The 56,151-nt window shown below is 71.2% G+C and carries 55 protein-coding genes (1 of these 55 only partly in view); 7 read left to right on the forward strand and 48 right to left on the reverse strand.

The window, feature by feature from the left end; genetic code table 11:
- Positions 1-31 precede the first annotated feature (31 nt).
- Positions 32-1,474, reverse strand: coding sequence for a GuaB1 family IMP dehydrogenase-related protein (locus ACWGH1_RS26870; RefSeq protein WP_453351760.1), 1,443 nt, complete (start codon positions 1,472-1,474; stop codon positions 32-34).
- Positions 1,475-1,734: 260 nt separating this feature from the next.
- On the opposite strand from ACWGH1_RS26870, the gene ACWGH1_RS26875 reads away from it, so the two are divergent.
- Positions 1,735-2,100, forward strand: coding sequence for a hypothetical protein (locus ACWGH1_RS26875; protein WP_453351761.1), 366 nt, complete (start codon positions 1,735-1,737; stop codon positions 2,098-2,100).
- Between the two features lie 24 nt (positions 2,101-2,124).
- Here the strand turns inward: ACWGH1_RS26875 and ACWGH1_RS26880 are convergent, their stop codons facing one another.
- The 27 genes from ACWGH1_RS26880 to ACWGH1_RS27010 all read right to left on the reverse strand — a co-directional run bounded on the left by ACWGH1_RS26880 (position 2,125) and on the right by ACWGH1_RS27010 (position 28,853).
- Positions 2,125-3,282, reverse strand: a complete 1,158-nt coding sequence (locus ACWGH1_RS26880; protein ID WP_453351762.1) for an XdhC family protein — start codon at positions 3,280-3,282, stop codon at positions 2,125-2,127.
- The gene (locus ACWGH1_RS26885; RefSeq protein ID WP_453351763.1) at positions 3,282-4,562 is read right to left on the reverse strand and encodes an IS701 family transposase; all 1,281 of its coding nucleotides are present in this window, start codon (positions 4,560-4,562) and stop codon (positions 3,282-3,284) included. Before ACWGH1_RS26885 ends, ACWGH1_RS26880 begins: the two co-directional genes overlap by 1 nt.
- A gap of 72 nt (positions 4,563-4,634) precedes the next feature.
- The gene (locus ACWGH1_RS26890) at positions 4,635-5,282 is read right to left on the reverse strand and encodes a TMEM175 family protein (RefSeq protein ID WP_453351764.1); all 648 of its coding nucleotides are present in this window, start codon (positions 5,280-5,282) and stop codon (positions 4,635-4,637) included.
- Between the two features lie 85 nt (positions 5,283-5,367).
- A complete protein-coding gene (locus ACWGH1_RS26895; RefSeq protein WP_453351765.1) occupies positions 5,368-5,709 on the reverse strand; it encodes a nuclear transport factor 2 family protein in 342 nt (113 codons plus the stop codon).
- Between the two features lie 52 nt (positions 5,710-5,761).
- Positions 5,762-7,240, reverse strand: coding sequence for an ATP-binding protein (locus tag ACWGH1_RS26900; RefSeq protein WP_453351766.1), 1,479 nt, complete (start codon positions 7,238-7,240; stop codon positions 5,762-5,764).
- Positions 7,237-8,496: an MFS transporter gene (locus ACWGH1_RS26905; RefSeq protein WP_453351767.1), complete on the reverse strand. Its 1,260-nt coding sequence runs from the start codon at positions 8,494-8,496 to the stop codon at positions 7,237-7,239. The genes ACWGH1_RS26900 and ACWGH1_RS26905 overlap by 4 nt, the downstream gene beginning before the upstream one ends.
- Positions 8,497-8,526: 30 nt before the next feature.
- Positions 8,527-9,351 carry an FAD binding domain-containing protein gene (locus ACWGH1_RS26910; RefSeq protein WP_453351768.1) on the reverse strand — a complete coding sequence of 275 codons (825 nt, stop codon included), beginning with the start codon at positions 9,349-9,351 and terminating at the stop codon, positions 8,527-8,529.
- Positions 9,348-11,753: a xanthine dehydrogenase family protein molybdopterin-binding subunit gene (locus ACWGH1_RS26915; RefSeq protein WP_453351769.1), complete on the reverse strand. Its 2,406-nt coding sequence runs from the start codon at positions 11,751-11,753 to the stop codon at positions 9,348-9,350. The genes ACWGH1_RS26910 and ACWGH1_RS26915 overlap by 4 nt, the downstream gene beginning before the upstream one ends.
- 4 nt (positions 11,754-11,757) lie before the next feature.
- On the reverse strand, positions 11,758-12,279 hold the full coding sequence (locus tag ACWGH1_RS26920; protein WP_453351770.1) for a (2Fe-2S)-binding protein: 522 nt from the start codon (positions 12,277-12,279) through the stop codon (positions 11,758-11,760).
- Entirely contained in the window at positions 12,264-12,878 is a 615-nt protein-coding gene (locus ACWGH1_RS26925) for an NADPH-dependent F420 reductase (RefSeq protein WP_453351771.1), read from the reverse strand. Before ACWGH1_RS26925 ends, ACWGH1_RS26920 begins: the two co-directional genes overlap by 16 nt.
- A 9-nt stretch (positions 12,879-12,887) precedes the next feature.
- Positions 12,888-14,372, reverse strand: coding sequence for an aldehyde dehydrogenase family protein (locus ACWGH1_RS26930; protein ID WP_453351772.1), 1,485 nt, complete (start codon positions 14,370-14,372; stop codon positions 12,888-12,890).
- Positions 14,373-14,405: 33 nt separating this feature from the next.
- A complete protein-coding gene (locus tag ACWGH1_RS26935; RefSeq protein WP_453351773.1) occupies positions 14,406-15,146 on the reverse strand; it encodes a type 1 glutamine amidotransferase domain-containing protein in 741 nt (246 codons plus the stop codon).
- Between the two features lie 70 nt (positions 15,147-15,216).
- Positions 15,217-15,963, reverse strand: coding sequence for an AAA family ATPase (locus tag ACWGH1_RS26940; protein WP_453351774.1), 747 nt, complete (start codon positions 15,961-15,963; stop codon positions 15,217-15,219).
- The gene (locus tag ACWGH1_RS26945) at positions 15,963-17,213 is read right to left on the reverse strand and encodes a PP2C family protein-serine/threonine phosphatase (protein WP_453351775.1); all 1,251 of its coding nucleotides are present in this window, start codon (positions 17,211-17,213) and stop codon (positions 15,963-15,965) included. Before ACWGH1_RS26945 ends, ACWGH1_RS26940 begins: the two co-directional genes overlap by 1 nt.
- On the reverse strand, positions 17,195-17,650 hold the full coding sequence (locus ACWGH1_RS26950; protein WP_453351792.1) for an ATP-binding protein: 456 nt from the start codon (positions 17,648-17,650) through the stop codon (positions 17,195-17,197). The genes ACWGH1_RS26945 and ACWGH1_RS26950 overlap by 19 nt, the downstream gene beginning before the upstream one ends.
- A gap of 14 nt (positions 17,651-17,664) precedes the next feature.
- Entirely contained in the window at positions 17,665-17,976 is a 312-nt protein-coding gene (locus ACWGH1_RS26955) for an STAS domain-containing protein (RefSeq protein ID WP_453351776.1), read from the reverse strand.
- 16 nt (positions 17,977-17,992) lie between these two features.
- On the reverse strand, positions 17,993-20,140 hold the full coding sequence (gene glgX / locus ACWGH1_RS26960; RefSeq protein ID WP_453351777.1) for a glycogen debranching protein GlgX: 2,148 nt from the start codon (positions 20,138-20,140) through the stop codon (positions 17,993-17,995).
- Entirely contained in the window at positions 20,137-20,481 is a 345-nt protein-coding gene (locus ACWGH1_RS26965; protein WP_361140005.1) for an STAS domain-containing protein, read from the reverse strand. Before ACWGH1_RS26965 ends, glgX begins: the two co-directional genes overlap by 4 nt.
- A 40-nt stretch (positions 20,482-20,521) precedes the next feature.
- Positions 20,522-22,342, reverse strand: coding sequence for an AGE family epimerase/isomerase (locus ACWGH1_RS26970; RefSeq protein ID WP_453351778.1), 1,821 nt, complete (start codon positions 22,340-22,342; stop codon positions 20,522-20,524).
- A gap of 3 nt (positions 22,343-22,345) precedes the next feature.
- Positions 22,346-22,777, reverse strand: a complete 432-nt coding sequence (locus ACWGH1_RS26975; RefSeq protein ID WP_453351779.1) for a VOC family protein — start codon at positions 22,775-22,777, stop codon at positions 22,346-22,348.
- Positions 22,777-23,388: a DJ-1/PfpI family protein gene (locus ACWGH1_RS26980; protein ID WP_453351780.1), complete on the reverse strand. Its 612-nt coding sequence runs from the start codon at positions 23,386-23,388 to the stop codon at positions 22,777-22,779. The genes ACWGH1_RS26975 and ACWGH1_RS26980 overlap by 1 nt, the downstream gene beginning before the upstream one ends.
- Complete coding sequence (locus ACWGH1_RS26985; protein ID WP_453351781.1) at positions 23,381-24,985, reverse strand: GMC family oxidoreductase; 1,605 nt, start codon at positions 24,983-24,985, stop codon at positions 23,381-23,383. Before ACWGH1_RS26985 ends, ACWGH1_RS26980 begins: the two co-directional genes overlap by 8 nt.
- An 11-nt stretch (positions 24,986-24,996) precedes the next feature.
- Positions 24,997-25,377 (reverse strand): nuclear transport factor 2 family protein, encoded by a 381-nt coding sequence (locus tag ACWGH1_RS26990; protein ID WP_453351782.1) that lies wholly within the window; start codon positions 25,375-25,377, stop codon positions 24,997-24,999.
- 13 nt (positions 25,378-25,390) lie between these two features.
- The gene (locus tag ACWGH1_RS26995) at positions 25,391-25,846 is read right to left on the reverse strand and encodes a nuclear transport factor 2 family protein (protein ID WP_453351783.1); all 456 of its coding nucleotides are present in this window, start codon (positions 25,844-25,846) and stop codon (positions 25,391-25,393) included.
- A 28-nt stretch (positions 25,847-25,874) separates the two neighbouring features.
- Complete coding sequence (locus ACWGH1_RS27000) at positions 25,875-26,306, reverse strand: nuclear transport factor 2 family protein (RefSeq protein ID WP_453351784.1); 432 nt, start codon at positions 26,304-26,306, stop codon at positions 25,875-25,877.
- Between the two features lie 53 nt (positions 26,307-26,359).
- Positions 26,360-27,997, reverse strand: a complete 1,638-nt coding sequence (locus ACWGH1_RS27005; RefSeq protein WP_453351785.1) for a thiamine pyrophosphate-binding protein — start codon at positions 27,995-27,997, stop codon at positions 26,360-26,362.
- A 31-nt stretch (positions 27,998-28,028) separates the two neighbouring features.
- Positions 28,029-28,853 (reverse strand): type 1 glutamine amidotransferase domain-containing protein, encoded by an 825-nt coding sequence (locus tag ACWGH1_RS27010; protein WP_453351786.1) that lies wholly within the window; start codon positions 28,851-28,853, stop codon positions 28,029-28,031.
- A 277-nt stretch (positions 28,854-29,130) separates the two neighbouring features.
- Between ACWGH1_RS27010 and ACWGH1_RS27015 the strand changes: the two genes are divergently transcribed.
- The 5 genes from ACWGH1_RS27015 (at position 29,131) to ACWGH1_RS27035 (ending at position 32,676) form a co-directional block, all read left to right on the forward strand.
- Positions 29,131-29,403: a UBP-type zinc finger domain-containing protein gene (locus ACWGH1_RS27015; protein WP_389660398.1), complete on the forward strand. Its 273-nt coding sequence runs from the start codon at positions 29,131-29,133 to the stop codon at positions 29,401-29,403.
- 92 nt (positions 29,404-29,495) lie between these two features.
- Positions 29,496-31,202 carry an FAD-dependent oxidoreductase gene (locus ACWGH1_RS27020; RefSeq protein WP_453351793.1) on the forward strand — a complete coding sequence of 569 codons (1,707 nt, stop codon included), beginning with the start codon at positions 29,496-29,498 and terminating at the stop codon, positions 31,200-31,202.
- An 85-nt stretch (positions 31,203-31,287) separates the two neighbouring features.
- Positions 31,288-31,791: a hypothetical protein gene (locus ACWGH1_RS27025; protein ID WP_453351787.1), complete on the forward strand. Its 504-nt coding sequence runs from the start codon at positions 31,288-31,290 to the stop codon at positions 31,789-31,791.
- A gap of 79 nt (positions 31,792-31,870) precedes the next feature.
- Positions 31,871-32,200 carry an antibiotic biosynthesis monooxygenase family protein gene (locus ACWGH1_RS27030; RefSeq protein WP_329193613.1) on the forward strand — a complete coding sequence of 110 codons (330 nt, stop codon included), beginning with the start codon at positions 31,871-31,873 and terminating at the stop codon, positions 32,198-32,200.
- Complete coding sequence (locus tag ACWGH1_RS27035) at positions 32,197-32,676, forward strand: group II truncated hemoglobin (RefSeq protein ID WP_453351788.1); 480 nt, start codon at positions 32,197-32,199, stop codon at positions 32,674-32,676. The genes ACWGH1_RS27030 and ACWGH1_RS27035 overlap by 4 nt, the downstream gene beginning before the upstream one ends.
- Before the next feature lie 108 nt (positions 32,677-32,784).
- On the opposite strand, the gene ACWGH1_RS27040 is transcribed toward ACWGH1_RS27035, so the two are convergent.
- From ACWGH1_RS27040 to fmt, 11 genes are all read right to left on the reverse strand, one after another.
- Complete coding sequence (locus ACWGH1_RS27040; protein WP_453351789.1) at positions 32,785-33,201, reverse strand: barstar family protein; 417 nt, start codon at positions 33,199-33,201, stop codon at positions 32,785-32,787.
- Positions 33,198-33,665 (reverse strand): ribonuclease domain-containing protein, encoded by a 468-nt coding sequence (locus ACWGH1_RS27045; RefSeq protein WP_453351790.1) that lies wholly within the window; start codon positions 33,663-33,665, stop codon positions 33,198-33,200. The genes ACWGH1_RS27040 and ACWGH1_RS27045 overlap by 4 nt, the downstream gene beginning before the upstream one ends.
- Positions 33,666-33,752: 87 nt before the next feature.
- Positions 33,753-33,974 (reverse strand): CarD family transcriptional regulator, encoded by a 222-nt coding sequence (locus ACWGH1_RS27050; protein WP_031145007.1) that lies wholly within the window; start codon positions 33,972-33,974, stop codon positions 33,753-33,755.
- Positions 33,975-34,080: 106 nt separating this feature from the next.
- A complete protein-coding gene (locus ACWGH1_RS27055) occupies positions 34,081-35,094 on the reverse strand; it encodes a sugar-binding transcriptional regulator (protein WP_361315852.1) in 1,014 nt (337 codons plus the stop codon).
- 112 nt (positions 35,095-35,206) lie between these two features.
- Entirely contained in the window at positions 35,207-35,905 is a 699-nt protein-coding gene (gene rpe, locus ACWGH1_RS27060; RefSeq protein ID WP_453354808.1) for a ribulose-phosphate 3-epimerase, read from the reverse strand.
- A gap of 73 nt (positions 35,906-35,978) precedes the next feature.
- On the reverse strand, positions 35,979-37,406 hold the full coding sequence (locus tag ACWGH1_RS27065) for a DUF6177 family protein (protein ID WP_453354809.1): 1,428 nt from the start codon (positions 37,404-37,406) through the stop codon (positions 35,979-35,981).
- 362 nt (positions 37,407-37,768) lie between these two features.
- Positions 37,769-38,431 carry a pentapeptide repeat-containing protein gene (locus ACWGH1_RS27070; protein ID WP_453354810.1) on the reverse strand — a complete coding sequence of 221 codons (663 nt, stop codon included), beginning with the start codon at positions 38,429-38,431 and terminating at the stop codon, positions 37,769-37,771.
- Positions 38,397-40,745 carry a hypothetical protein gene (locus ACWGH1_RS27075; protein WP_453354811.1) on the reverse strand — a complete coding sequence of 783 codons (2,349 nt, stop codon included), beginning with the start codon at positions 40,743-40,745 and terminating at the stop codon, positions 38,397-38,399. The genes ACWGH1_RS27070 and ACWGH1_RS27075 overlap by 35 nt, the downstream gene beginning before the upstream one ends.
- Positions 40,742-41,125, reverse strand: coding sequence for a DUF6507 family protein (locus ACWGH1_RS27080; protein ID WP_453354812.1), 384 nt, complete (start codon positions 41,123-41,125; stop codon positions 40,742-40,744). Before ACWGH1_RS27080 ends, ACWGH1_RS27075 begins: the two co-directional genes overlap by 4 nt.
- A gap of 255 nt (positions 41,126-41,380) precedes the next feature.
- Positions 41,381-42,907, reverse strand: coding sequence for an RsmB/NOP family class I SAM-dependent RNA methyltransferase (locus ACWGH1_RS27085; protein WP_453409079.1), 1,527 nt, complete (start codon positions 42,905-42,907; stop codon positions 41,381-41,383).
- Positions 42,908-42,979: 72 nt separating this feature from the next.
- A complete protein-coding gene (gene fmt, locus ACWGH1_RS27090; protein WP_453356960.1) occupies positions 42,980-43,924 on the reverse strand; it encodes a methionyl-tRNA formyltransferase in 945 nt (314 codons plus the stop codon).
- Between the two features lie 249 nt (positions 43,925-44,173).
- On the opposite strand from fmt, the gene ACWGH1_RS27095 reads away from it, so the two are divergent.
- Positions 44,174-44,707: a hypothetical protein gene (locus ACWGH1_RS27095; RefSeq protein WP_453356961.1), complete on the forward strand. Its 534-nt coding sequence runs from the start codon at positions 44,174-44,176 to the stop codon at positions 44,705-44,707.
- 286 nt (positions 44,708-44,993) lie between these two features.
- Here ACWGH1_RS27095 and ACWGH1_RS27100 read toward each other — a convergent pair whose 3' ends face one another.
- The 9 genes from ACWGH1_RS27100 to carB form a co-directional block, all read right to left on the reverse strand.
- Complete coding sequence (locus ACWGH1_RS27100; RefSeq protein WP_453409080.1) at positions 44,994-47,126, reverse strand: primosomal protein N'; 2,133 nt, start codon at positions 47,124-47,126, stop codon at positions 44,994-44,996.
- A gap of 88 nt (positions 47,127-47,214) precedes the next feature.
- Positions 47,215-48,423 carry a methionine adenosyltransferase gene (gene metK / locus ACWGH1_RS27105; protein WP_453409081.1) on the reverse strand — a complete coding sequence of 403 codons (1,209 nt, stop codon included), beginning with the start codon at positions 48,421-48,423 and terminating at the stop codon, positions 47,215-47,217.
- A gap of 196 nt (positions 48,424-48,619) precedes the next feature.
- Entirely contained in the window at positions 48,620-49,834 is a 1,215-nt protein-coding gene (gene coaBC, locus ACWGH1_RS27110; protein WP_453355331.1) for a bifunctional phosphopantothenoylcysteine decarboxylase/phosphopantothenate--cysteine ligase CoaBC, read from the reverse strand.
- A 98-nt stretch (positions 49,835-49,932) separates the two neighbouring features.
- The gene (gene rpoZ, locus ACWGH1_RS27115; RefSeq protein WP_030879741.1) at positions 49,933-50,205 is read right to left on the reverse strand and encodes a DNA-directed RNA polymerase subunit omega; all 273 of its coding nucleotides are present in this window, start codon (positions 50,203-50,205) and stop codon (positions 49,933-49,935) included.
- A 61-nt stretch (positions 50,206-50,266) separates the two neighbouring features.
- On the reverse strand, positions 50,267-50,830 hold the full coding sequence (gene gmk / locus ACWGH1_RS27120; RefSeq protein WP_453355327.1) for a guanylate kinase: 564 nt from the start codon (positions 50,828-50,830) through the stop codon (positions 50,267-50,269).
- A 61-nt stretch (positions 50,831-50,891) separates the two neighbouring features.
- Positions 50,892-51,215, reverse strand: a complete 324-nt coding sequence (locus ACWGH1_RS27125; protein ID WP_030234009.1) for an integration host factor — start codon at positions 51,213-51,215, stop codon at positions 50,892-50,894.
- Positions 51,216-51,514: 299 nt separating this feature from the next.
- Entirely contained in the window at positions 51,515-52,369 is an 855-nt protein-coding gene (pyrF, locus tag ACWGH1_RS27130) for an orotidine-5'-phosphate decarboxylase (protein WP_453409082.1), read from the reverse strand.
- Positions 52,366-53,475 (reverse strand): quinone-dependent dihydroorotate dehydrogenase, encoded by a 1,110-nt coding sequence (locus tag ACWGH1_RS27135; protein ID WP_453353738.1) that lies wholly within the window; start codon positions 53,473-53,475, stop codon positions 52,366-52,368. Before ACWGH1_RS27135 ends, pyrF begins: the two co-directional genes overlap by 4 nt.
- Positions 53,476-53,559: 84 nt before the next feature.
- A protein-coding gene (gene carB / locus ACWGH1_RS27140; RefSeq protein ID WP_453353739.1) for a carbamoyl-phosphate synthase large subunit crosses the window boundary here: on the reverse strand, positions 53,560-56,151 show its 3' portion. It continues 717 nt past the right edge of the window; only the last 2,592 of its 3,309 coding nucleotides appear in the window; its start codon lies beyond the right edge, outside the window — the gene reads right to left on this strand; it ends in the stop codon at positions 53,560-53,562.

The following is a 56,151-nucleotide window of genomic DNA, read 5'->3' on the forward strand; positions in this document are numbered from 1 at the left end:
CGGACGGGCCGGGGCCACGGGATGACGGCAGCTAGCTCCAGCTGGCGTGCAGGGGCTTGCCCTCGGCGTAGCCGGCCGCCGACTGGACGCCGACCACGGCCTTCTCCTCGAACTCCGCCAGTGAGCCCGCGCCCGCGTACGTGCAGGAGGACCGCACGCCCGCGATGATCGAGTCGATCAGGTCCTCGACGCCGGGCCGCGCCGGGTCCAGGAACATGCGCGAGGTGGAGATGCCCTCCTCGAACAGGCCCTTGCGGGCCCGGTCGTACGCCGACTCCTCCGAGGTGCGGTTCTGCACGGCACGCGCCGACGCCATGCCGAACGACTCCTTGTAGAAGCGGCCGTCGGCCGACTGCTGGAGGTCGCCCGGCGACTCGTACGTACCGGCGAACCAGGAGCCGACCATCACGTTCGCGGCGCCGGCGGCCAGCGCCATCGCCACGTCGCGCGGGTGGCGGACGCCGCCGTCGGCCCACACGTGCTTGCCGTACTTCTTCGCCTCCGCCGCGCACTCCAGCACCGCGGAGAACTGCGGCCGGCCGACGCCGGTCATCATGCGGGTGGTGCACATGGCGCCGGGGCCCACACCGACCTTGATGATGTCCGCGCCGGCCTCGATCAGGTCCTTGACGCCCTCGGCGGCGACGATGTTGCCGGCCACGATCGGGACCTGGGGGTCCAGCGCGCGGACGGCCTTGATCGCGTTGATCATCGACTCCTGGTGGCCGTGGGCCGTGTCGATGACGAGCGTGTCCACGCCCGCGTCGAGCAGCTGCTTGGCCTTGCCGACGAAGTCGCCGTTGATGCCGACGGCGGCGGCGATGCGCAGCTTGCCGTCGGCGTCGGTCGCCGGGGTGTAGAGGGTCGCGCGGAGGGCGCCCTTGCGGGTCAGGATGCCGACGAGCCTGCCGTCCTGGTCGACGGCCGGGGCCAGCTTGCGGTGTCCGGCGTCGAGCTTGTTGAAGGCTTCGCGGGGGTCGATGTCGGCGTCGATGAGCAGCAGCTCCTTCGACATGACCTCGGAGAGCTGGGTGAAGCGGTCCACGCCGGTCAGGTCGTGGTCGGTGACGACGCCGACGGGCCGGTTGTCCGCGTCCACGACGATTCCGGCGCCGTGCGCCCGCTTGGGCAGCAGGGACAGCGCGTCGGCGACGGTCTGGGTGGGCGCCAGGGTGATGGGCGTGTCGAGCACGAGGTGGCGCGTCTTGACCCAGGAGATGACGTCGGTGACGACCTCGATCGGGATGTCCTGCGGGATGACGACGATGCCGCCGCGGCGGGCGACGGTCTCGGCCATCCGGCGTCCCGCGATGGCGGTCATGTTGGCCACGACGAGCGGAATGGTGGTGCCGGTGCCGTCGGGCGAGGAGAGGTCGACGCCCTGGCGGGAACCGACCGCGGACCGGCTCGGCACCATGAACACATCGTCGTACGTCAGGTCGTACGGCGGCTTCTGGTCATTGAGGAAACGCACGTGCTGAACATCCCAGTCGATCGGAGTTGGCCCTCGACGGGGCAGCCGAGGAAACGCACGTACTTCATTCTCCCATGGCCCGGTGTTTATGCAGCCCGGTCCGATCGTCCAGGACATAAGGGACCACCTGGTCGCTTCCTCCAGTCCGGCGGACGCGCCGCCGGCTCGGCGCGACCGGAAGTCCGCTGCGGCGGAGAGTGGAAGGCAGGGAGACAGACCTCGGGGCACCCGCACCTGCGGACCACCACCTGGGAGGAACCATGCCTGCGATGAAGCGGGACGAGACGCCCGTCGCCCTGGAGGGCGGCGGTCTGGAGATCCGGATCGAGGAGATCGGCGGGGACCTGAGCGTGGGCTTCTTCCACCTGCCCGAGGGCACGGACATGGCCCCGGCGCTGACGGGGCTGCCCGACGACATGTGCCCGTGCCCGCACTGGGGATACCTCCTCAAAGGCCGGCTGCTGATGCGCTCGAACGACGGGGAAACGGTCTACGAGGAAGGGCAGGCCTTCTACTGGGGCCCGGGTCACGTGCCCGTGGCGCTCACCGACACCGATTACGTCGACTTCTCCCCCAGCGACGGGATCCGGCGGGTCCTCGACCACGTCAAGGGCCGGTCGGGCTAGCCCGACCGGCGCACGCCGGGGCCTTCAGCCCCGTCCCGCCGGTTCGCCCACCGGGAGCACGCGGCGGTGAACGGGGCCGTGGCGGTCGGCCAGGGGGGTCACGCTGCCGCCGTGGCGGACCGCGGTGAACTCGGCGGCGATCGCCAGGGCCGTCTCCTCGGGAGTCCCGCCGCCGAGGTCGAGGCCGATGGGTGAGCGCAGCCGGGCCAGCGCGGCGTCGGGCACGCCCTCCTCCCGCAGCCGGGCGGCCCGCTCGGTGTGGGTGCGCCGCGACCCCATGGCCCCGACGTACGCGAGGGGCAGCCGCAGCGCGAGGGACAGCAGCGGTACGTCGAACTTCGCGTCGTGGGTCAGGACGCAGACGGCGGTCCGGGAGTCGAGCCGGCCCGCCTCCCACTCGGCGGCGAGGTGGCGGTGCGGCCACTCCACGACGACCTCGTCGGCGTCGGGGAAGCGGGCCGGTGTGGTGAAGACGGCCCGGGCGTCGCAGACGGTGACCCGGTGCCCGAGGAAGGCGCCGATCCGGGCCAGGGCGGCGGCGAAGTCGATGGCCCCGTAGACGATCAGCCGGGGCGGCTCGGCGGCCGACTCGACCAGCAGGGTCAGCGGCTGACCGCACAGCCCGCCCGCCGTCCCCAGCTCGGCAGTGCCGGTCCGCCCGGCGAGCAGCAGGTCCCGCACCCGTTCGGCGGCGGCCCGGTCCAGGGCGGGGCCGCCGCCCAGGTGGCCCTCGTAGGAGCCGTCGGCCCGCACGGCCAGGGCCCGGCCGAGCTGCCGGGGCGGGCCGGCGACCACCCGGGCCAGTGCGGTCCGCGCGCCGGCCCCGGCCTGGTCGAGCACCGAGCGCAGGACGGGCCGCACCGGGTCGTGCCCGCGTACCGGGGTGATCAGTACGTCCAGGATCCCGCCGCAGGTCAGTCCCACCGCGAAGGCGTCGTCGTCGCTGTACCCGAAGCGGTGGACGCCCCCTTCCCCGGTGGCGATCGCCTCCAGGCACAGCTCGTGGACGGCGGATTCGACGCAGCCCCCGGAGAGGGAACCGAGCGCGGTGCCCCCGGCGTCCACGGCCAGCGAGGCTCCCGGTCCGCGCGGCGCGCTCCCGCTGACGGCGACGACGGTGGCCAGCGCGAACTCGCGCCGCTCGGCGCACCAGGTGCGGAGTTCCCCCGCGATGTCCAGCATCAGCGGATGTATTCGCGGCGGGGTGTCTGCCCGGGGATGAGCGGCCGCGGCGGCAGGACGGCGGGCGGGCGGGGCCGGGTCGGGCCCTGGTAGGGCAGTGGTACCGGGTCGGGCCGCCGGCCTGCGGCGCTGCCCAGCAGCCGGGCGGCGTGGGCGACGCTGGCGAGGGTGGCGTGGTGGTGCCAGCCGCGGAAGGAGCGGCCCTCGAAGTCGCGGATCCCGACGGGTTCGCAGGTCTCGGCGAAGTCCAGGGAGACCCGGTCGGTGAGCTTCGCCAGCAGGAAGAGCTGGGCGAGCGGCCGGTCCCCGATGTTGGTGATCCAGAACTCGGAGGGCAGCAGGGCGGCTTCCGTCCAGGCGCCGAGGAGCAGCAGCGGGGCGGTCGTCGTGGCGGCGGGCCGGTCCTCGCCGGCGGCGGCGAGGATGGAAGCCGACGTCAGCAGGGTCACCGCGCCCTCGGCGCGGCCGTGCCGGGTCCATTCGACGACGCGGCGCTGGGAGCGCAGCGAGTCGATGAGCTCCCGGGCGGGGGCGGTGTGCGGTCCGGGCTTGTGGCGCCCGGACCCGCCGAAGGAGACGGGCAGCGAGCCGTCGACCTTGAAGACGAAGGGGATGTCCTGGAGCGAGAAGGACTCGATGCACTGCGGGAGGTCGCTGTTGGAGACCTCCATCACCACCGGCCGCCGCTGGAGCTGCCAGGTCGCGGCCATGCGCTGGACCGCGTGCACGGCGTCTTGGGCGGGGGTGAGCGAGCGTGCCGTGTCGGGGATTCCCGCCCGGCGGCGGCGCAGCAGTTCGCTGGTCCAGGGCCCGGGGAGGGTGAGGGTCCATTCGACCGGGAAGCTGGCCTCGCTGGAGGCGAGCCAGATGCCGCCTGCCTGCTGGCAGTTGGCGGTGCGGCCGAGCTGGGGGACGAACTGCCGCCCCACGCCCACGGAGCGGTCGCCGGCCTTCTCGATGACCATCGGCTGCACCACCCAGGCCAGCGGCCGCTGGGCGGTGCGTTCGATGTGCTGGGCGAGGGACCGGCGTACGGGGGTCCAGTCCCACGGGGACTTGCTGATGAACTGCTGGAGACTCTGCTCGACGGAACTGGCGCCGGTTCCGGCGATGTTGCGGATTGTTTTCTTCCCATTGGTCCGCACGAGCCCGTTGAGATAAACGCGGGCCCAGTTTCGCTGGTCCCGCCGGGGTAATGACTCGAAGAACAGAGAGATCAGGACGTCGATCAACTCGGAGATTTCCTTTGCGGAATCCTCCGGCAGGACTACGCGAGCCATCTGGGCCTCCCCCGCGACCAGCTAGATCCAATACCCTACTTGACCGCGGAGAACGGCCGTAGGCCAGGGCGGCTACTTCCTGAGGTCGCCGGCAGTTGCGAGCCGCTCTTCCTCTACCACGAGTGGGATCGGGATCTGGTTCGCCGCATAGTAGAGCGCGATCAGGAAGTGTGCGCCGAGAGTGAGCGGTGCGGAGAAAAAGGACAGGAGTACGGTCATGGGGTAGGCGATCGCCCCCAGGCCGAACCGCATTCGCGTCGCCCGGGCGCCTTCTTTGTCCACCTGTTCGTGGAAGAGGTGGCCGACCCGCGTGACGTACCACCAGAAGGCGAGGAAGGCCAGGGCGTAGGCGACGGTGAGCGAACTGTAGAGGATGGCGGCCGCGTTGGCAGATCCGCCTTCTTCCATCAGGTGTTCGGCGAGGACGGTGGTCGTGTACGGGATCACCGATACCACCATCAGCACCAGGAGATTCAGGAACAACAGCGGACGGTCGACCCGCTTGAGGTGACTGAAGATGGTGTGGTGGTTCACCCACATCACGCCGATGATGAGGAAACTCACCACATAGGCGGCGTAATGCGGCCACTGCTCCCAGACGCCGTGCCAGAACTCCGACCCCGTTTCTTTCGGAACTTTGAGTTCCAGAACCAGAATCGTGATGACGATGGCGAACACGCCGTCGCTGAATGCCTCGACGCGACCGGTTTCGCGCTCCATTGGCTCCCCCTTTGTCACTTCGCTCCGCGCACGCGGGGAGGGCGCTGCCCCGCCCTCCCCGCACACGCTACCCAGTTCTCGGGGCTCAGCTGCCGAACCCGGCGGTCTGGCGCCAGATCCGGCCATCGCGGACCACAAGTGTCCCGAACGCGTGCTCCGGCTGACCGTTCAAGTTCATGATCGCCCGGTAGAAGATCGTGTCCTCGGTCTCGACGTACTCCTGCAGTTCGACCAGGGTGGGCTTGACCGAGAGGTAGCCGGTGAACGTCTCGCGCACCGCCTCGATCCCCACCGAGGCCCCCTCGAAGCGCAGCAGCACCGCGTCGTCCGTGTAGTTCTTCATGACCGCCTCGATGTCGAGGGCGGCCAGCGCCTCCATCTGGCGGACGAAGACCGGGTGCAGCTTGGAGATGTCGTACGTGGCCATGTTCGACTCCACTCTCTCAATGGGAACGGACTCAACTGGTGCCGCGACCGGCTCAACTGGCCGGAGCGGCTGCGGCGGTTGTCTGCGGCGGGGTGGCGAGCGGCAGCCGTACGACCATCCGGGTCTCGCCGGGGCGGGAGCGGGCGGTGATCGACCCGTGGTGGCGCTGCGTCACGATCCGGTAGCTGAGGTGCAGTCCCAGACCCGTGCCCTTGCCCACGTCCTTGGTGGTGTAGAAGGGTTCGAAGATCCGGGGCAGGACGTTCTCGGGGATGCCGCGGCCGGTGTCGATGACCTCCACGACCATGCAGACGCCTTCCGCCCGGGCGCGCAGGGTGAGGGTGCCGGCCCCTTCCATGGCCTCGGCGGCGTTGTCGACGAGGTTGGTCCACACCTGGTTCAGCTCGCCCGGATAGCCCGTGAGTTCGGGCAGCCCGGGTTCGTACTCGCGGACCAGGGTGATGCCGGAGAGCTTCGACCGGAGCACGACCAGCGTGTTCTCCAGCCCGTCCGTCACCGGGAAGCGCTGCTCGGGAGCGCGGTCGAGATTGGCGTAATCCCGGGTGGCGGCGACCAGCTGGGAGATGCGCGGGCCCGCGGCCCGCAGCTCGGCCGCCAGCGAGCGGATCTCCAGCAGCGCCGCCAGGTGGTCCAGGGCGGCGGGCAGGGCCGGCTCGCCGATCCCCTCCAGCCGCTCCAGCAGCCAGCCCAGCTCCAGGCCGAGGTCCGAGACGCCCGATCCGAGCAGCCCCGGCCGCTCGGTGCCGGCCTCTTCGGCCCAGTCGGCGATCTCCTCCTCGGCATCCGCCTGCGCCAGCGGGTCGGAGGTCTGCGGCGGCGCCAGCTTGTCCAGCTCGTCGGTGAGCCGGTCGAGCAGCGAGCGTTCGGCCCCCGAGGCGGACGCACCCCAGGCGTGCGCGGTGCGGGTCAGCCGGTCCAGGGCGGGCGCGAGCTCCTGCGCCGCCCGGGCCACCGCGGCCGCCGGATTGTTCAGCTCGTGCGCGAGCCCCGCGGCGAGGGTGCCCAGTGCCTCCACGGTCGCCCGCTTGCGGGCCTGCACCTCGGAGGACTTGATCCGCCAGGCCAGTACGGGCAGCAGGACGGCCGCCACACCGTGGCAGCGGGTCAGCATCTCGAAGAACACCGGCTTCGGGTAGCCGACCACGGTGGTCGCGGGGCCCGACGCGCAGGCGGTGGCCACGTAGGAGCCGTCGGTCAGCAGCGGCAGCTCCCCGGTGAAGCGGTGCGCGGCGGAGGGCTTGCCGTCGTGCTCCTCGGCGGCGGCGCTCTCCTCCTCGGTGGAGTGCCGGGTGAGCACCTCCTCCCGGCCGTCGATGACCTTGGTGACGACGAGTCCGCCCGCGAGCAGCACGTGGAAGCAGGTGGCCTCGTCGCCGTCGCGGAAGAGCAGCTCGCCGTCGGCCAGCACCCGGGCTTCGGAGACCGAGACCAGCCAGTCCAGTTGCTCCTCGGTGAGACCGCCGAAGATCTCCAGCTCGCGCAGCGCCGACCGTAACTCCGGGCCGTTCATGCCGTGGTCCCCTCTGCCCGGGTACGGGCGGACAGCCGCAAGGTCACGATCAGGGCCAGCGCGCACACTCCGGCGACGGCGGCCATGAAGCCGACCGAGGTGCGGTGCAGCCCGTGGATGTTGGTCAGCATTCCGGCGAGCACCGACGGAACGCTCATGGCCAGGTACGCGAACACGTACACGGCGGCGGTGAGTTCCCCGCGGTGTGCGGGTTCGGCCAGGGCGCTCAGGGCCCGGAAGGAGCCGAGGAAGGCGGCCCCCCAGCCGGCGCCCAGCACGGCCGTGGCGACGAGGAAGACCGGGGCCGAGCCGAGTCCGAGTGCCAGCAGCACCAGCGCCAGGCCGGCCAGCAGCCCCAGCAGCCCGACGACCGCGGTGCGCAGCGCCTCGGTGCGGCCGAGCAGCAGCTGGGCGCCGGTCGCGGCGCCCGCGAGCAGCGCCACGGTGGCCCCGCCGACCAGGTAGTTGGTGCTGCGGAGCAGGGACAGGGCCAGGTGCGGGCCGAGCGAGAGGTAGAACCCGCCGACCGACCAGACGGCGACGATGGTGAGCACCAGGACGGCGAAGCGGCCGCCCGCGCCCTGCGGTATCCGGATCCGGTGCGGCGCGACCCGGAAGCGGCCGCCCCGCAGCCCGGGGGCGCTCTCGCCCATCCGGACCACCCCGACCAGGGTGAGCGCGAAGGCCCCGACCAGCAGGACGTAGCTCAGGACGGTCGGGGCGGGCCCGTACTGGACCAGGAGTCCGGCGCCCAGGCCGCCGAGCCCGATGCCCACGGTGGGGCCCGCGCTGTTGACCTGGGCCCCGAGCGCGGGTTTGGAGCGCGGGGTCAGTTCCAGCAGCGCCGCGCCCATCGCCCCGGTGGCCAGGCCGACCGCCAGTCCCTGCACGGCGCGGGCGGCCAGCAGCAGCCCGAGCCCCTGTGCCCCGGCGAACAGGCCCATCGACACGATCGCGAGGACCAGTGCGGCGCCGAGCACGGGCCGCCGTCCGAGGGTGTCGGACAGCGACCCGAACAGCAGCAGTCCGGCCAGCACGGTGACGGCGTACAGGGCGAAGACCACCGTGATGGTGCCCGAGGACAGGCCCCACTTCTGCTGGTAGAGCACGTAGAGGGCGGAGGGCACGGAGGAGGAGAGCATGAGCAGCACGAGGACGGCGCCCACCACCCAGAAGCCGGAGCCTCTGGGCGCACTGGCCGGCTGGCCCGTCGGGTGCACGATGTCCCCCGTGGTCGTCTTGGTCGGTTCGGCCACTCTCGTCAACTCCCCCGTGGTGGGCATTGGTCAGGCGAGCGCCTGGGCCCTCGCCAGTGCGCGGGCGGTCAGTACGCCCGCGAGGTGGCCGAGGTACTCGGCCGAGGTGCCGCGGCCCGGGATGAACAGCTCCCGCGGTTCGGCGCGGAAGGCCGCGAGCACGCTGTCCGTCGTGTACGGGCCGCCGCGCAGCCGGTCCTCGACCCCGCGCAGGCGCAGGGCGCGGGCGGTGGCCCCGGTCACCGCGATGCGCGGGCCGTCGGCGGTGATGCGTACGGCGGTCGCGCACAGCGGGTAGCGGGTGGCCCGGTCGGCGCTCTTCTCGAACGCGGCTGCGGGGCCGCCGGCCGGAACCAGCAGGGCCGTTATCACGGCGCCCGCCGGTACCCCGGAGGCGGCGAGTTCCTCGGCCGCGACCGTGGACCGCCCGCGCGGCCCGGCCAGTTCGGCCTCCGCGCCGGCGGCGATGGCCGCGACCGGCAGGTCGGTGGCCCGGCCGGTCGCCGCCAGGTTCCCCCCGGTGGTGCCGAGGTTGCGGACCTGGGGGTCGCCGTTGGCCCGGGCCGCGGCGGCGATCTCCGGGGCCCGCGCCAGCACCAGCGGGTGCGCCGCGAGTTCGGCGAGCGTGGTCAGCGCCCCGATCCGCAGCGTCCCGTCCGGGGCCGTCGCGACTCCCCGCAGTTCCTCCAGGTGCCGTACGTCGACCAGCAGCCCGGCCCGGGCGGCGCCGGTGCGCAGGTCGGGCAGCAGGCTCTGGCCGCCCGCCAGGGCGCGGGCGCCCGGGGTGCCGGCGAGGAGGGTGAGCGCCTCTTCGAGGCCGACGGGCCGTGCGTAGTCGAACTCGGTGAGGATCACTGGGCTTCCCCTCTCATGCGGCGCCAGACCTTCTCGGGGGTGAGCGGCATGTCGATGTGCCGGACGCCCAGGTCGGAGAGGGCGTCCACGACGGCGTTGACGACGGCGGCGGCGGGCGGCACGGTGGCGATCTCCCCGGCCCCCTTGGCCCCGAGCGGGTTGTGCGGGCTGGGCGTGGTCGTCTTGTCGAGGGAGAAGAAGGGCACGTCGGCGGCGCGCGGGAGGGCGTAGTGGTTCAGGTCGGAGCTGATGAGCAGCCCGTCCTCGTCGTATTCGGCGGCCTCCATGAGGGCCTGGCCGAGGCCGTGCACGATGCTGCCCTCGATCTGGCCGAGGACGATCTTCGGGTTGCCGATGTTGCCGGCGTCGTCCACGGCGGTGTAGGACACCACCTCGGTCTCGCCGGTCAGTTCGTCGATCTCGACCACCGCGACGTGCGTCCCGAACGGGTAGTTGAAGTCCGGCGGGTCGAAGTGGGTGGTCTCGTCCAGGGCGGGCTCGATCTCGTGCGGCAGTCCCCAGCCGTACCACATGGCCATCGCCAGTTCGGCGAAGGTCTTCGCGTTCTCCTCGTTGCCCTCTTCGTGGACGCCGCCATTGGCGTAGACGACCTTGTCCTCGGGGACCCCCAGGAAGACGGCGCCCGCCTTGACCAGCTTCGCCTTGAGTTTGCGGGCGGTGAGGGCGACGGCCGGCGCGGCCATGCTGTAGGACCGCGAGCCGTAGGTGCCCTGCCCGTAGGGGGCCTTCTGCGTGTCGCCCTCCAGGACCTGCACCTGCGCCGGGTCGATGCCGAGTTCGTCGGCGGCGACCTGCGCGAAGACGGTGCCGTGGCTCTGGCCGGTGGAGGCGGAGCCGACGGTCACCGTGACCTCGCCGGTGGGGTGGACGCGGATGTTCGCGCTCTCCCAGGTCCCGCCGAGCATGCCCTCCTTCGACATCCGGGTGGAGGGGCCGACACCGCAGATGGCGACGTAGGTGGCCAGGCCCACGCCGAGGCGCTTGCCGCGGGCGCGGGCCTCGGCCTTGCGGGCGGGCATGTCGGCGTATCCCGACAGCTCCACGGCCCGGTCGAAGTTCAGCTGGTAGTCCCCGGAGTCGTAGGTCCAGCCGAGCCCGTTGTCGTACGGGAACTTCTCCTTCGGCACCAGGTTCTTGCGCCGCACGGCCGCCGGGTCCATGCCGATCTCGGAGGCGTACCGGTCGACGAGGCGCTCCATCAGGAACGCGGCCTCGGCGCGCCCGCTGCCGCGCTGGGCGCCGAGCGAGACGGTGTTGGTGAAGGCGGCGTAGACCTCGCAGAAGGCGGCGGGGATGTCGTACATGCCGCTGATGGAGCGTCCCATCAGGGCGGTGGCGACACCGGGGCCGATGGTGGAGGGGTAGGCGCCCAGGTTGGCGTAGCTGGTGGCGCGCACCGCGGTGATCCGGCCGTCGCGGCTGCCGGCGAGGGTGACGTGCTGGCGGTGGTCGCGGCCCTGGACGGTGGAGTTCATCAGTCCGGTACGGGTGTCCACCCACTTCACGGGCCGGCCGAGCGCCTTGGACAGCAGCAGCACCAGCGCCATGTCGGGGTAGAGGTAGCCCTTGGTGCCGAAGCTGCCGCCCACGGTCGGCGCGATCACGCGCAGCTTGTTGAAGGGGATGCCGAGGACCAGGGCGGAGAGCAGGAAGCGGTGGTTGTGCGGGCCCTGGGTGGAGGCGTAGAGGGTGTACTCGCCGGTGGCCGCGTTGTAGTCGCCGACCGCGCCGCGCGGTTCGATGGGGCTGTTGATGGTGCGCTGGTTGACGAGGTCGAGTTCGACGGTGACCTCGGCCTCGGCGATGGCCGCGTCGGTGCGGTCCTTGTCGCCGCAGGTCCAGTACGCGTTCAGGTTGCCCGGAACGGCCTCGTGCAGCTGCGGCGCGCCCTCGGCGAGGGCCTCGTCGGCGCGGGTGACCACGGGCAGCGGTTCGTACTCGACGGTGATGGCGGCGAGCGCGGCGGCGGCCTGGCGCGGGGTTTCGGCGACCACCACGGCGATCGGGTCGCCGACGTGCCGGACGGCGTCGCCGGTCAGGACCGGGCGGGCGCCGGGAAGTCCGTAGGGGTGGGGCGGGAAGTGGCTCTCGACCCCGCCGGGTATCCAGATGCAGGGCAGCGGCATGACGTCGGTGAAGTCGGCGGCGGTGGCCACCTTCAGTACGCCGGGCAGCTGCTCGGCGGCCTTGGTCTCGATGGACAGGATCCGCGCGTGGGCCACCGGGCTGCCGAGGATGGCCATGTGGGCGGTGCCCGGCAGGTCGATGTCGGCGACGTAGATCGCCTCGCCGCGCAGCAGCTGCGGATCCTCCCGGCTGTCCAGCGGCTGCCCCAGCACTCCGTTGCCCTGGAGAGCGCTCTCCCCCGTGACTGCGGTCATGGCCTCACACCTCCTGTCCGGACGCGGCGGCCGCCGCGGCGGCGGGTTCTTCGGCGCGGGCGGCGGAGCAGGCGCGCTGCACTCCGCGTACGACGCTGTGGTAGCCGGTGCAGCGGCACAGGTTGCCGGTGAGCCATTCGCGGATCTCGGGCTCGGTGGGGGCCTCGCGGTCGGCGGTGTTGTCGACGAGTTCGCCGAGGGCCATGACCATGCCCGGGGTGCAGAAGCCGCACTGGGTGCCGTGCTCCTGGCGCAGCGCTTCCTGGAGGCCGGTGAGCTCGCCGCCGGTGGTGGTGACCCCTTCGATGGTGGTCACCTGGGAGCCCGCGGCCGATGCGGTCAGGACCAGGCAGCTCTTGACGGACCTGCCGTCGAGCCGGACGACGCACGAGCCGCACTGGCCGGTGTCGCAGCCGACCTTGGTCCCGGTCAGCCCGAGACCGTCACGGAGCCGTTCCACGAGCAGTTCGTTCGGCGGGGCCGAGAACTGCTCGGGTCTTCCGTTCACGTTCAGTGAGAGATCCATGCGAGCGCCTGCGCTTCCGTGAGCGGCCGGTTGAAGAGGGGTCCGCCGGGCTGTTGGAGAATTCCTCCGGAGTGCAGCGGGCCGGTGTCGACGGGGGCGAATCCCAGATCCGAGATGATTCCCCCGACGATTTCCTTTGCTTTCCCGTCGTCGCCGGCCGTGAAATGGGCCAGTCGTTCGCCCTCTGCGGTGCCGGCTACGGCGAGAGTCTCGAAATGCATGGTGTTCAGGGATTTCACGACCCGGGCGCCGGGGTACCACTCGGCGACCAGGTCGCTGGAGCCGCGGCCGCCGAGATCGGCGGGGGTCCCGGCGCCGCCGAAGGCGTTGGTGGCGTCCACCAGGACCTTGTCCTGCACGACGTGCGGCGGCAGCAGCCCCCGCACGTGGTCGAACGGCACCATCAGCACCAGCAGGTCGGCCCGGCCGGCGGCCTCGGCGGGGTGCGCCGCCGAAGCCGTGGGGCCGAGTTCGGCCAGCAGCGGGGCCAGGGTCTGCGGGCCCCGGGCATTGGCGAGCACGACCTCGTGCCCGGCGGCGACCAGGATCCGGGCGAGGACCGTGCCGATCCGCCCGGTGCCGATGATGCCTGTCCGCATTTACGCTCCTCAGTCCATGCCGATCCAGACCGACTTGGTCTGGGTGTAGCTCTCGAGGGATTCGGGCCCGCACTCACGGCCGTAACCGGAGGCCTTGTAGCCGCCGTAGGGCACGGAGGGGTCGTACTGGTTGTAGCAGTTGACCCAGACGGTGCCCGCCTTGATCTGCGAGGCGACCCGGTGGGCACGCCGCAGGTCCTTGGTGTGCACCCCGGCGGCGAGGCCGTACGCGCTGTCGTTCGCGATGCGTACGGCGTCCTCCTCGGTGTCGAACGGGATGATGGACAGGACCGGGCCGAAGATCTCCTCCTGGGCGATGCGCATCCCGTTGTCGACGCCGGTGAAGACGGTCGGCAGGAAGTACAGGCCCTGGCTGGAGGCGCCCTCGGGGGTCCAGCCGGTGCCGCCGGTCCGCAGGACGGCGCCTTCCTTCTCGCCGATCTCGATGTAGGAGCTCACCTTGTCGAACTGGCCGCGGTGGGCCAGCGGCCCGAACAGGGTGGCCGGGTCGCGGGGGTCTCCGGGCTTGAGGGCGGAGGCCCGCCGCACGAGCCGTTCGACCAGCTCGTCGTGGATGGGGCGCTGGAGCAGCAGCCGGGAGCCGGCGGTGCAAATCTCGCCCTTGTTGTAGTAGATGCCGAAGAAGGCCAGTTCCTCGGCGGCGTCGAGGTCCGCGTCGGCGAAGACGATGTTGGCGGACTTGCCGCCGAGCTCCATCGTGACCTTCTTCAGGGTGCCGGCCGACTTGCGGATGATGGCCTGGCCGACGGCGGTGGAACCGGTGAAGGCGATCTTGTCGATGCCGGGGTGGTCGGTGAGGGTCTCGCCCAGTTCCACGCCCGGACCGGTGATGACGTTCAGCACCCCGTCCGGGATCTCCGCCTCCTGGAACAGCTCGGCGATCTTGAGGGCGGTGAGCGGGGTGGCCGGGGAGGGCTTGTGGACGACCGTGTTGCCCGCGGCGAGGGCCGGGGCGATCTTGGTCATCGACAGCAGCAGCGGGAAGTTGAACGGGGTGATGGCGCACACCACGCCCAGCGGTTCGCGCAGGGTGTAGGCGAGCTGGCCGCCGGCCGGCGCGCGGGAGGAGCCGTCGACACGGGTGACCGCGCCCGCGTAGTAGTGCATGAGCTGGGCGGCCATGGGGGCGTCGACCGTGCTGGAGAAGGCGAACGGCTTGCCCATGTCCACCGTCTCCAGCAGGGCGATCTCCTCCAGGTCCCGCTCGATGAGCTCCCCGACCCGGTTCAGCCGCAGCGCGCGTTCCTGGGCGGACAGTCTGCTCCACGGGCCTTCCTCGTACGCCGTCCGGGCGGCGGCGACGGCCGCGTCCGCGTCGGCCGCGGTGGCCTGGGCCACCGGTACGATCTCGCGCCCGTCCACGGGGCTGACGTCCGGTTCGGTCCGGCCGTCCTGGGACGGCACCCATCTGCCGCCGATGAAGAGTTTCCCGGGGTTGGCGAGGGGCTGGCCGCTCAGCTCACGCTTGGTCATGGCTGCCTTCCGTTTCGGGGGTGCGGGGGCCTGTCAGCCCTTCGCGAGCTGCGCTAAGAAGGTCTCGGCGAGGGCCTTGGAGGAGTAGGGGTTCTGCCCAGTGGTGAGCTTGCGGTCGACGACGACGTGGGAGTCCCAGATCGCCTCGGCCTTCTCGTAGCGGGCGCCGAGTCTGGTGAGTTCGGCCTCCAGGATCAGCGGGAGCCGGCCGGCCATGTTGGTGACGAGCTCCTCGCTGTGCGAGAAGGCCGTCATCCGGTAGCCCTCGAACGGCCAGCGGCCCTCGCCGTCGCGGAGCGCGAGCAGCGAGGTGTGGCCGTGGCAGACGGTGGCCAGCGGCTTGTCCTGGGCGATGACCCAGCGCAGGATCTGCGCGAGTTCGTCGGACTTGGGCAGGTCGCCGATGGCGCCGTGGCCACCGCTGACGTAGATCCCGTCGTAGCCGGCGATGTCCTTCTCGCCGAGGGTTTCGAGCGCGATCGGGTTCTTGAGCTGGGGGGTGTTCTCGATGACCCGGACGTACTCGGCCGCGTTGGCGGCGTCCTCGTCGGGAGAGCCGGCGGGCCGGACCCACTGGAGGAACTGCGGGTCGATGCTGGTCTGGTCGACCGTCGGGGTCCGGCCGCCGATCGTCGCCACGTCCACGGTGTGGCCGGCGGCGCGGAAGAGGGTGTAGGGCACGACGAATTCCTCGGCCCAGAATCCCGAGGGGTGCTGTTCCCCGTCGAGCAGATGGAGCGTGGCCTTTGCCGTCATGACGACGAGGATCTTCATGACTGATCTCCTTGTTCTGGAATCGCTGCCGATTCAACACGCCGCCCGCGAGGGGCGTAAGGGGGGAGCGTCAGGCGCGCGATACTTCGTCACGTGCGTCCAGCGCCGAGATGATGGTGCGGAATTCACCGACCAGGGGATGGTCGGGATGGGCTTCTGCGAATATGCGCTCGCCGTACAGAGCGGCCATTTCCGGTACGTACGGAAGGATTCCGGCCAGCGGGGCGCCGTAGACCTCCTCGGCCCGCCGCCGGGCGTCCACCCGGTCGACGCCCTCGGGGGCCATGCTCAGCACGAGCGCCCGCCGGCAGGCCAGCCGTCCGGCGAGGGAGATGGTCTCCTCGACCCCGGACAGGTCGACGCGGTCGGCCCGCGCCATGATGAGCACCACGTCGGCGCTCGCCATGGCGGTCACCGACTCGTTGTTGAGCCCGGCGTGGGTGTCGAGCAGCAGCACGTCGAGCGCGTAGTACTCGGCCAGCCGGTCGAAGCCCTCCGGGAGCAGCCCCACGTCGTAACCGGTGGCCATCAGCTCGCGCAGGGCCGCGGTCCCGGTCCGGGCCGGTACGACGTACAGCCCGGGCACCGCGGTCTGCTGGGCCGCGGCCTCGATCTCGCAGCGGCCGAGGAGGTAGTCGACGAGCGAGCCGGAGCCGGGGCCGATCCGGAACAGCAGGTCCAGGGTGGGCGACTGGATGTCGGTGTCGACCACCCCCACCCGGCTCCCCCCGGCCGCGATCAGCAGCGCGAGGTTCGCCAGTACCGAGGACTTGCCGGTACCGCCGCGGTGTGAGTGCACCACGATGGTCCGGGTCATCAGGCCGCCACCGTTCGGTTCACGTGCGGCCCCCGCGCCGCACGTGGCCGGTGCAGGGCCAGCATCGTGACGTCGTCGTGCTGTTCGGCGGCTCCGGTGTGCTCGCGCACCGCCAGGTCGATCCGGTCGACCACGTCCTTGCCGCTCACCGGGGGGCCGGCGAGCAGTTCCAGCATCCGCTCGTCGCCGAGGAAGGTGCCTTCCGGGCAGCGGGCCTCGGGTACCCCGTCCGTGAACACGAAGAGGGTGTCGCCCGGGTTCAGCTGGGCGTAGCCGAGGGTGTAGACGCAGTCGGGCAGGACGCCGACGGCCGGGCCGGTGACGTCGAGGGGGACGGGCACGTCACCGGAGCCGGACAGCAGCAGGGGCGGGTTGTGGCCGCCGTTGATGTAGACGAGGCTGCCGGTGAGCGGGTCGAGCACGCCGAAGAACAGGGTGGCGAAGTAGCCCTGCCGCAGGTGGTTCCGGGTGAGGTAGCCGTTGGTGGCGGTCACCGCGTTGAGCAGTGGGGTGGCGCCGACGACGGGGGTGCGGCGGCTGCCGCCCGTGCGGCCCTCCGCCATCAGGTGCTGGAGGCCGCTGTTCTCGGCGGTGTGCCGCAGCAGGGAGCGGATGAGGGCCATGAAGAGGGCCGCGCCGACGCCCTTGTCGCAGACGTCGGCGACGACCACCGCGAGCCGGCGGCCCCGGGACATCTCGAAGACGTCGTAGAAGTCCCCGGCGACCTGCCGGGCCGGCCGGAAGCGGACGTCGATCTCCCAGCCCGCCGGGACGGGCAGCGATTCGGGCAGGAAGCCGGCCTGGATCTCCCGGCCGATCTCCAGTTCCTTCTCGTAGCCCATCAGTTCGGCCCGGGCGTCGGCCTCGCGCAGGGTGCGGCCGAGCCCGGCCCGCTCGGAGCAGCTGTGCAGCCGGGCGCCGACCAGGGCCGGCAGGAACGGCGGTACGAGGTAGTCGTGGCCGAGGCGCACGTGGTGCTCCAGGGCGGCGAACTCCGTCTCGGTCCAGACGACCACGATCGGGGCCCCGGCCCAGCGGCGCAGCCGCCGCACGGCTGTCCGTACGTCCTCCCCGTCGGCTTCGGCCGGGGCGAGCAGCACGTCCGCGACGGGCAGCACTTCAAGCGGGCCGCGCAGCAGTTCCGTCAGCGTGCGGGGCACGAGTTCCGCGTCCATCAGCCTGAGCGCGTCGAGCAGTTCGGGCGTGGGAGGCGGGTACTCGTCGAGGATGATCACGGTCGTGGAGGGCATGGGTCCGTCCCCTCAGCCTTCACAGTCATAGTGCTGATGTTCCGGCCGTCCATGCGTGCGTAGCTGAATTCGTCCACGCTGGTGAGTGCCAGGTGGATGCCGAGGCCGCCGACCCGCCGCCGTTCCGGGGGGATCCCGGTGGCGGGGGGCAGGCAGCCTTCGACGGGGTCGAAGGGGGGTGCGGCGTCTTCGAGGACGATCCGCACCCCGCCGGGACCGGAGTGGCCGCGGACGGTGATGCGTCCGCCGCCGCCCCGGTACCCGTGCATGATGACGTTCGTGGCCAGCTCGTCCACGGCCAGCCGGATCCGGTACGTGGCCTGTTTGCCCAGGCCCGCCCGGCCGGCCAGGCGCAGGACGAACGCGGCGATCTCGCCCAGTGCCCCGACCTTCGCCGGCACGTCCAGTACGGAGGGCTTGCTCGCCAGTTCGACCATGTCGCCCACGGCCGTCAGTCGTCGGAGAGCAGGATGCTCCGGTCCAGTCCGGCGGTGCGGATGGTCCGGGACACGGGCTCGATGGCGCCGACCACCTTGATGGTGACGTGGTCCGCCACCTTCTGCTGGGCGAAGACCAGGGACCGGAGTCCGGCACTGGCCATGTAGCCGACGCCGGCCATCCGGATCTCGACGGTGCTGGTGCCGTGGCCCGCGGCCTTCTCGATGGTCTGGTGGAAGTCCGGGGCCGTCTTGGCGTCCAGCTCGCCCGCCAGTTCGATCACGGTGGTGTCGCCCTCGATGCTCAGGGACACGGAAAGCGGCATGTCAGGTCTCCTTCGGTCAGAACGTCCCGGTCGTCTCGGGCTCGTTCGTACGGCCCACGAGGATCACGACGGAGCGGGGGCCGATCAGGTACTTGCCGGCGTTGTCCAGCTCCTGCTCCGCACCGGGGGTGCGGATGTCGTGCGGTGCCTCGGCCGAGGTGTCGGCGAACAGGTGCCAGGTCCGCCCGCCCGGCAGGGCGGGCAGTTCCAGGTCGTGCGACTCCCAGTGCGCGTTCATGGCCACGTACACCACGTCGTCGTCCCCGGTGCCGCAGCGGGCCACCGCCAGCAGCCGGCTATCCTGGGACCAGTCGGGCTGCCAGGCCCGCTCCCCGTGCCAGCTGATGTCGGGCAGCCCCAGGGCGTCCCGCATCTGTCCGGTGGGGTGGGAGGTGGAGCGCAGTTCGCGGTGGTGCTTGCGGAAGGCGATCATCTCCCGGGTGAACCGCAGCAGTTCGGCGTTCTCGTCGACCTGGTCCCAGTCGAACCAGGACAGTTCGTTGTCCTGGCAGTAGGTGTTGTTGTTGCCCTGCTGCGTGCGCGCGACCTCGTCGCCGGACAGCAGCATCGGTATGCCCTGGCTGGTGAAGAGGATGGCCAGCGCGTTCTTCATCTGGCGCAGCCGCAGTGCGTTGACCCCGGGGTCGTCGGTGGGCCCTTCGGCCCCGCAGTTCCAGCTGGCGTTGTCGTTGCCGCCGTCGTTGTTGCCCTCGCCGTTGGCCTCGTTGTGCTTGTCGTTGTACGAGACGAGGTCGGCGAGGCTGAACCCGTCGTGGGCGGTCAGGAAGTTGACCGACGCCGAGGTCCCGCGACTGGAGTAGAGGTCGGGCGAGCCCGCGACCCGGGTGGCGAGTTCGCCGGTGACGCCGGGGTCGCCCTTGAGGAAGCTCCGGACGGTGTCACGGTACTTGCCGTTCCACTCGGCCCAGCGGCCGTAGGCCGGGAAGTTGCCGACCTCGTAGAGGCCGCCGGCGTCCCAGGCCTCGGCGATCAGCTTGGTGTGCCGCAGGACCGGGTCGTAGGCGAGCAGTTCCAGCAGCGGCGGGTTGGGCAGCGGGGTGCCGTCCGCGGAGCGGCCGAGGATGGCCGCGAGGTCGAACCGGAAGCCGTCGATGTGGTAGTCGGCGACCCAGTGGCGCAGGCAGTCGAGCACGAAGTTGCGCACCACGGGGTGGTTGCAGTTGACGGTGTTGCCGGTGCCGCTGAAGTTGAAGTAGTACCCCTCGGGGGTGAGCATGTAGTACGTGGCGTTGTCGAGCCCCTTGAAGGAGATCGTCGGGCCCTGCTCGTTGCCCTCGGCGGTGTGGTTGAAGACGACGTCCAGGATGACCTCGATGCCGGCCGCGTGCAGGTCCTTGATCAGGGTGCGGAACTCGTCGCCCTGCATCCCGTAGCGTCCGGTGGCCGCGTAGCCGGCCTTGGGCGCGAAGAAGGCGACCGTGTTGTAGCCCCAGTAGTCGTAGAGCTTCTCGCCGGTCTCCGGGTTGCTGCGCGGGTTGTCGCTCTCGTCGAACTCGAACACCGGCAGCAGCTCGATGCAGTTGATCCCGAGTTCCTTCAGGTACGGGATCTTCTCGCGCAGCCCCGCGAAGGTGCCGGGGGCGGTGACCCCCGAGGACGGGTGCCGGGTGAAGCCGCGCACGTGGGCCTCGTAGACGACGAGGTCCTCGGCGGGGATCCGCAGCGGGGTGTCGTCGCCCCAGTCGAAGTCCTGGAGGCAGACCCGCGAGCGGTACTGGTAGCCGCGGCTGCGGTCCGGCTCCACCCCCCACACGTCGCGGCCGGAGATCAGCCGCGCGTAGGGGTCGGAGAGGACCTGGCGGGCATCGAAGCGGTGGCCGGTGACGGGGTCGTAGGGGCCGTCGGCCCGGTAGCCGTACTCGATGTTCTCGTGGTCGAGTCCGAAGACCGTCATCGCGAAGACGCTGCCGGTGCGGAATTCCTCGGGGAATTCCAGCTCGGCCATCGGCTCGGGCTCACCGCGCTTGTAGATGACCAGGGTCATGGAGGTGGCCTGGTCGGAGAAGACGGAGAAGCTGACCCCGCCGGGGACCACGTTGGCCCCGAACGGGAACGGCTTGCCGGCGCGGACCCGGTACCCGCCCACCTCGTGGGTCGGGTAGGCGTCGACGCGCAGCACCTGTTCGGTCGTGGATTCGCTCATCGCACGGCCCGGGCCTTCGCGTTGGCCGCCTCCGCCTCGCCGGCGGAGAAGAAGTCCAGGAAGCCGGTGGCCGACATGACGAACCGGACTTCCTCGCTCACCCCGTAGAGGGTGACGGCGACACCGGCGTGCTGGGCCTCGCGGTACACGACGAGCAGGGTGCGCAGGCCCGCGCTGGAGACGTAGGTGACGGCGGTGAGGTCGATGCGCAGCGACCGGCCCTCGCGGACGAGCGGCAGCAGGGCCTGGAGCAGCTGCCCCGAGGTCTCGCTGTTGATCTCGCCGGTGGCGACGAGCACCGTGCCGCCCTTGTTCCGGCGTTCTTTCACGTGAAGAGTCATTGTCTTCTTCCCCTCATGGTGGGGCGCCCCCCGTTGGGCATTACCTGGTGACCGGCCGCAGCCGGACCTTGACCTTGACCCGGCCCTGGACGTCGGGCAGCCGGACCGTGAGGCCCTTCGCGTCGAAGTCCGTCCACGGCTTCTCGCCGATCTCCACCGACGCGACCTCGACGGAGCCCGCGGGCAGCAGGTCGGGCGAGACGCGCAGGACGCGGTCGGGCAGGTCCGTGGGGTCGGGCTGGAAGTGGAAGTCCATTTCCCGGCCGTTGATGAGCAGGTTGTTGTAGACGGCGGAGAGGTAGCAGAGTTCCGCCGAGTGGTACATGGACATCGAGTGGCTGCCCTTGAGCCGCTCGGTGCCGAGCAGGTACGGCGTACCGCTGGCGAGCACGTTGAAGTAGACGGCTCCCTCGTCGTGGTCGAGGAAGAAGGTGTTGTAGAACGCCTCCGCCTGCCGGGCCTCGCGCAGGAAGTCGTCCCCGCCGGTCGTGCCGTTCAGGATGAGGTAGGCGAGGATCGCCTGCTCCTGCTGCCACCACGCCTTGCGGTCGTGCCAGGCGAAACGGTACGTCTCCTGGTCGCCGTCCTTGACCCGCTCGACCACGTCGTACCAGCCGCCGCGCTGGCGGTCGCTGCCGACGGCCGGCATGATCTCGCCGATCTTGCGGGCGAGCTCCTCGTAGGCCGGCTTGGCCTTGAGGGAGTTCATCCGCATCAGGTTCCAGGCGATCTTGAGGTTGTGGCCGACCACGGCGCGGTTCTGCTGCCAGCTGTGCGTGGTGTCGTGCGACCAGTCGCGGTAGAAGCGCTCCTGGACGAAGGGGCTGTTCTTGTAGTCCGGGAACTTGTCCGCGATGGTGTCGAAGGTGTACTCGAGGAAGTCGGCGTACTTCTGGTCGCCGGTCGCGAGGTACAGGTTGATCAGGTAGGCGGGCGCGTGGTCGCCGACCGAGTTCCAGTTCTTGCGCTCCGCGTTCTCGCCCAGCGACTCGTGGTCGGCGCTGAACAGGATCGGGTCGATGTGCGAGTAGTAGCCGCCCAGTTCCTCGTCCTTGAAGAACTTGTCGAACAGCCGGATGGTGGCGTCCGCGTCGTTCTTGATCCGTACGTCACCGGTGACGCGGTACGTCTGGATCGGGCCGGCCAGGGCATAGATCTGCTCGTACATCGGGATCGCGTCGTAGTCGTCGGAGAACTCCGAGGTGAACAGCTTGCGCTCGCTGTCCCCGTCGACGCGGATGCCGTGGTACCAGAAGACCACGTCCTCCTCGCTGTCCACGACCCGCATGTGCTTGCGCAGGTACTCGGTGCCGCGCTCGGCGACCTCCAGGTACTCGTCCTTGCCGGTCAGCAGGTAGGCGGAGGCCATGCCGTAGACCAGCCGGGAGATCGTGTCGGTCTCCTGGACGTGACTGGCGGTCTTGTCGCCGCCGAGCCGGATCTCGGTGCGGTACTCGGTGAAGTCCACCGGCCCGTCACCGAACTGGGCCCGCTTGTAGAAGTCGGCCAGCGACTCGATCTGCTTGATCCACCAGCTGGGCTCCTCGAACCGGTAGTCCTCGGCGCCGCGGCCGAGGAAGACCAGGCGCTTGGCGTCGAAGCGCCCGCCCGCCTCCGGGTAGTGGACGCCGTAGGCGAACAGCGGCCGGCCCGGCGAGAGCATCTCGTCGATGTGCCCGGAGGCGTCGATGTACGGCTCGTCGAGGTTGCGGACCAGCTCGGCGCTCGGGTCGCCGGCCAGCGACACGTCGAACTCGCGGCCGTCGGCGGTCTTCAGCCGCAGCGTCCGGCTGCGGGAGTCGAAGCGGACGACGTAGCCCGCGATCGTGTCGGAGAAGGAGAAACCCACGGCGTCAGCCATGTTTCACACACCGTCCTTGTCGTGAGAGCTGTCGTCCTCGTATCCCTGGCTGACCTCGACGATCACCCCGTCGGGATCGCGGACCCACACGGTCCGCCACCCGCAGATGAAGTCGTCGAAGTCCAGCGGCCCCAGGGTCACTTCCGCCGCGTCGCCCAGGTCGGCCAGGAACGCGTCCACGCTGTCGGTCTGGAAGGCCAGGTGGCGCATCCGGCCCGGGGCCTGCGGTCCGTCGTCCTGCGCCGGCCGCGCCGGTCGGGTGCCGGCCGCGAAGAGCTCCAGGTACGCGTCCCCCTTGCGCAGGAACACGATCTGCGAGTCTCCGAGGTCGACCACCCGGGCCCGGGCGAAGCCGAAGTAGCTGGTGTAGAAGTCCTCGGTGGTCTTCTGGTCCGTGCAGTTCAGGCCCACGTGGGACCAGACCATCCGCCCCATCAGCCGGTCCCCCGGCCCCGTCCCGCCGCGATCAGCTCGATGATCCGGCGGGCGAAGAGGTGGTGGTGGGCGCCGGAGCGGCCGGTGACCAGGTCCCCGTCCACGACCACGTCCTCGTCGACGTACTGGGCGCCCATGTTGCGGACGTCCCCGATGAGGTTGTTGTGGCAGACGACCTTGCGGCCGCGGACCTTGCCCGGGATCGAGGAGGCCAGCCACATGCCGTGGCAGATGATCCCCTTGAGCACCGTCGGCTCCTCGAACGCCCGGCGCAATAGCTCCGTGGCGGGTGCGAGGACGTCCACGTCCTCGGTGTAGCGCAGCCGGTCGGCCACCATGCCCGAGGGCACGATGATCGCCGCGTACCGGCGCAGCTCCTCGTCGCTCAGCCCCTCCAGGGACTGGCTGGCGGTGAACGGCGCCCGGTACTCGTGTCCCGAGAAGGTGATGGAGTCGTTGCCCCACAGCCGGGTCAGGAAGTCGACCTCGGCGCCCTCCTCGGCGAACCGGTGCTGGTAGTAGAAGATCTCGGGCTCGTAGAAGTCGCTCTCGACCAGGACCGCGATCCGGGTCCCGGACAGCGCGCCCTCGCGCAGCACGGCGTCAGGCACGGGACACCCCTCTCAGGAAGTCCGCCGCGCGCTCGGCGATCATCGCGATGGCGGTGTGGCAGTTGCCCGACGGGACGGCGGGCATCACGCTGGCGTCGACGACGCGCAGGTTCCGTACGCCGTGCACCCGCAGCTCCGGGTCGACGACGGAGAGGTCGTCGATGCCCATGCGGCAGGAGCCGGCCTGGTGGTGGTAGCTCTCGGACTTCTGCTTCACGAAGGTCCGCAGGTCCTCGTCGCTGACGTAGCCCGGCCCGGGCTGGAGCTCCTGCTTGTACCAGGGCGAGAACGCCGAGGTCGCGAAGATCTCCCGGGCGAGCTTGACGCCCTGCACCATCCGCTCCAGGTCCCACCGGTCGCCCAGGTAGTTCGGGTTGATCAGCGGGTGGGCCAGCGGGTCGGTGCTCGCGAGCCTGATCCAGCCGCGCGAGACGGGCCGTACCACCCCGGGCAGGATGCTCACCGTGTTCGGGTGGTCCTGGCCGACGATCACGTCGAACGGCACGTGCACGAAGGCGATCTGGAGGTCGGGCGCGGGCAGGCCGGGCCGGGAGGAGAGGAACAGAGCGCTCTCCGACAGGTTCTGCGCCGGGGGCGGCAGCTCCTGGGTGACCTCGGCCATCAGCCCGGTCAGCACGTGGTTGTGGAAGTTCTCGCCGACCCCGGGCAGGGCCGCGGTGACCTCGATGCCGTGCTCGCGCAGCTGCTCGGGGTGCCCGATGCCGGAGAGCAGCAGCAGCTTCGGGGACTCGATCGCCCCGGCGGCCACGATCACCTCCCGGCGGGCCCGTACGGTGTGCGGCCCGGGCTCGGCGGTGGCGCTGTGCCCGTCGCCCACCACCCGGCCCGGGATCGGGGCGGGCGGTGCCAGCCGGACGTATTCGACGCCGGTGCAGGTGTCCCCGTCGAAGAGCAGCCGGCTGCTCTGCGCGTTGGTGCGCAGCGTCAGGTTCGGCCGCTCCAGCGCCGGTTCCAGGTAGGCGGCGAGGGCGCCCTGGCGGCGGCCGTCCGCGACGTCGATGTGGTGCCAGCCGGTGCCGAAGAGCCCGCGCCGGGGCCCGTCCGTGTTGAAGTCGGCGATCTCCTGGTGGCCGAGCTCGACGGCCGCGTCGATGAAGGCGCGGGAGGCCGGGTTCGGGTTGTGCCGTCCGGCGTGGGTGATCCGCTGCGGGCCGCCGGTGCCGGTGGTGGCGGCCGTGGCGTCCTCCTGGCCCTCCAGGAGGGCGAAGTAGGGCAGCACGTCCTCGTAGGACCAGCCCGCGGCGCCCTGGTAGGCCCAGTTGTCGAAGTCCGAGGCGTGGCCCCGGATGTGCATCATGATGTAGAGGTTGCTGCTGCCGCCGGGGGCCTTGCCGCGCGGTTCGTACGTACGGCGGCCGTCGAGCCCCGGCTGCGGGACGCTGGTGTAGCCCCAGTCGACGGGCCCGCCCAGCAGCTTGTACCAGGAGGACGGGTCGTCCACCTCGGGCGGGATGCGGTCGCCGCCGGCCTCCAGGACGAGGACGGAGACGTCCGGGTCCGCGGAGAGCCGGTTGGCCAGCACGCTGCCGGCGGTACCGGACCCCACGATGATGTAGTCGTACTCATCTCTCGCCATCACGCCACCCCTCAGCCCTGGCCGAGCACCTGGAAGGGCACGGTGTCGTGGTAGTTCGCCATGTAGACGATCTTTCCGGCCACGATCCGGAAGAAGTTCATGACCTCGGCCTCGATGGCCTCGCCGGAGGCGCTGACGGCGGTGAGGTGGGAGACCGCCGCGGCCTTCTCCCCGTCGACGAGGAAGTGCACGGGCTCGTTCCGGAAGACCCGGTACATCGTCCCCATGCCCTTCATCATCGAGCGCAGGACCTCCAGGCCCTCGATGTGTCCGGCCAGTTGCTCGTCCATGACCTGGTCGTCGGCGAACAGGTCGCACCAGCGGTCCCAGTCACCGGCATTGGCGTACTCGTAGTACTTCCGCAGAATCTCTCGTGCGTCCGACGCGCTCATCGCGTTCATCCCCCTATCGGTCCCTGCGGGTTCCGTCCGGCGCGAAGGGCGCCCAGAACTGGCTGAAGGCGGTGGCCGTGTCGCCGAAGAGCCCGTCGCGGCCCTCGACGATCCGCCCGTCCCGCCACCGCATGAAGTGGAAGACCGGGTAGTCCATCCGCTCGTACGGGGACCCGCTCGCCGCGTCCGCACCGTCGCGCACGGCGACGTTGCGGCACACGTCCGCGCTGCAGTCCTCACCGACGAGCACCGCCTCGATGTCCATCCGGAAGGTGCCGCCCGTGAGCTTGTGGGTCTGCCCCATCAGCTCCAGGAAGGCGTCCAGGCTCTCGTACCAGCCGGCGAGCGGATGGTTGCCGGGCACCAGCCAGCGCAGGTCCTCGGAGTAGTACTCCAGGATGCGCGTCCGGTCGCCGGAGCCCAGCGCCTGGTAGGCCGCCTGCACCCGGTCCCGTGTCACTTCGGTCATCGCCCCTCCTCCTACGTCTTCGCGCCGGTCAGAGGGAGCCGGAACCGGGCATCGGCGCCAGTTCGTTGACGGTGTACTGCTTGATCAGCGGGCCGTCCTGGCCGGCCACCACGACCCAGGTCTGGTCGGCGTCGAAGCCGAGCCACTGGCTGCGCGGAGCCGGCGGGTCCCAGATCTTGGCCTGCCAGTTCACGAGGACCCGTACGATCGCCCGGTCGCCCTCGATGACGGGCTCGACCTTCGTGACGGTGTGCACCTCGTCGAAGAAGCGGGAGGTCACGGCGGCGTACCAGCGGCCGAAGCCCTCGTGTCCGAGGAAGGTGTCCTCGGGGACCTTGAACTCCAGGTCCTCGGTGATGAGGCCGAGCACCCGGTCCAGCGGAAGGTGCTGGTCCAGGGCCACGTACCAGTTCTCGGCGAAGCTGCGGATCGCGTCCTCGGTCAGCCGCTCGGCGGGCATGCGGTCTCCTCCTGTCCGTACCGGTGCAGTGGTGTCAGGGCGTGGTGCGGGGATCAGATCTGGATGTCGACGAGGTACGGGCCGGGGTGGGCCAGCATCCGGCCCACGGCCGCGACCGCCTCGTCCGGCTTCTCCACCCGCGTACCGTCCGCGCCGAGGGCGCGGGCCAGTCCGGCGAAGTCGATCTCGGGGTGGGAGAGGTCGAAGGAGCCCGGGAAGCCGTGCTCGGCGATGTCCCGTTCCCGCCAGTACTGGGCGATGTTGTCGTCGAGCAGCCGGTACTTGCGGTTGTTGCAGACCACGAACTTGGCGTTGATGCCGTGCCGGACCGCGGTCCACAGCGCCTGGTAGGTGTACATCGACCCGCCGTCGCCCGCGAAGCCGACGACGAGCCGGTCCGGCCGGGCCAGCTTGGCGCCGACCGCTCCCGGGAAGCCGACCCCGAGCGAGCCGCCCCGGGTGAGGTGGTAGTCGCCCGGCCGCTCCGCGGGCAGGTACCTGGTGACCAGCGGCGAGGTGGTCAGCGCCTCGTCGAAGACGATGAGGTCGCCCCCCGTCCGCTCGGCCAGGGTCCGCAGGAACACCGCCATGGGCGTGCCGTCGGTGTCCGGCCCGGCCGTCTCCGCGGCCCGCTCCCGGGAGCGGGCGTCGAGACGGGCGGCCGCGGCGGCGCGCTGCCGGGCGGTCAGCCGGTGCTCCAGTACGCCGGCCAGCGCGCGCAGCGCCTGCTTCGGGTCGGCGGCCAGGCCCAGGTCGACGGGGTGGTTCTTGGCGATCTCGTAGGCGTTGAGGTCGATGTGCACGACCTTCGCACCGGCCCGGAAGGGACTCTCCAGCTCGGGGAAGACCTCCGGGAAGACGTAGGTGCCCACGATCAGCACGCCGTCGGCGTCGCCGACCAGCTCCTTGCTGTGCGGGCCGAACATGTGGCCCGTCTGACCGCGGCGCAGCGGGTGCGACGCCGCGATGTTCACCTCGGAGGAGTCGACCTCGTACACGTCGGCGCCGAGCAGCTCGGCGACCGCGACGAGCTCGGCCTGCGCCCCGGAGAGCGCCACGCCGTCGCCGATCAGCACGACCGGGCGCTCGGCGGAGGCGAGCAGCTCGGCCGCCCGGCCCACCGAGGCGGGCGAGGGCGCCACGTCCGTCAGCGGCACGGTGGCGGGGAGCACGGGCTCGGAGTTCAGCTCGTCCAGCACGTCCATCGGCAGCGCCACGAACACCGGTCCGCGCGGCGGGGTCAGGGCGATCTTGACGGCCCGCCGGACGGTGCGGAGCACGGAGCGCGGGTCGGTGACCCGGGTCGCGTACTTCGTCACCGGCTTGGCCATCGCCACCAGGTCGGACGCCATCTGCGCGTCCATGGCGTCGTAGCGCACCCCGGCGTCACCGGCGACCACGACGAGCGGGGTGTGGCCGCGCAGGGACTGGTAGAGCATGCCGATGCCGTTGCCCAGGCCCACCCCGGAGTGCAGCTGGAGCAGGGCCGCCCCGCCGGTCGCCCGGGCGTAGCCGTCGGCGATGCCGGCGGCGACGGTCTCCTGGAGGGCGAGGACGTACTGGAAGTCCGCTGCCGCGTCGACCGCGTCGAGGAATCCCTGTTCGACCGTCCCCGGATTTCCGAACATCACATTCAGGCCGTCGGCCTTGAACTGCTCGATCAGCCTTTCCCGTCCGGGAGTGGCTTCCATGAATTCCCCCTCTTTCCCAGCAGTTACCGGACTACCAGCCGTACCGGGTGAGCCCGTCCTCCAGGACTTCCACGATCTTCTGCCCCGTCAGATAGGAATCGGGGGTCGAACGTCCGGTGACGAAGGGGAAATCGACGATCACCGACAGGGGGTGGCCGAAATTCCCGTGGTACGCGCCGCGCGGGCCGGTGGCATCGCGCAGGATGTACTCCAGCGGGTACGGCGGCGGCCCCATGTTGAAGTCGGTACCGAGGAATCCGGTGCCGTCCTTGTAGTCGTATTCCTTGCAGTGGCCGGTGACGTGCTTGCCCCAGATGATGCTCTTGCGGTCGCCCCAGTCCCGGGCGAAGGCCAGGCAGGCCACCCCGTAGCACTCGGCCGCCACGACCTTGCCGGCGTTCTTGAAGGCCAGGATCAGGGCGTGGACCCGCTCGTTGTTGGCGAGGTCGGCGATGGGGCCGCTGCCGCCGACGACGAGGATCGCGTCGAAGGTGGCGATGTCCTCCTGGAGCTTGTCCACATCGCGGTGGTACTGCTCCAGCTTGGGCAGGTAGTCCTTGTCGCTCGTGTACGGGCGCTCGGGCGCCCACGCCTCGATGTCGAGGGGCGAGTCGAGCCGGCTCGACTGCTCGAACTCGCGGCCCAGCCGGGCGTTCTCCTCGGTGGTCACCGACCGGCCCAGCGGGGGGTCGATGTAGTTGGCGTCGAGGCTCGGCGGAAGTGCGTGGGCCCGCTTCCCGGTCGGCGTGGCGAATACGACTTCATAGCCACGCTCGTCGAACTTCGATACCGGCCCGATCAGTTCTTCGGCCCAGTAACCGTGTTCGGAGACAATGACCAGAATCTTTCTGCTCACAGATTCCTCCAGGCGCCGCCTGTTGTGTTGGCGTTCCCCACCCTGCTTGCGCCCGGGGCCTGCGTCAAAGCGCCCGTATGCGACTTCGTGAGGTAGAAGGGCGACCCGCCCCGACACCTCATGTAGTCGCCGTGCGAGGTCATGAAGTAGCTGCCGTACTCCATGACTTCGGCCGAATCGATGAACCTTCTCGGCACCCCCGACTTATGGTCTGGACGCGCCCGTGATTAACCGGCGTGACGAGCGGTACGAGTGCGCGAGGAGAGGGACGGGGACGATGACGATGGACCTGAAGTGCACACACATCGACCAGATACGTCCGGTGAAGCCCGGGACCGACGGCTGCGAGGAGTGCCTGGCGACGGGGGACGGCTGGGTGCACCTGAGAATGTGCCTGAGCTGCGGGCACGTCGGCTGCTGCGACTCCTCGAAGAACCGCCACGCCACCCGGCACTACCGCACCACCGAGCACCCCATCGCGGCCTCGCACGAGCCGGGCGAGGACTGGGCCTGGTGCTACACCGACAAGCTGATGCTGGACCCCGCGTGAGCGCGGCCCCGGAGCGCACCGGCGCTCCCGCCACCGCCACCTCCTCCGCCGCCACCTCCTCCGCCGTGGCCCAGACCGTGTCCAGCGCGCCGGTGACCACGGCGGGGCACGCCGCGGCCGCCGCCGAGCGGTCGGAGAACCGCAAGCCCGTCATCCTCGCCGTGGACGACGACCCGCAGGTGCTGCGGGCCGTGCGGCGCGACCTGCGCAGCGCCTACGGCGACCGCTACCGGGTGCTCGGCGCCTCCTCGGCCGCCGACGCGCTCAAGATCCTGGACTCGCTGGACGAACGCGGCCACGACCCGGCGCTGTTCCTGGTGGACCAGCGGATGCCCGACGTCACCGGGGTGGAGTTCCTCCTGGAGGCCGTCAGCCGCTTCCCCGACGCCCGCCGGGTCCTGCTGACCGCGTACGCGGAGACCGACGCGGCGATCACCGCCATCAACCGGGTCCGGCTGGACTACTACCTGCTCAAGCCCTGGGACCCGCCGCACGAGCGGCTGTTCCCGGTGCTGGACGACCTGCTGTCGGACTGGCTCGCCACCTACCGCCCCGCCTACGACGGGATCATCGTCGCGGGCCACCTGGTGTCCCCCGGCACCCACGCCGTCCGCGACTTCTTCACCCGCAACGGGCAGCCGTTCCGCTTCCTGAACGTCGAGCGCGACCCCGAGGCGCTGACGGTGCTCGCCGCCGCCGACCCCGACGCGGCGCTGCCGCTGGTCCGCTTCCCGGACGGCTCGGTGCTCTCCGCGCCGACCGACACCCAGCTCGCCCAGCGCCTCGGCCTGGCCACCACGGCCTCCCGCCCGCACTACGAGTGCGTCATCGTCGGCGCCGGCCCGGCCGGGCTCGCGGCCGGGGTGTACTCGGCTTCCGAGGGCCTCTCCACCCTGATGCTGGACTCCCGCGCCCCGGGCGGCCAGGCCGGCACCTCCAGCCTGATCGAGAACTACCTCGGCTTCCCGTCGGGCCTCTCGGGCGGCGACCTGACCCGCCGGGCCACCATCCAGGCCTCCCGCTTCGGCGCCGAGATCCTGCACCCGGTGGAGGTCGTCTCGCTGACCCGCGACGACCCGGCGAAGATCCTCACCCTGGCGGACGGTACGGAGATCAGCGCGGAGACGGTCCTCCTCGCCACCGGGGTCTCCTACAACCGGCTGCAGGCACCGGGAGCGGACCGCTTCGAGGGCGCCGGGCTCTACTACGGCGCGGCCACCACCGAGAGCTCGGCCTGCATCTCGCAGCACGTGTTCATCGTGGGCGGCGCCAACTCGGCCGGCCAGGCCGCGGTGCACTTCGCCAAGTACGCGGCCCGCGTCACGATCCTGGTCCGGGCGGCGTCCCTCGACGCCAGCATGTCCCGGTACCTGATCGACGAGATCGCCCGCACCCCCAACATCGAGATCAGGGTGCGTACGACCGTCGTATCGCTGGACGGCGACGAGCACCTCGAACGCCTGACCCTGCACGACGCCGACACCGGGGAGGACACCGAGGTCCCGGCCCGGTTCATGTTCACGTTCATCGGCGCCCGCCCGCACACCGACTGGCTGGCCGGGGTCGTGGAGCGCGACGAGTACGGGTTCGTCCTCACCGGTTCCGACCTGATCTCCAACGGGGGCGAGCTGCCCGCCGAGTGGAGCCTGGAGCGCGCCCCGTACCCGCTGGAGACCAGCGTCCCCGGCGTCTTCGCGGCGGGCGACGTCCGGGCCCACTCGGTCAAGCGGGTCGCCTCGGGCGTGGGTGAGGGTGCGATGGCCGTCTCCCTGATCCACCGCTACCGCTCGATGGGCTGAATCCCGCTGAATCCTGCGGAGCACCAGCCGAGAGCGAACGGCAGATCCTTGCGATCAAGAGGGCAGCGGATGCAACGTTGATTACATGATTACAGCCGAGCAGCAGACACAGCTCCGCGCCTGGTTCGCGGACCGCCTCCCGGTGGACGCATACGAGTCCCTGGTCTCCGTCACCGCGGACCGCGAGGAGATCACCGTCATCGGCACGCTCCCGGCGAACGAGTCGGTGAAGGACTTCCGCGAACGCACCCGCGAGCAGCGCATCGAGGTCGCCCGCGAGGCGGAGGAGCTCTACCGCCGCAAGGTCTCCTGGGGCGTGCGCTCCGGCGAGGAGACCACGCTCTTCACCCACCTCGCGGTCCCGGTGATGACCCGGCTGCGCCAGTCCGAGCGGCAGGTGCTCGACACCCTGGTCTCGGGCGGCGTGGCCCGCAGCCGCGCCGACGCGCTGGCGTGGTGCGTCCGCCTGGTGAGCCGCAACGCCGACACCTGGCTCGCCGAGCTGCGCGAGTCCCTCGACACGGTCCAGCGGGTCCGGTCGCAGGGCCCCGACGTCAAGTCGGACATCAAGAAGTCCGGGTCCGAATAGCGGAAGACCTCGCCGGGCGCGCAAGATCCCGGAAGGGTAGCCGAGACGGGACCACCGACCGAGGGAGAGGCTCCACACGATGACCACCACCGTCGAATACATCCGCTACCGGATCGCAGCGGACGACCAGCCGGCGTTCGAGGACGCCTACGCACGGGCGGCCGAGTCACTGGCCGCCTCGCCCGAGTGCATCGACTACGAACTGGCCCACAGCGAGGAGGAGGCCGAGCGCTACATCCTCCGGATCCGCTGGACGTCGGTCGAGGACCACCTCCAGGGCTTCCGCAAGGGCGAGCAGTTCCCGGCGTTCTTCGCCGCGATCCGCCCGTACCTGAACAACATCGAGGAAATGAAGCACTACCGGGTCACCGACGTCTTCGGCACGGGAAAGGCCGCCTCCCAGTCATGAGCACCACGCCCGACACGACGCCCACCATCTACGAGTGGATGGGCGGGGCCGAGGCCATGAAGCGCCTCACCGACGTCTTCTACGCACACGCCCTCCAGGACGAGATCCTGGCCCCGGTCTTCGCCGGCATGGACGCGAACCACCCGCAGCACGTCGCCGTCTGGCTGTCGGAGGTCTTCGGCGGCCCCGCCGACTACTCGGCCCACCACGGCGGCCACCAGCACATGGCCACCAAGCACCTGGGCCGCGGCATCACCGAGCAGCAGCGCCGCCGCTGGGTGGAACTGCTCATGGACACCGCGGACGAGGTCGGTCTGCCGGCGGACCCGGAGTTCCGGGCGGTGTTCGCCTACTACATCGAGTGGGGCACCCGGATGGCCCTGATCTACTCGGGCCCCAACCCGCCGCCGGTCGACGCGGCGAAGATCCCCGTCTGGGCCTGGGGACAGACCCCGCCCTGGATCCCGAAGTCCTGACCGGCCCGGGGCGCTGCCGGGTACGGCCCGCCGGCGCCCCGGCCGGCCGTACCGGCTCGGGCCCGAGCACACTCCGGCGGGGTCGGCCTGCGGTGCCGCGGGGCCGGCTCAGGCGGGCCGGCGGCTCGCGCGGCGGGCGCCGCCCGCCCGGTCGGCGAGGAGCACGGTCAGCGGGGTCCCGCCATCGGCACCGCCCTCGCCCCCACCCCGCGAGAAATCGACGGCGCGTTCCAGGATCTCGCGCAGGGTCGCCCACTCCCCGGGCCGGGCCTGCGCGTAGTCCTGCCAGGACGTGACCGCCACCAGCCGCCCGGGCGCCTCCGGCAGCCACGACAGGTCGGTCAGCACGTCCGCCAGCGCGTCCCAGTTCCCTCCGAACCACTCCGGCACCCGCAGGGCCTCACCGCACCGCCGCAGCAGCTCTGCCTTGCTCCCGACGCCGTCCAGGTCCAGCCGCAGCGTCGTCCAGCCCGCCTCGTCGGCGGCGGCGAGCGCCGGGCCGAGCGGCCCCGCTCCGAGGGTCATCGCAGAACCGCCTTGAAGGTGTCGTAGTGGTCGTCCGTGTAGAAGAACTCCCCGCGCCCACCGGTCACCAGCCGCCGGGCCCCACGGTCGCGTTCCCCCGGTGTCCGCACGGTGAACTCGTGGTAATAGCCGCGCCCGTGCGACGGCAGGGCCTTCTCGAAGTTCCCGAAGACGGTGCCGTCCTGCCGGTACGGGTACGGCCCGCCCTTGTCGATCAGCGCCAGCACCTCGCGCGCCTCGCGGGGCAGCGCGTCCGCCCGTACCGTGGCCATCCCCTTGGCCCACCCGGGCACGCCGACGGGAGCCGGGTTGCTCGGCCGCACGGCGCCCGGGCTCACGGGAGCGCCGGTCGGCGTCGCCCCGGGCGTCTTCCCGGCGCAGCCGACCGCGGCCACCAGCGCGGCGCAGAGGATCAGGCCCCCCAGCGCGCGCAGCAACGATCGGGGCACGTTCCGAAGGATCATGCGCCGATCGTGCCAAATATCCGGTTCGCCCGCGAACCGCGGGAACCGCGGCAACCGGCGGGTGAAAACGGGTGGTGTGAAGACGGCTTAGAGCGCAGCCATCTTGGTGTAGGGGCTCAGGATGCGTTTCTGGACCGATCCGAAGTCGACGAGGACGGCGATCCCCTCCTCGATACCGACGACACGGCCGAGGCCGTGCTCATCGTGAGTGACCCGGTCGCCGACGCTGAACTGCCGGAGCGGCGGTTCCACGGGGGCCTTGAACGGGCTGGACGGCAAATGGCGGCGAGGTACTGCTGACTTAGTCATTGACTCCAGTATGCGCCCAGCGGGCCGCCCTGCGGTCCGCCGTTCGGATCTCAATTCCGGCACCATCCGCGGCGGGACGGCACGGAAGCGGAACCCGGAGCCCCGGTCAGTCGTCCGGATCGGCCCGTTCCAGGGCCGGACGCAGCCCCGGCTGGGACTCCGTCAGCAGGTAGTCCGCCACGGCCGTGTCGGTGACCAGGCTGGTCACCAGGCCCGACCGGAGTACCGCACCGATCGCGGACGCCTTGCGCAGACCGCCGGCGATCGCCACCACCTCGGGGATCCGGCGCAGCCGGTCCGCCTCGACGGTGATGCACCGCTCGCCCAGGTCGCGGCCGACCCGCCGGCCCTCGGCATCGAACAGGTGCGCGGACATCTCGGCCGCGACGCCGAGCGAGGCGTAGTGCGCCCGCTCCTCGTCGCTCAGCATGTCGTGCACGGTGGAGATGCCGGGCTCCCAGGAGCCGATGGACACCGCCGCGACGGTCACCTTGTCGAAGTACTCGAAGGCCCGCGCGATGCCCGTCTGGCTGCGCAGCGCGGCCGCCGTCGCCGGGTCGGGCAGCAGCATCGGCGCGTAGATCGGGTGCGCGTCACCCCCCGAGACCTGTGCGGCCCGGCGCACGGCCTCCACCGAGCCCCGCTCGGCCGTCCCCGCGTCGTACACGCCGGTCAGCTGGACCACGGTGCAGGGCGGCAGCCGGTGCAGGGAGGCCGCCATGTGGATGGTGGAGCGGCCCCACGCGAGACCGAGCACGTCGCCCTCGTTGACCAGCTCGCCCAGCAGGTCGGCGGCGACCGCGCCGAGGTTCTCCGGATCGGGAGCGTCCTCGGTCGCGTCGGCCGGCGACTCGACCACCACGGCGTGCCGCAGGCCGTAGCGGGCCCGCAGCGCGTCGGACCGCTCGGCGTCGAGCTCCGCGGGGACCCTGATCTCGATCCGTACGAGGTCGCGTTCGAGGGCCGTCTCCAGGACCCGGGCCACCTTGAAGCGGCTCACGCCGAACTCCTCGGCGATCTGGATCTTGGACTTGCCCTCCAGGTAGAAACGGCGGGCCATGGCCGCCGCCTGCACCAGCTCCGCGGGTCCCATCCGCAGGGCTGACCGTCCCGCCGACATTGCAGACACCGCGTTCTCCTCACTGCTGTTCACACTCTCGACTCGCCGTTCATCCTGTCAGATCCGACGGCCGTTGATCAGCCCGCACAGTCCCGGTGCACCGAGCTGTTCATCAAGCCTTGGCCCGGTGGTCGCAAGCCCAGGGCGCCGCCGCGATCGCGGCGCCCGCCTGCTCGCGCAGCGCCCGGACGGCGGCGGCCGGATCGGGCGCCCCGTAGACCGCGCTCCCCGCGACGAAGACGTCCGCTCCGGCCTCGGCGACCCGCTCGATCGTCGAGGCCGAGACCCCGCCGTCCACCTGGAGCCACAGCTCCAGTCCGTGCTTGGCGATCATCTCCCGGGTACGGCGGATCTTGGGCAGCATGATGTCCAGGAAGGCCTGACCGCCGAAGCCGGGCTCGACGGTCATGATCAGCACCATGTCCAGTTCGGGCAGGATGTCCTCGTACTGCTCGATCGGGGTGGCGGGCTTGAGGGCCATGGCGGCCCTGGCCCCCTTGGCCCGGATCTCCCGCGCGAGCCGCACGGGCGCGGCGGCGGCCTCGGCGTGGAAGGTGACCGACCCGGCGCCGGCCTCGACGTACTGCGGGGCCCAGCGGTCCGGGTTCTCGATCATGAGGTGCAGGTCGAGCGGAATGTCCGTCGCGCGGCTCAGGGACTCCACGATCGGCACGCCGAGGGTGAGGTTGGGGACGAAATGGTTGTCCATGACGTCGACGTGCAGCCAGTCGGCCCCCTCGACGGCCTTCGCCTCCTCGGCGAGCCGGGCGAAGTCGGCGGACAGGATGCTGGGATTGATCTGAACGGCCATGCCCCAAGCGTGCCATGCCGAAGGCCACTTCCGGCCACGCCCCCGGAAGTCCCCCTCCACCCCCCATCCGGAGCTAGACCGGCGGCGCCCCGCGCAGGTGCCGCATGAGCTGCTCCAGTGCGGCCCAGCTCTCGGCGCTCCCGCCGTCACCGAGTGCGTAGTAATAACCCGGCCGGGCACTGTGACCCAATTGCGCCGGTCGTTCCTTCAGCGGTGTCCTGCTCGCGGTGTCCCGCCCGACTTCCCGGACCTCCTCGGAGCCCAGCACGAAGGCATACGGCAGCGGCGGGCGCTCGAAGCGGGGCGGCGCGCTCAGGTCGCGGCGCGCCTCGCGCAGCTGGCACAGCATGGTCCGCAGCCCGTGCCGGGTCACCAGCTCGCCGGCCAGCTCCGGCAGCGCCGCCAGAGCCGGCTCCTCACCGGGGCCGTAGCCCACGGTGAGGGTGATGTCCTCCTCCACGCCGTCCGGCGTGCGGATCACGCGGAGCGTGGCGACGGCAGGCCGGTCCGGGCTGCCGACGACCACCGTCCAGGTGGGCCGGGGGGCGCGAGCGTACGCCAGCTCGGTCAGCCGCCGCCGCGACCAGGTCAGACCGGCCGGCTCCGCGGTCCCCCAGCCGGCCGGCGGGGCGCCGGTCAGCGCCTGCCAGGCGGCTTCCAGCGCGCCGCCGAGCACCAGGCCCGCCTCGGCACGGTGCAGGGTGCGGAAGGCAACGACGAGCTGACGCTCGCCGGTGGTCCGGACCTCCGTGAAGGCGTCCGCCACCGGGGTCTCCCCGTTATCGTCCCCGGCCGGGGAGAAGGCACCGTCCTGCCAGCGCAGTACCGCACCGGTCAGCCCGTCGTAGTAGCCGCACCGCTCGTCCTGCACCACCCAGCGCGAGGGCGTGGACTGCAGCAGCATGCGGGCGGGCAGGGAGAGGCGGCAGTGCGGCGGCGTGACGATCTGCAGGGACCGGTCGCTCTCCACGGTGGCTCGCAGTGCCTCGGAGAGCCAGCTCGTCATGGGGACGACCGGCCGGTCCTGGAGGACGACGGCGGCCTCGTCGGTGAGCATGTCGACGGCCGGCTGGGCGGCGGCGGGGGCCGGTACGGCCGTGACGCCCGAGACGTCGAGCGGGCGCGCCGCACCGACGGCGCCGGGAGCATCCGCCGGCCAGACCCGGCCGCCCAGGAGCATGGTCATGCGGGCCGCGAAGGCGCCCGCGAGCCGCTCGGCCTGGGGGACGCCCACGGCGGCACGGGCCTCGATCCACCAGGCCGGCCCGTCGCCGGACGGCTCGGCACCGGGCCCCAGCAGCCGGGCCGCCTCGCCCGGCACCTGGAGCAGCAGCGGCACCTCGATCGAGACGAGCGGCCGGCCCTCGGCGTCACACAGCTGGACCACGGCACCCTCGCCGGTCGTCTCGACCCGCAGATCCGGTCCGCCCGCGAGCAGCCCGGCCAGCACGCTCAGCGGGTCGGGCATCCGCTCGGTGAGCGCGATCACGTCCTTGGTCATGCAGGGTTCCCTCTGCTCATCGGTCTTTTGCGGCGTCAGGGGTCGAGACAACGCCGGATGCCAGGCTCCGTGCAGCGAGGCCATCCCTCACAGGTAGAGGCCACGCTCTTACCGACAGACTTCCTACGCGGCGCAGCCCCGCCCTCCGTGCCCGCACCCGTCGGCCACTGCTAGCGGGTAGTACGAGCCGAACGCCTCGAGCGGTGGCCCTTCCCACGTCAGACACCGCTCGGCGACAGCTTCCGCGAGTTCGCGAACGTCTGTCCGCCGAAGGCTCGCCGCGACCGTTCGTTCGTCAAGGCCGCGAGGCCGTGGTCACCCGCTGCGGAATGCGCAGTTCCCGCCAACGCCTCGGTCCAGGCCTACTTCGCTGGGCGGCGCGGAGGAATCACCTGTACGCGCCCGCCTCGCGCACCGATCCACGCCTCGAGTTCTGCGTCGGCCAGCTCTCGCGAAGATGCACCGTTGAAGACGGTGACCGGACCGAAAACGGTGCCGGTCAGGCCGCGCACCACCGTGGAGTCATCGACTTTGATCTCGAAGAGGTTCTCGTCAAGGACGGCATCCGTCAGGTCCGCGCCCCTCATATCGGTGTCGATCAGCGAAGCACCCAAGAACTTTGTTCCTCGGAAGCTCGCTCCCGCCGCGTCGACATCGCACAGTGAAGCCCGGACCATGTCCGCCCCATCCAGCCGCGCCGACCGGAGCACCGCCTCATCGAGATTCGCCCGCACGAGATCCGCTCCGGTCAGATCCGCTCCGGTCAGATCGGCCGACTGCAGGTCGGCCCGGTAAAAGGACGCGCCGACAAGCCGCACGCCCACGAGAATCGCATCGGTGAACCACGCATTCGAGAAATCCCCACCCGAGAGGTCCGCGCCCCGGAAGTCACGCTCCATGCCGTTGAGGTCGTACTCCTCCGAGGCGAGCCATTCCTGCAGCTGCCGCGTGGCTTCCGGATCGGCCGGGAGTGCAGCCGGCTTCCAACTCTTACGGATACCAGATGACACGATCTCCCCAACCATGGCTTTCCACAGCAGCCTTGACACTGTCGATTGCCGCTTGATTTGCGTTCCGAACATCAATAATGACTATACGCCCATGTTTCTCGATTTGCTTCGCCAGCTGCTTTTTGACCCACGCCCCGTTATTGGCCGGGTCATAAGCTCCCTTGAACGGCTGGGATTTATCACGCACATTATTGAAAGGCGGATAATCGGAGTGAACGCCCTTTATATCGTAGTACTCACCGGTGGTCTCCGAATAAAACTCCCCCCTGTCAGCTATGTCCGGCCGGCGGATGTCCGCCGGTAGGCGCCCACTCTCCCGCAGGTCGAGGCCGACCCGAGCCTCATCCATCGATTTGTCATCGATCTGATTCTTGTGATCCGGGTCGTGCTTCAGGTGATCGAATTCTTCTGGAGACCGTCTTTCGACTTCATCGAGGTGGCCCCAGTGAGCCGCCTTTTCCTCCGCCGTCAACGCCGGAACCGGCTCGTTCACACGGTCGCCAGGCGTCGTTCCGGTTCCGCCGTGCTCCTGCGTCTCCGCGCCGGAGGCGGGCTTCTCCGCTTGGCCATCGGCAGTATTGCCGGGTCCATGATCGGCAGAACCAGGCGCAGGGGTTTCGCCGATTGCGTCGTGACCGTGCGACCCTCCGGCATGGACGTCCCCGGAATGGCCGCTCGCACCTGCACCCCCGGGGTCACCATGACCGCCGCCCCCGGAAGGTCCATGGGATCCGCCACCACCCGACGGCGCATGTGAACCTGCACCGCCGCCCGAGCCGCCGGCGGGCTGGTGGTTCACCTGGTGGCCCGTGGAGGGCGCGTTGTGCGTGCCGCCACCCCCACCGACCGGGTGGGAACCATCGCCCAGGTGCATCGGGTTCTGGTGGGATCCGCCGGCGGGGTGCGGCGAGCCCGTGGGGTGGTTCGTTCCGTTCTCCACGCGGCTGGGGCCGCCCGCGCCTTCGAGGACCTTCGGGTCTGTCCTGACCAGCTCCTCGGCGTTGGGCAGGTCGTCCTTGTGCGGTTCCCGGACGGGTTCGGTGTCGGGAACGACGTTGCCGTGCTCGTCCCTGATGTACCCGTCGGCGCCGATGACGCGTTTGTTGCCTGCGTGGTCGGCATACTCATGGCCGCCGGTCGCGGGTACCTCTCCCGGATGCGGCGAGGTACCGGAGGGGATGCTGCGGGCCATGTCTTCGACGCCCGCCCGGCTGGCCTTCAGGCCCTCCATGAGGTCGCCGACCTTGAACTTGGTGACGACCGCCGCCTTGCCGAGGTAGCTCATCGGGTCGACGAGCGCCCCCGCCTTGCCCAGCGCGGTCGCGGCCTCCGCAGCCACACCCAGTTTGCCGGCCCTGCCGAGCTTGAGCAGCGAACCCGAGCCGAGGGTCATGCCGTTGAACAACACCGTTCCGAACGCCCGAGAGGGGTCCTTGTCCCACTCGTCCCAAGCGACCAACGACTTGCCGAAGTTGCGCAGGGCCGCCTTCTGCTTGTCGGTGTCACTGTGGTCGACCGGGCCGAACATCTTGTCCATCGCCCAGTCGTACGGCGTCAGCATGTAGGCGCTGATACCGCCGAAGACATTGCCGATGCCCGTCCACGTCTTCTTGAAGTTGTCCCAGTCGAACACGTTGACCATGCTGCCCAGGCCCTTGAGGGTGCCCCAGACACCGTCGACGAAGAACCCTTTCAGCGTGCCGCCGACATGGTCCTTCGTCCACTCCCAAGCAGCCCGCAGCCCCGTGTACTCACGCTCGTCGGCCGTCCCCCAAGGCGTCTCCTTCGCGTCCTTGACGTCGCTTTCCTTGAAGCCGTACATACCGGCCTTGTGCGATCCGTCGTCAACGACGAAGTGCGTACCGCCCACCAACGCCGTGATCTTGTTGGCCGCATCGCGCTCGACGCCCTGGAAAGCCACCCACGTCGTACCGACCTCACGGACGAGACGCGCATTCTCGACGATCTTGCCCTGGTCCTGCTGCCAGTCGTCGTCCTTGTTGTCCGCGACGAACTTCTCCGCGTCCACGCGGAGTTGCTTCATCTTGTCCACCAGCGGACGGGCGGACGTGGCGAAGCTGGTCAGTGCACCGCTGACGGACTCCAGCTTCTTCGCGAACTCATCCGCCTTGTCCCGCACCGGGATGGTCGAATCGAGCAGCTCTTCCTGCTCTGGAGCGTCGTAGACCGGGTCCAGCGCCTGGAAGGCGTCGTGAACATCCTTGCCCGTCCCGCGAATGCCGGAGGCGGTCGTCTTCAACGAAGCCGCATGCGTCTCCAACGTCTCCAGATTGCCCGTGAAGGTCGGTATCTTCCCCAGGTCGATCACTTCTTGGGGCCCTTCAACTCTTCCGGAGTGGGAGCCTTGGAGTACTCGTCTTGCTTGTTCTTCGCCATCGCAAGGTCGCCCTTGAGGTACTCCTCAGTGGCCAGGCGCGCCCCGGTGATGGACTTCCCCGTCCGGACGGGAAGGAACTTCACGTCGTTCTCGGTGTGCTGCTGGAACTCCTGCAACGCCTGGGCCACGGGGCCGAACGCACCCCCCTTGGGGATTTCGGTGCCGCCCAGGACCATCGTGCCCGCCCACGTCGCAGCGCCCACCAAGCCCTCGCCGTACGCCGTGAATTCTTCCTCGAACTTGCCGCCGGCCTCGGCGGTCTTGCTCAGAACCCCTTGAACGCCATCCGGCTTGATGTCCCACGTCGACACGGTGCCCCCCGTTCTGCAAACACGTCCCCCACTGACGTGCCATGTCTATCAACTGGGCATTGCTGTCTGCAAAGTGAGTTTCAGTGATGCCGACAGCTGTTGCGGACCAGTGACACAACTCGGCGGGACCGGCCGTCACCGGCACACCCTCATGCCGTAGCCGGACGGCTCGTCCGCCGGCTGCGCGGCGATGCCTCCCCGCCCCCCGCGCCGACTTCCGCGGGGCAAGGGGCGGGGGGCTACCGGACGAGGCCCCTACGCCGTGCGGCGCAGGAGGGCCAGGTACATCGCGTCCGTGCCGTGGAGGTGGGGCCAGAGCTGGACGTCCGGGCCGTCGCCGAGGGCCGGGACGCCCGCCATGTACGGGCGGGCGTCGATCAGTTCCGCCGACACCCGCGCCCCCGCGCCCGCGCCCCGGCCCTTGAGGACGTCGTCCACCACGACCCGGGTCTCCGCCAGGTGCGGCGAGCAGGTCGCGTAGCCGACGACGCCGCCGACCCGTACCGCCGCCAGCGCCTCCCGCAGCAGCCCGCGCTGGAGCGGCGCGAAGCCCTCCAGGTCCTCCGGCCGGCGCCGCCACCGCGCCTCGGGACGCCGGCGCAGGGCGCCCAGGCCCGAGCAGGGGACGTCCACCAGGACCCGGTCGAAGGAACCGGGCAGCCACGGCGGCCGGGTTCCGTCCGCCGCGATCACCTGGTACGGGCCGGGGTTGCCGGCCAGGGCCTTCTCCACCAGACGGGCCCGGTGCGGCTGCTTCTCGGAGGCCAGCAGGAACGCCCCGCGCTGCGCCGCCAGCGCCCCGAGCAGGGCCGCCTTGCCGCCCGGGCCCGCGCAGCCGTCCAGCCAGCGCTCGTCGCGGCCCTCCACGGGCGCCGCGGCCAGCGCCATCGCCACCAGCTGGCTGCCCTCGTCCTGTACGCCGGCCCGGCCGTCGCGCACCGCCTCCAGCGCGCCCGGCTCACCGCCCTCGGCCATCCGTACCGCGTACGGGGACCAGCGCCCCGGCAGCGCCGACTCCTCGCCGACGGCCTCCAGCAGCTCCTCGGGCGTGGAGCGGCCGGGGCGGGCGACCAGGGTGACCTCGGGCCGCTCGTTGTCGGCTTCCAGGAGGTCCTCGATACCGGCCCGGCCGCCACCCAGCGCGTCCCACAGGGCGCTGACGATCCAGCGCGGGTGCGAGTGGTAGACCGCGAGGTGCTCCTCGGCGTCGTCCTCGTACGGCGGCGCGACCCGCTCCAGCCAGCCGTCCAGGTCGTGCGCGGTGATCTTGCGGAGCACGGCGTTCACGAACTTCGCGCGCCCGTCCCCGAGGACCACGCGCGCCAGCTCCACGCTCGCCGAGACGGCCGCGTGCGGGGGGATCCTCGTGCCGAGCAGCTGGTGCGCGCCGAGCGACAGCACGTCCAGCACCGGCGGGTCGACCTCGCGCAGCGGCCGGTCGATGCAGGCCTTGATCACCGCGTCGTACGTGCCCTGCCGGCGCAGCGTCCCGTACACCAGCTCGGTGGCCAGCGCGGCGTCGCGCGCCTGGAAGCTCTCGTCCTGGCGCGCCTTGCGCAGCAGCGGCGGCAGCACGAGGTTCGCGTACGCGTCCCGCTCGTCCACCGCCCGCAGCACCTCGAAGGCCAGCATCCGGACGGGGTCCTTCTGCGGCCGGCGGTAGGGCTTGCCCTGCTTGCCGCCCTGGTTGCCGGACGGCTTGCCGTTACCGGACGGCTTGCCGTTGCCGCCCGGGGCGGTCCGCCGACGGGGCTGGCTGGGCTGACGGGGCTGTTCGCTCACGTGAAAGGTGCTCCGGTTTTACGTATTGCCTGGGGGTGTCGAAGAGGTGGGCCGCGCGGTCCGCGGCCGGTATCAGCCTACGTCTGCTCCGCCCAGTCGCTCGCCGGGTGCGATCCGCACCCCGCGGGCCCAGTCGGCGCCCTTCATCGGCTTCTTGCCCTGGGGCTGCACCCAGAGCAGCTCCACGGCGTGCGAGCCGGTGCCCACGTAGACGTTGTTCTTGGCCGGAGCCAGCACACCGGGCTCCAGCTCGGTGCGGTCGGGCACCGGCGCCACCGAGATCAGCTTGAGGCGCTCGCCGCGGAAGACGGTCCACGCGCCCGGGGCGGGGGTGCAGCCGCGCACCACCCGGTCGGCGCGCATCGCGGGGGCGGTCCAGTCGATCCGGGCGTCCTCGACGGTGATCTTGGGAGCGAGGGAGATCCCGTCGGCGGGCTGCGGCACGGCGCGCAGAGCGCCGTCCTCGATGCCGTCCACGGTGGCGGCGAGCAGGCCCGCCCCGGCGAAGGCGAGCCGGGTCAGCAGGTCGCCGCTGGTGTCGGTGGGCCGGATCTCCTCGGTCAGGTGGCCGTAGACCGGCCCGGAGTCCAGACCCTCCTCGATCAGGAACGTCGAGGCGCCGGTGACCTGGTCGCCCGCCATGATCGAGTGCTGGACGGGCGCGGCCCCGCGCCACGCCGGCAGCAGCGAGAAGTGCAGGTTGACCCAGCCGTGCTTGGGGATGTCCAGGGCGCTCTTGGGCAGCAGCGCCCCGTAGGCGACGACCGGGCAGCAGTCCGGCGCGATCTCGCGCAGCCGCTCCTGGAAGTCCGGGTCGCGCGGCCGCACGGGCTTGAGGACCTCGATCCCCGCCTCCTCGGCGCGCTGGGCGACGGGGCTCGCGACGAGCCGGCGGCCCCGGCCGGCCGGGGCGTCGGGCCGGGTGACGACGGCCGCGACCTCGTGGCGCCCGGAGGCGATCAGGGCGTCCAGGGCGGGCACGGCTACCTCGGGGGTGCCTGCGAAGACGAGCTTCACTGGGTCCTACCTCGCTATCTCGGCTGTCAGCAGCGCACCAGTCTATGGGCCGGGCGGCCGGCCTCCCAGTCGGTGTGCCCGGGGCGTGCCCCGACCTGCGCGCCCCTCGCATATGCCGACACGCCCCCAGAGCGTGACCTGGGCGACCGCTGGCGCGTTGGTCAAGAGAGATTGACCGAAACGGGCCGCGATTGAGAACGGTGTCTGCGGCCCCATCCGCTCTTACGCACCGGTTCGAGAGGCTTCTTCATGGCCGACCACGCCACCCACGACGCCCAAGCACGGGCCAGCCTGCATCTCCTGGTGCGGGACATCGAGCGGGTCCGCCGGCAGGTGGATGCTCTGCGCACGCTCACCGCCCAGCTAGGCAACGTGTACCGCCCGCGCCGCTCCGGCCCCTCCACGGGCTTCGTCGTCTACGGCAGGGCCCCGGCCCCCACCGTCCGGCTCGCGCAGGAACTGCGGGACAGCGTCGAGACGCTGGTCACCGCAGCGGTGGACTTCGACCGCTCGCTCGGCTTCTCCTGGGACGCCGTCGGATCGGCGCTCGGCGTCACCAAGCAGGCCGTGCACCGCCGGTACGGGGCCCGGCGGGCCCAGGCCGCCGAGTCCGCGGAGGTACCGGCCGACGCGACGGCCACCCGCACCGTGGGGCCGCTCCCGACCATCCCCGCGGCGCGCTCCGTCCCGCCGCAGCCCGTACGCGAGGAGTCGGCCGCCGGGGCCCAGGGGGCGGCGACCGCCTCCCGCTCGCCGGCCTTCCCCGGCCCGCGCAACGGCTGACCGGCGGCCCGCCGCCGGGACGCCGCCGGGACGCCGACCCCTGACGGCCGGGGCGCCGCCGCTGTGAAGCCCCCGCCCCCGGCGGCGCGGCACCTCCCCGGAGGCCGCTCCTGCCGGGGGCGGTCGCCGTCGCGGGACCCTCCGGAGACGCCCCCGGCCGGTGTCCGGCGGGTCGGCTCCCGGTCCGCAGCGATGTGCGGCGGGCAGGTCCCGGTCCGGACTCAGCCGATGTCCGGCGGGTCGATCCTGATCCGCAGCGATGTGCAGCGCGGCTCCCGGTCCGGGCTCAGCCGATGTCCGGCGGGTCGATCCTGATCCGGACCGATTCCGCGGGCGTCACCCCGCGCGCCAGCCGGGCGGCCTGCGCCTTCTTGAGGGCCCTCGCCAGGTCCGCCCCGCTGCCGGGCCGGACCCGGATCAGGACCCGCTCCCCCGGCGAGGGCTCGCCGCGCCGGCCGGGCAGCGGCACCGGGCCCAGGAGCTCCGCGTCGGGCGGCAGTTCGGCCGCGGCGAGGAACGCCTCCAGCGCCTCCGGCCGCCCGGCCACCGCCGCCATCCGGGAGACCGGCGGGAAGCCCAGCTGGGCGCGCTCCGCGAGCTCGCGCACCGCGTGCCCCACCGGGTCCCAGCGCACCAGCGCCTGCACCGGCCGCAGCGTCGGCTCGGCGACGACCACCACCTGCCCCTCCCCCCGCACCAGCGAGGCCGCGCCGATCCAGCGCCGCAGCGCCTCCTCCCCGGCCCGCAGGTCGGGGCGGCCGAGCATGGCCCAGCCGTCCAGCAGCAGCGCCGCCGCGTACCCGGCGCCGGACGCGACGGGTTCCGCGCCCGGGGTGCACACCACCAGCGCGGGCCGGTCCGGCACCTCGTCCAGCACGTGATCGCGCCCGGAGGTGCGCACGGGCACGGCCGGGAACGCCCGCCCCAGCTCCTCGGCGGTGCGCCGCGCACCGACCACCCGGGCCCGGAGCCGGAACGAGCCGCACTCCTCGCAGTGCCAGGACGGCTCGCCACGCCCGCACCACCCGCACCTCAGGTCCCGCTCGTCCGGGGCCTCCAGGGGGCCCGCACAGACCCGGCAGCGGGCCGGTGTCCGGCAGCGCTCGCAGGCCAGCCGGGGCACATAGCCCCGCCGCGGCACCTGTACGAGCACGGGCCCGCTCTTCAGCCCCTCCCGCACGGTCTCCCAGGCCAGGCTCGGCAACCGCGCGGCCCGGGCGGCCTCGTCCCGGGCCAGCAGCTCGTCCCCGACGGTCCTGATCCGGGGCGCGCAGGCCCGTACCGTCTCGCGGTCGGCGACCAGGGGCCGCGCCCAGCCGGACTCGACCAGTTGGGCGGCCTCGACGGTGCAGCTGGTGCTCCCGGCGAGGAAGGCGCAGCCGTCGGTCACCGCCCGCAGCTCCAGCACCTCGCGGACGTGCGGGAACGGGGCGTGGTCGTCGCTGTGGCTGGAGTCCCCGTCGTCCCAGACCGCGACCAGCCCGAGGTCGCGTACGGGCGCGAACATCGCGGCGCGGGTGCCGACGACGGCCCGCACCGAGCCCCGGCTCACGGCGAGCCACTGGCGGTAGCGCTTCTCCGGCCCGGATTCGGCGGTCAGCACCGCGTGCCGGCCCGCGCCGAGCAGTGCGGTGAGCGCCGCGTCCACCCGGGCGGCGGTCCGCCCGTCGGGCACGACGGCCAGGGCGCCCCGGCCGGAGGCGAGGGTGGCGGCCATGGCCCGGGCGAGTTCGCCGGCCCAGCCGGGGCCGGGCAGCGCCGTCCACACGGCGCGGGGGCTGCCCCCGCCGGCCAGGGCCCGCAGGAAGGCCGGGCCGGCCGCGTACCGCTCCCAGCCGCCGGGCTCGGGCGCCGCGGGCGGCGGCAGCGGCTCGGGCGAGGGTTTCGCCTCCGCGCGGGCGCTGCGCGGGGGGAGGGCGAGCTGGAGCACATCGGCCAGGCTGCCCGCGTACCGGTCGGCGACGGCCCGGGCGAGTGCGAGCAGGCCGGGGGTGAGGACGGCCTCGGCGGAGACGACCTGGGCCAGGGCGGCCAGGGCCCCGTTGTAGTCGGACTCCGCGCGCCGCTCCACGATGAAGCCGTCGATCAGGCCGCCGCCCTCGCGGCGGCCGCCGTGCACCTGGTGGGAGCCCGCACCGAAGCGGACCCGGACCCGGACGCCCGGCTGCGCGGCCTCGGCCAGCTCGGCGGGCACCGCGTAGTCCCACAGCTGGTCGAGGTGGAGCACGCCCTTGTTGACCAGGACGCGGGCGACGGGCAGTTCCTCGGCGAGCGCCGCCCCGCGCCAGGTGCGGGGCTTGGCCTTGGGGGCCTTGGCCTTCGCCTCGGCCACGATGTCCCGGATGAGCGCGAGCTGCTCCGGCGGGCCGCCGGGATCCCGCTCCCCGCCCCGCTGATCCGACTCGTTCGCGCTGCTCACACTCGCATTCTTACCAAATGGCACCGACACCCGGACATGCGCGAGGCCCCGGACCCCATCGTGGTCCGAGGCCTCGCGCGGGAAGTGACTAGAGGCCGGCGGCGGCGCGCAGGGCGTCGACGCGGTCGGTGCGCTCCCAGGTGAAGTCGGGCAGCTCGCGGCCGAAGTGGCCGTAGGCGGCGGTCTGGGCGTAGATGGGCCGCAGCAGGTCCAGGTCGCGGATGATCGCGGCGGGGCGCAGGTCGAAGACCTGGCCGATGGCCTCCTCGATCTTCGCGGTGTCGACCTTGGCGGTGCCGAAGGTCTCCACGAACAGGCCGACCGGCTCCGCCTTGCCGATGGCGTACGCGACCTGCACCTCGCAGCGCGAGGCGAGACCGGCGGCGACCACGTTCTTGGCGACCCAGCGCATCGCGTACGCGGCGGAGCGGTCCACCTTGGACGGGTCCTTGCCCGAGAACGCGCCACCACCGTGGCGGGCCATGCCGCCGTACGTGTCGATGATGATCTTGCGGCCGGTCAGACCCGCGTCACCCATCGGGCCACCGATCTCGAACCGGCCCGTCGGGTTCACCAGCAGCCGGTAGCCCTCGGTGTCCAGCTTGATGCCGTCCTCGATGAGCTGGGCCAGCACGTGCTCGACGACGAACTCGCGGATGTCCGGAGCGAGCAGCGAGTCGAGGTCGATGTCGGCGGCGTGCTGCGAGGAGACCACGACGGTGTCCAGGCGGACGGCCTTGTCACCGTCGTACTCGATGGTGACCTGCGTCTTGCCGTCGGGGCGCAGGTACGGGATGGTCCCGTTCTTGCGGACCTCGGACAGCCGCTTGGAGAGCCGGTGCGCGATGTGGATCGGCAGCGGCATCAGCTCGGGCGTCTCGTCGCAGGCGTAGCCGAACATCAGGCCCTGGTCGCCGGCGCCCTGCTTGTCCAGCTCGTCCTCGTCGCCCTCGACGCGCTGCTCGTAGGCGGTGTCGACGCCCTGGGCGATGTCGGGGGACTGCGCGCCGATGGACACCGACACGCCGCAGGAGGCGCCGTCGAAGCCCTTCTTCGAGGAGTCGTAGCCGATCTCCAGGATCTTGTCGCGGACGAGCTGCGCGATCGGCGCGTACGCCTTCGTCGTCACCTCTCCCGCGATGTGCACGAGACCGGTGGTGATGAGGGTCTCCACGGCCACACGCGAGGTCGGGTCCTCGGTGAGGAGCGCGTCGAGGATCGTGTCGCTGATCTGGTCAGCGATCTTGTCGGGGTGACCCTCGGTCACGGACTCCGAGGTAAACAGGCGACGGGACACAACGCTCCCTGGGGTTGCAGCGGCTGCTGGCTGATCATTTGGCGGAACATTACCGGGGGCTGCGCCCGGTCCGTGTTCCAAATGCAGTTTATCGGTCGCCACCGTTCGCCGGACCACCCGTCTCGCCTTATGGGAGCCGTGTGACCTGCGGCACTACATTCTGGCGTACGGATTCCCCGGCGGGAAGGCGATCCGCTCAGGCGCGTCGGGGCGCGAGGCGTGGAGCGACCTCGTCCCAGATCGCGTCCGCAAGAAATTCCTTCGGTCCATGCGGAACGGCGGTCTCAGCGCCATCGGAGGCAAGGATGACGGCCTCGTTCTCTTCGGAACCGAAGGTCTTCGTCTCGCCGACCTCGTTGACGACGAGAAGATCACAACCCTTGCGCAGCAGCTTGGCCCGCCCGTTGGCGAGGACGTCGTCGGTCTCGGCGGCGAATCCCACCACCACCTGGCCCTCCCGGGCGCGTTCTGCGGAGACCTCCGCCAGCACGTCGGGGTTGCGTACGAGCGCCACCGGCGCGGGGTCCTGCCCGTCCTGCTTCTTGATCTTGCCGCCCGCGTAGGAGGCGGGCCGGAAGTCGGCCACGGCCGCGGCCATCACCACCGCGTCGGCGTCGGCGGCCGCCTTGAGCACCGCCTCGCGCAGCTGGAGGGCCGTCCCGACCCGTACGACGTCCGCCCCGGCCGGGTCGGCCAGTGCGGTGTTGGCCGCGACGAGCGTGACGCGGGCGCCGCGCGCGACGGCGGTGCGGGCGAGCGCGTAGCCCTGCTTGCCGGAGGAGCGGTTGCCGAGGAAACGGACCGGGTCCAGCGGTTCCCGGGTGCCCCCGGCGCTGACCACCACGTGCCGCCCGGCCAGGTCCGGCTCCCCGGCACCCCGGGCGAGGACCCGGCGGCACACCTCGAAGATCTCGTCGGGGTCGGGCAGCCGCCCTTTGCCGGTGTCCTTGCCGGTGAGCCGGCCGACGGCGGGCTCGATGACGACGGCGCCGCGCCGCCGCAGGGTGGCGACGTTCTCCTGGGTGGCGGGGTGCTCCCACATCTCGGTGTGCATCGCGGGTGCGAAGACCACCGGACAGCGGGCGGTGAGCAGCGTGTTGGTGAGCAGGTCGTCGGCCAGCCCGTGGGCGGCCTTGGCCAGCATGTCGGCGGTGGCCGGGGCGACGACGACCAGGTCGGCGGACTGGCCGATGCGCACGTGCGGGACGTCGTGGACGCTCTCCCAGACCTGGCTGGAGGCCGGGTTGCCGGACAGTGCGGCCCAGGTGGCCTCGCCGACGAAGTTCAGCGACGCGGCCGTCGGCACCACGCGTACGTCGTGGCCGGACTCGGTCAGCCGGCGCAGCAGCTCGCACGCCTTGTAGGCGGCGATCCCGCCGCTGACCCCCAGCACGACCTTCGGCTTACCCACCACGCACTCCCCTTCGAGGAAGAATCTCTGCACCTATGACACACCACAGGCCCGGCAGATGTTCTGCCGGGCCTGTGGTGAAAGGAATTCCTGGTGCCTTACTGAGCCGGGGCCTCGATGGCCTCGGAGGTCAGCAGACCCGCGTTGATCTCGCGCAGCGCGATCGAAAGCGGCTTCTCGTGGACGTGGGTGTCCACCAGCGGGCCGACGTACTCGAGCAGGCCCTCACCGAGCTGCGAGTAGTACGCGTTGATCTGACGCGCGCGCTTGGCCGCGTAGATCACGAGGCTGTACTTCGAGTCCGTGGCCTCGAGCAGCTCGTCGATCGGCGGGTTGATGATGCCCTCGGGCGCAGTCATGGAAGAGGACACGCTCTACCTTCCGAAGATGGGTGAAAGATCTTGCGTTGATCGGACAAATACCGAACAACGATCAGACAACGTCCATCAAGGCTAGCAGCTCACGCGCCACGTCCTCGACGGAGGTGTTGACCAGGGTGGTGTCGAACTCGGTTTCGGCAGCGAGTTCGATCTTCGCGGCGGCCAGCCGGCGCTCGATGACCTCGGCCGACTCGGTACCGCGGCCGGTGAGGCGGCGGACCAGCTCTTCCCAGCTCGGCGGTGCCAGGAAGACCAGCTGGGCCTCCGGCATCGACTGGCGGACGAGCCGCGCGCCCTGGAGGTCGATCTCCAGCAGCACCGGCTCGCCGTTCTCCAGGCGTTCCAGCACCGCGCCGCGCGGTGTGCCGTAGCGGTTGCCCGCGAACTCGGCCCACTCCAGCAGCTCGCCGTTGGCGACCAGCTTGTCGAACTCGTCGTCGCCGACGAAGAAGTAGTGGACACCGTGTCGCTCACCGGGCCGCGGCTTGCGGGTGGTGGCCGACACCGAGAGCCATACCTCGGGGTGGACCTTGCGCATATGCGCGACGACCGTGCTCTTGCCGACCCCTGAGGGGCCGGAGAGCACGGTCAGCCGCGGACGAACCTCTGCTGCCATAGAGCGATTATCCAGGTTCCAGGGACTGCCTGAGAACGCCGGGAGGACTTCGGGCGACGCCTCAGGCGCCGCTACCGCCGAACTCACGCTCCAGAGAGGCGATCTGGTTGGAGCCGAGACCTCGGACACGCCGGGATTCGGAGATGCCGAGGCGCTCCATGATCTGCTTGGCGCGGACCTTGCCCACGCCGGGCAGCGACTCGAGAAGGGCGGAGACCTTCATCTTGCCGATGACGTCGTTCTCCTGTCCCGTCTTGATGACGTCGTGGAGAGAGGCGCCGGAATGCTTGAGTCGATTCTTCACCTCGGCCCGCTCCCGGCGAGCCGCGGCGGCCTTTTCGAGCGCTGCTGCGCGCTGTTCAGGGGTAAGGGGCGGAAGAGCCACGCCTACGTCACCTCGGATGTCGAACTGTCGGATACGGACCGGCACGGAGCCAGGAGGCACCACACCAGGCGAGCGCCCGAACAGCGGTGATATTCGTCCGCTGCTCGTTGACTCTGCTCGGAGACTAGCGGCCTGGGCCGCTCCAGTCAGCGAGAACGGACGAAAAGTCCTGGTCAGCCTCCGTTGAAACGTACATCACGGACAAACTACCCCGGTTTTGTCCGGTCGAGGACGTTCGGTTTTCGTCAAGCCGAGCGGCGGACCCCCTCCGCGGAGTCCGCCGCAGCTCACCGCACCGGTCAGGCGGAGGGGACCGCCGCGCGGATCTCGGCCGCGAAGCCGGCCGCCGCCGACCGCAGGGCGGCGGCGTCCGGGCCGTACCGCAGGACGCCCCGCGAGACGTTCGGGACGACGTTGCCGACGGCCGCACCGAAGACCGCCGGGAGGTCGGCGGCCGTGGCACCCTGCGCGCCGATGCCGGGCGCCAGGATCGGGCCGTTGATGTCCAGGTCGAAGGAGGAGAGGTCGCCGAGGGTCGCGCCGACGACGGCGCCGAAGGAGCCCATCGGCTCGGCCCCCGCGTTCTCCGCCGCCAGGTGGGCCAGCATCGTCGCGCCGATCGACCGGCCGTCGGAGCGCACCGCCCGCTGGACCTCCGCCCCCTCGGGGTTCGAGGTGAGGGCCAGGACGAAGAGCCCGGCGCCCGAGCGGCGGGCCAGGTCCACCGCCGGGGCGAGCGAGCCGTAGCCGAGGTACGGCGAGACCGTCAGGGCGTCGGAGAACAGCGGCGAGCCCGGCGCGAGGAACGTCTCGGCGTAGGCGGCCATGGTGGAGCCGATGTCCCCGCGCTTGGCGTCCATGACGACCAGCGTGCCGGCCGCCCGGGCGTCGGCCACGGTCCGCTCCAGCACCGCGATGCCCCGCGAGCCGAACCGCTCGAAGAAGGCGGCCTGCGGCTTGAAGACGGCGACCGAGTCCGCGAGGGCTTCGACGACGGTGCGGGAGAAGGTCTCCAGCCCGGCGATGTCGTCGTTCAGGCCCCAGGACGCCAGCAGCGCGGCGTGCGGGTCGATCCCGACGCACAGCGGGCCGCGGGAGTCCATCGCCGCCCGCAGCCGGGCGCCGAAGGGGGTCACAGGGGTCGCAGAGGTCACTGGGAGGCCTTCCGGGTCTCGGCGCCGACCGCGTCGGCGAGCGTCTCGTACGGGCTGTCGGCCAGGCGCCGGGCCAGCCCCTGGTGGATGGCGCGGGCGTAGCCGGGGCCCTCGTAGATGAAGGCGCTGTAGCCCTGGATCAGCGTCGCGCCCGCCAGGATGCGCTGCCAGGCGTCCTCGGCGTTCTCGATGCCTCCGACGCCGACCAGGACCAGCCGGTCCCCCACCCGGGCGTACAGCCGGCGCAGCACCTCCAGCGAGCGCGCCTTGACGGGGGCGCCGGACAGTCCGCCGGTCTCCTTGACCAGGGCGGGCTCGGACTTCAGGCCCAGTCCCTCGCGGGCGATGGTGGTGTTCGTCGCGATGATGCCGTCCAGGCCCAGCTCCAGGGCGAGGTCGGCGACGGCGTCCACGTCCTCGTCGGCGAGGTCGGGCGCGATCTTCACCAGCAGCGGGACCCGGCGGTCGGTCACCACCCGGTCGGCTGCCTCCCGTACGGCGCTCAGCAGGGGGCGCAGGGACTCGGTGGCCTGGAGGTTGCGCAGGCCCGGGGTGTTCGGCGAGGAGACGTTGACCACGAGGTAGTCGGCGTGCCGGGCCAGCCGCTCGGTGGAGGCGACGTAGTCCGCCACCGCCTCCTCCTCGGGCACCACCTTCGTCTTGCCGATGTTGACGCCGACGACGGTCCGGAAGACCGCCTTGCGGGCCGCCAGGCGCCGGGCGACGGCAGCCGAGCCCTCGTTGTTGAAGCCCATCCGGTTGATCAGCGCCCGGTCGGGGACGAGGCGGAAGAGCCGCTTCTTGGGATTGCCGGGCTGGGCCTGGGCCGTGACCGTGCCGATCTCGACGTGGTCGAAGCCGAGCATCGACATGCCGTCGATGGCGACGGCGTTCTTGTCGAAGCCGGCCGCCAGCCCGAAGGGGCCGTGCATCCGCAGGCCCAGGGCCTCCGTGCGCAGCTCCGCGTGGCGGGGGGCGAGGACGGCGGCGACGAAGGTGCGCAGCACCGGGGTGCGGGCCGCGAGGCGGATCCAGCGGAAGGCCGTGTAGTGGGCCTGCTCCGGGTCCATCCGCTTGAAGACGAGGTTGAAGAAGAGTTTGTACATCGGCGTGGGGATCCTTCTGCGCTCATGGAGAGGGGGACACCCGTCGCTGTCGCGAATCCGGTGTCCCCCTCCTCCTACGGGCTGCTAGTCGCGGGCCGCGGTCAGGTGCTCGGCGTGCTCCTGGAGGGAGCGGACGCCGACGTCGCCGCGGTTGAGCGCGTCGATGCCCTGGACGGCGGCGGCCAGCGCCTGGACCGTCGTCAGGCACGGGACGCTGCGCGCCACGGCCGCGGTACGGATCTCGTAGCCGTCGAGGCGGCCACCCGTGCCGTACGGGGTGTTGACGATCAGGTCGACCTGGCCGTCGTGGATCAGCTGGACGATCGTCTTCTCGCCGTTCGGGCCCTCGCCCTCGCTGAGCTTGCGCACGATGGTGGCGTTGATGCCGTTGCGGCGCAGCACCTCCGCGGTGCCGGAGGTCGCCATCAGCTCGAAGCCGTGGGCGACCAGCTCGCGCGCCGGGAAGATCATCGAGCGCTTGTCGCGGTTGGCGACGGAGATGAACGCCCGGCCCTTGGTGGGCAGCGGGCCGTAGGCGCCGGCCTGCGACTTGGCGTAGGCGGTGCCGAAGACGGTGTCGATGCCCATGACCTCGCCGGTGGAGCGCATCTCCGGGCCGAGGACGGTGTCGACGCCGCGGCCGTGGATGTCGCGGAAGCGCGACCACGGCATGACGGCCTCCTTGACGGAGATCGGCGCGTCCAGCGGCAGCGTGCCGCCGTCACCGGTCTTCGGGAGCATGCCCTCGGCGCGCAGCTCGGCGATGGTGGTGCCGAGCGAGATGCGGGCGGCGGCCTTCGCGAGCGGGACCGCGGTCGCCTTCGAGGTGAAGGGGACGGTGCGGGACGCGCGGGGGTTGGCCTCCAGGACGTAGAGGATGTCGCCCGCCATCGCGAACTGGATGTTGATCAGGCCGCGGACGCCGACGCCCTTGGCGATGGCCTCGGTGGAGGCGCGCAGGCGCTTGATGTCGTAGCCGCCGAGGGTGATCGGGGGCAGGGCGCAGGCCGAGTCGCCGGAGTGGATGCCGGCTTCCTCGATGTGCTCCATGACGCCGCCGAGGTAGAGCTCGGTGCCGTCGTAGAGGGCGTCGACGTCGATCTCGATGGCGTCGTCGAGGAAGCGGTCGACCAGCACGGGGCGGGTCGGCGAGATCTCGGTGGACTCGGCGATGTACGACTCCAGCCGGGTCTCGTCGTAGACGATCTCCATGCCGCGGCCGCCGAGCACGTAGGACGGGCGGACCAGGACCGGGTAGCCGATCTCGTCGGCGATCGCCTTGGCACCCGCGAAGGTGGTGGCGGTGCCGTGCTTGGGCGCGGGCAGGCCGGCCTCGGCCAGGACCCGGCCGAAGGCGCCGCGGTCCTCGGCGGCGTGGATGGCCTCCGGGGAGGTGCCGACGACGGGGACGCCGTTGTCCTTGAGCGCCTGGGCGAGACCGAGCGGGGTCTGGCCGCCGAGCTGGACGACGACACCGGCGATCGGGCCGGCCAGCGATTCGGCGTGGACGATCTCCAGGACGTCTTCCAGCGTCAGCGGCTCGAAGTACAGCCGGTCGGAGGTGTCGTAGTCCGTCGAGACGGTCTCCGGGTTGCAGTTGACCATCACGGTCTCGTAGCCGGCGTCGCTGAGCGCGAAGGAGGCGTGGACGCAGGAGTAGTCGAACTCGATGCCCTGGCCGATGCGGTTCGGGCCGGAGCCCAGGATGATGACCGCGGGCTTGGTGCGGGGCGCGACCTCGGACTCCTCGTCGTAGGACGAGTAGAAGTACGGGGTCTTCGCGGCGAACTCGGCGGCGCAGGTGTCGACCGTCTTGTAGACCGGGCGGACGCCGAGCGCGTGCCGGACCTCGCGGACGACGTCCTCGCGCAGGCCGCGGATCTCGGCGATCTGGGCGTCGGAGAAGCCGTGCCGCTTGGCCTCGGCGAGCAGCTCGGGGTGGAGCTTCTCGGCGGCGGTCAGTTCGTCGGCGATCTCCTTGATGAGGAAGAGCTGGTCGACGAACCAGGGGTCGATCTTCGTGGACTCGAAGACCTCTTCCTGGGTGGCTCCGGCGCGGATCGCCTGCATGACGGTGTTGATGCGGCCGTCGGTCGGGCGGACGGCGGTGGCGAGGAGCTCGTCCTTGTCACCGGGCTCGCCGACGAAGGTGAACTGCGAGCCCTTCTTCTCCAGCGAGCGCAGGGCCTTCTGCAGCGCCTCGGTGAAGTTGCGGCCGATGGCCATGGCCTCGCCCACCGACTTCATGGTGGTGGTGAGGGTGGCGTCGGCGGCCGGGAACTTCTCGAAGGCGAAGCGCGGGGCCTTGACGACCACGTAGTCGAGGGACGGCTCGAAGGAGGCCGGCGTCTTCTCGGTGATGTCGTTGGGCACCTCGTCCAGCGTGTAGCCGATGGCCAGCTTGGCGGCGATCTTGGCGATCGGGAAGCCGGTGGCCTTCGAGGCGAGCGCCGAGGAGCGCGAGACGCGCGGGTTCATCTCGATGACGATGACGCGGCCGTCGGCCGGGTCGATCGCGAACTGGATGTTGCAGCCGCCGGTGTCGACGCCGACCTCGCGGATGATCGCGATGCCGATGTCGCGCAGCCGCTGGTACTCGCGGTCGGTCAGCGTCATCGCCGGGGCGACGGTGATCGAGTCACCGGTGTGCACGCCCATCGGGTCGAAGTTCTCGAT

Source organism: Streptomyces sp. NPDC054883 (assembly GCF_053610645.1).

Excerpts from the sequence above, each read along its gene's own strand:
- ACWGH1_RS26875 (WP_453351761.1), top strand. The coding sequence starts at position 1,735 with ATGCCTGCGATGAAGCGGGACGAGACGCCCGTCGCCCTGGAGGGCGGC.
- ACWGH1_RS26880 (WP_453351762.1), bottom strand. The coding sequence starts at position 3,282 with ATGCTGGACATCGCGGGGGAACTCCGCACCTGGTGCGCCGAGCGGCGC.
- ACWGH1_RS26885 (WP_453351763.1), bottom strand. The coding sequence starts at position 4,562 with ATGGCTCGCGTAGTCCTGCCGGAGGATTCCGCAAAGGAAATCTCCGAG.
- ACWGH1_RS26890 (WP_453351764.1), bottom strand. The coding sequence starts at position 5,282 with ATGGAGCGCGAAACCGGTCGCGTCGAGGCATTCAGCGACGGCGTGTTC.
- ACWGH1_RS26895 (WP_453351765.1), bottom strand. The coding sequence starts at position 5,709 with ATGGCCACGTACGACATCTCCAAGCTGCACCCGGTCTTCGTCCGCCAG.
- ACWGH1_RS26900 (WP_453351766.1), bottom strand. The coding sequence starts at position 7,240 with ATGAACGGCCCGGAGTTACGGTCGGCGCTGCGCGAGCTGGAGATCTTC.
- ACWGH1_RS26915 (WP_453351769.1), bottom strand. The coding sequence starts at position 11,753 with ATGACCGCAGTCACGGGGGAGAGCGCTCTCCAGGGCAACGGAGTGCTG.
- ACWGH1_RS26920 (WP_453351770.1), bottom strand. The coding sequence starts at position 12,279 with ATGGATCTCTCACTGAACGTGAACGGAAGACCCGAGCAGTTCTCGGCC.
- ACWGH1_RS26925 (WP_453351771.1), bottom strand. The coding sequence starts at position 12,878 with ATGCGGACAGGCATCATCGGCACCGGGCGGATCGGCACGGTCCTCGCC.
- ACWGH1_RS26930 (WP_453351772.1), bottom strand. The coding sequence starts at position 14,372 with ATGACCAAGCGTGAGCTGAGCGGCCAGCCCCTCGCCAACCCCGGGAAA.
- ACWGH1_RS26935 (WP_453351773.1), bottom strand. The coding sequence starts at position 15,146 with ATGAAGATCCTCGTCGTCATGACGGCAAAGGCCACGCTCCATCTGCTC.
- ACWGH1_RS26940 (WP_453351774.1), bottom strand. The coding sequence starts at position 15,963 with ATGACCCGGACCATCGTGGTGCACTCACACCGCGGCGGTACCGGCAAG.
- ACWGH1_RS26945 (WP_453351775.1), bottom strand. The coding sequence starts at position 17,213 with ATGCCCTCCACGACCGTGATCATCCTCGACGAGTACCCGCCTCCCACG.
- ACWGH1_RS26950 (WP_453351792.1), bottom strand. The coding sequence starts at position 17,650 with ATGGTCGAACTGGCGAGCAAGCCCTCCGTACTGGACGTGCCGGCGAAG.
- ACWGH1_RS26955 (WP_453351776.1), bottom strand. The coding sequence starts at position 17,976 with ATGCCGCTTTCCGTGTCCCTGAGCATCGAGGGCGACACCACCGTGATC.
- glgX (WP_453351777.1), bottom strand. The coding sequence starts at position 20,140 with ATGAGCGAATCCACGACCGAACAGGTGCTGCGCGTCGACGCCTACCCG.
- ACWGH1_RS26965 (WP_361140005.1), bottom strand. The coding sequence starts at position 20,481 with ATGACTCTTCACGTGAAAGAACGCCGGAACAAGGGCGGCACGGTGCTC.
- ACWGH1_RS26970 (WP_453351778.1), bottom strand. The coding sequence starts at position 22,342 with ATGGCTGACGCCGTGGGTTTCTCCTTCTCCGACACGATCGCGGGCTAC.
- ACWGH1_RS26975 (WP_453351779.1), bottom strand. The coding sequence starts at position 22,777 with ATGGGGCGGATGGTCTGGTCCCACGTGGGCCTGAACTGCACGGACCAG.
- ACWGH1_RS26985 (WP_453351781.1), bottom strand. The coding sequence starts at position 24,985 with ATGGCGAGAGATGAGTACGACTACATCATCGTGGGGTCCGGTACCGCC.
- ACWGH1_RS26990 (WP_453351782.1), bottom strand. The coding sequence starts at position 25,377 with ATGAGCGCGTCGGACGCACGAGAGATTCTGCGGAAGTACTACGAGTAC.
- ACWGH1_RS26995 (WP_453351783.1), bottom strand. The coding sequence starts at position 25,846 with ATGACCGAAGTGACACGGGACCGGGTGCAGGCGGCCTACCAGGCGCTG.
- ACWGH1_RS27000 (WP_453351784.1), bottom strand. The coding sequence starts at position 26,306 with ATGCCCGCCGAGCGGCTGACCGAGGACGCGATCCGCAGCTTCGCCGAG.
- ACWGH1_RS27005 (WP_453351785.1), bottom strand. The coding sequence starts at position 27,997 with ATGGAAGCCACTCCCGGACGGGAAAGGCTGATCGAGCAGTTCAAGGCC.
- ACWGH1_RS27015 (WP_389660398.1), top strand. The coding sequence starts at position 29,131 with ATGACGATGGACCTGAAGTGCACACACATCGACCAGATACGTCCGGTG.
- ACWGH1_RS27025 (WP_453351787.1), top strand. The coding sequence starts at position 31,288 with ATGATTACAGCCGAGCAGCAGACACAGCTCCGCGCCTGGTTCGCGGAC.
- ACWGH1_RS27030 (WP_329193613.1), top strand. The coding sequence starts at position 31,871 with ATGACCACCACCGTCGAATACATCCGCTACCGGATCGCAGCGGACGAC.
- ACWGH1_RS27035 (WP_453351788.1), top strand. The coding sequence starts at position 32,197 with ATGAGCACCACGCCCGACACGACGCCCACCATCTACGAGTGGATGGGC.
- ACWGH1_RS27040 (WP_453351789.1), bottom strand. The coding sequence starts at position 33,201 with ATGACCCTCGGAGCGGGGCCGCTCGGCCCGGCGCTCGCCGCCGCCGAC.
- ACWGH1_RS27045 (WP_453351790.1), bottom strand. The coding sequence starts at position 33,665 with ATGATCCTTCGGAACGTGCCCCGATCGTTGCTGCGCGCGCTGGGGGGC.
- ACWGH1_RS27050 (WP_031145007.1), bottom strand. The coding sequence starts at position 33,974 with ATGACTAAGTCAGCAGTACCTCGCCGCCATTTGCCGTCCAGCCCGTTC.
- ACWGH1_RS27055 (WP_361315852.1), bottom strand. The coding sequence starts at position 35,094 with ATGTCGGCGGGACGGTCAGCCCTGCGGATGGGACCCGCGGAGCTGGTG.
- rpe (WP_453354808.1), bottom strand. The coding sequence starts at position 35,905 with ATGGCCGTTCAGATCAATCCCAGCATCCTGTCCGCCGACTTCGCCCGG.
- ACWGH1_RS27065 (WP_453354809.1), bottom strand. The coding sequence starts at position 37,406 with ATGACCAAGGACGTGATCGCGCTCACCGAGCGGATGCCCGACCCGCTG.
- ACWGH1_RS27070 (WP_453354810.1), bottom strand. The coding sequence starts at position 38,431 with ATGGTTGGGGAGATCGTGTCATCTGGTATCCGTAAGAGTTGGAAGCCG.
- ACWGH1_RS27095 (WP_453356961.1), top strand. The coding sequence starts at position 44,174 with ATGGCCGACCACGCCACCCACGACGCCCAAGCACGGGCCAGCCTGCAT.
- gmk (WP_453355327.1), bottom strand. The coding sequence starts at position 50,830 with ATGGCAGCAGAGGTTCGTCCGCGGCTGACCGTGCTCTCCGGCCCCTCA.
- ACWGH1_RS27135 (WP_453353738.1), bottom strand. The coding sequence starts at position 53,475 with ATGTACAAACTCTTCTTCAACCTCGTCTTCAAGCGGATGGACCCGGAG.